This is a genomic window from Streptococcus sinensis (genome assembly GCF_000767835.1).
Classification (GTDB): Bacteria; Bacillota; Bacilli; order Lactobacillales; family Streptococcaceae; genus Streptococcus; species Streptococcus sinensis.
Genome location: NZ_JPEN01000038.1, coordinates 1 through 48,364 on the forward strand (window position 1 = coordinate 1; position 48,364 = coordinate 48,364).

The 48,364-nt window shown below is 42.8% G+C and carries 49 protein-coding genes and 4 pseudogenes; 39 read left to right on the forward strand and 14 right to left on the reverse strand.

The genetic code is table 11. From position 1 onward, the window contains the following. Positions 1-206 (reverse strand): hypothetical protein (locus SSIN_RS10785; protein WP_209325448.1); only part of this gene is annotated, 206 nt, incomplete at its 3' end. Positions 207-380: 174 nt separating this feature from the next. Here SSIN_RS10785 and SSIN_RS02305 point away from each other — a divergent pair. The 4 genes and pseudogenes from SSIN_RS02305 (at position 381) to SSIN_RS02315 (ending at position 3,662) form a co-directional block, all read left to right on the forward strand. Continuing rightward, positions 381-1,142, forward strand: a complete 762-nt coding sequence (locus SSIN_RS02305; protein ID WP_037615261.1) for a nucleoside phosphorylase — start codon at positions 381-383, stop codon at positions 1,140-1,142. Positions 1,143-1,150: 8 nt separating this feature from the next. After that, positions 1,151-2,002: pseudogene (locus SSIN_RS11125) on the forward strand (ATP-binding cassette domain-containing protein); the annotation flags it as partial. Between the two features lie 24 nt (positions 2,003-2,026). Beyond that, positions 2,027-2,833, forward strand: a pseudogene (locus SSIN_RS11130) (energy-coupling factor ABC transporter ATP-binding protein); the annotation flags it as partial. Further along, positions 2,826-3,662: an energy-coupling factor transporter transmembrane component T family protein gene (locus tag SSIN_RS02315; RefSeq protein ID WP_037615265.1), complete on the forward strand. Its 837-nt coding sequence runs from the start codon at positions 2,826-2,828 to the stop codon at positions 3,660-3,662. The pseudogene SSIN_RS11130 and the gene SSIN_RS02315, both read left to right, overlap by 8 nt. 95 nt (positions 3,663-3,757) lie before the next feature. Here the strand turns inward: SSIN_RS02315 and rsmG are convergent, their stop codons facing one another. From rsmG to SSIN_RS02335, 4 genes and pseudogenes are all read right to left on the reverse strand, one after another. Continuing rightward, positions 3,758-4,471, reverse strand: coding sequence for a 16S rRNA (guanine(527)-N(7))-methyltransferase RsmG (rsmG, locus tag SSIN_RS02320; protein ID WP_037615267.1), 714 nt, complete (start codon positions 4,469-4,471; stop codon positions 3,758-3,760). An 82-nt stretch (positions 4,472-4,553) separates the two neighbouring features. Next, positions 4,554-4,828 (reverse strand): annotated as a pseudogene (locus SSIN_RS02325) (ABC transporter ATP-binding protein); the annotation flags it as partial. A gap of 184 nt (positions 4,829-5,012) precedes the next feature. Further along, entirely contained in the window at positions 5,013-6,302 is a 1,290-nt protein-coding gene (locus SSIN_RS02330; protein ID WP_037615270.1) for an MFS transporter, read from the reverse strand. Positions 6,303-6,314: 12 nt separating this feature from the next. Next, positions 6,315-6,917: a TetR/AcrR family transcriptional regulator gene (locus SSIN_RS02335; protein ID WP_037615271.1), complete on the reverse strand. Its 603-nt coding sequence runs from the start codon at positions 6,915-6,917 to the stop codon at positions 6,315-6,317. A 152-nt stretch (positions 6,918-7,069) separates the two neighbouring features. Here SSIN_RS02335 and SSIN_RS02340 point away from each other — a divergent pair, with 152 nt between their 5' ends. The 5 genes from SSIN_RS02340 to SSIN_RS02360 all read left to right on the forward strand — a co-directional run bounded on the left by SSIN_RS02340 (position 7,070) and on the right by SSIN_RS02360 (position 9,806). Then, on the forward strand, positions 7,070-7,639 hold the full coding sequence (locus tag SSIN_RS02340) for a LemA family protein (protein WP_037615272.1): 570 nt from the start codon (positions 7,070-7,072) through the stop codon (positions 7,637-7,639). A gap of 1 nt (position 7,640) precedes the next feature. Continuing rightward, positions 7,641-8,534, forward strand: a complete 894-nt coding sequence (gene htpX, locus SSIN_RS02345) for a zinc metalloprotease HtpX (RefSeq protein ID WP_037615274.1) — start codon at positions 7,641-7,643, stop codon at positions 8,532-8,534. A gap of 99 nt (positions 8,535-8,633) precedes the next feature. After that, positions 8,634-8,909 (forward strand): hypothetical protein, encoded by a 276-nt coding sequence (locus SSIN_RS02350; RefSeq protein WP_037615276.1) that lies wholly within the window; start codon positions 8,634-8,636, stop codon positions 8,907-8,909. 77 nt (positions 8,910-8,986) lie between these two features. After that, on the forward strand, positions 8,987-9,292 hold the full coding sequence (locus SSIN_RS02355; RefSeq protein ID WP_037615278.1) for a hypothetical protein: 306 nt from the start codon (positions 8,987-8,989) through the stop codon (positions 9,290-9,292). Then, a complete protein-coding gene (locus SSIN_RS02360) occupies positions 9,279-9,806 on the forward strand; it encodes a thiol-disulfide isomerase (RefSeq protein WP_037615284.1) in 528 nt (175 codons plus the stop codon). The genes SSIN_RS02355 and SSIN_RS02360 overlap by 14 nt, the downstream gene beginning before the upstream one ends. A 46-nt stretch (positions 9,807-9,852) precedes the next feature. Here SSIN_RS02360 and SSIN_RS02365 read toward each other — a convergent pair whose 3' ends face one another. Beyond that, positions 9,853-11,085, reverse strand: coding sequence for an MFS transporter (locus tag SSIN_RS02365; RefSeq protein WP_037615288.1), 1,233 nt, complete (start codon positions 11,083-11,085; stop codon positions 9,853-9,855). Positions 11,086-11,333: 248 nt separating this feature from the next. After that, on the reverse strand, positions 11,334-11,552 hold the full coding sequence (locus SSIN_RS02370; protein ID WP_037615291.1) for a helix-turn-helix domain-containing protein: 219 nt from the start codon (positions 11,550-11,552) through the stop codon (positions 11,334-11,336). Positions 11,553-11,661: 109 nt separating this feature from the next. Here SSIN_RS02370 and SSIN_RS02375 point away from each other — a divergent pair, with 109 nt between their 5' ends. From SSIN_RS02375 to SSIN_RS02405, 7 genes are all read left to right on the forward strand, one after another. After that, positions 11,662-12,195 carry a DUF177 domain-containing protein gene (locus SSIN_RS02375; RefSeq protein WP_037615294.1) on the forward strand — a complete coding sequence of 178 codons (534 nt, stop codon included), beginning with the start codon at positions 11,662-11,664 and terminating at the stop codon, positions 12,193-12,195. A 213-nt stretch (positions 12,196-12,408) separates the two neighbouring features. Beyond that, a complete protein-coding gene (locus SSIN_RS02380; protein ID WP_037615296.1) occupies positions 12,409-13,872 on the forward strand; it encodes a flotillin family protein in 1,464 nt (487 codons plus the stop codon). Positions 13,873-14,035: 163 nt separating this feature from the next. After that, the gene (gene gndA, locus SSIN_RS02385; RefSeq protein WP_037615299.1) at positions 14,036-15,460 is read left to right on the forward strand and encodes an NADP-dependent phosphogluconate dehydrogenase; all 1,425 of its coding nucleotides are present in this window, start codon (positions 14,036-14,038) and stop codon (positions 15,458-15,460) included. Between the two features lie 9 nt (positions 15,461-15,469). Continuing rightward, complete coding sequence (locus SSIN_RS02390) at positions 15,470-16,159, forward strand: response regulator transcription factor (RefSeq protein WP_037615301.1); 690 nt, start codon at positions 15,470-15,472, stop codon at positions 16,157-16,159. Between the two features lie 346 nt (positions 16,160-16,505). Continuing rightward, the gene (locus tag SSIN_RS02395) at positions 16,506-18,695 is read left to right on the forward strand and encodes a PTS transporter subunit IIBC (RefSeq protein WP_037615303.1); all 2,190 of its coding nucleotides are present in this window, start codon (positions 16,506-16,508) and stop codon (positions 18,693-18,695) included. A 17-nt stretch (positions 18,696-18,712) separates the two neighbouring features. After that, positions 18,713-19,528 carry an endonuclease/exonuclease/phosphatase family protein gene (locus SSIN_RS02400; protein WP_037615305.1) on the forward strand — a complete coding sequence of 272 codons (816 nt, stop codon included), beginning with the start codon at positions 18,713-18,715 and terminating at the stop codon, positions 19,526-19,528. A 198-nt stretch (positions 19,529-19,726) separates the two neighbouring features. Beyond that, positions 19,727-20,383 (forward strand): CBS domain-containing protein, encoded by a 657-nt coding sequence (locus SSIN_RS02405; RefSeq protein ID WP_037615308.1) that lies wholly within the window; start codon positions 19,727-19,729, stop codon positions 20,381-20,383. Between the two features lie 36 nt (positions 20,384-20,419). On the opposite strand, the gene SSIN_RS02410 is transcribed toward SSIN_RS02405, so the two are convergent. Continuing rightward, complete coding sequence (locus SSIN_RS02410; protein ID WP_037615311.1) at positions 20,420-21,307, reverse strand: YitT family protein; 888 nt, start codon at positions 21,305-21,307, stop codon at positions 20,420-20,422. Positions 21,308-21,489: 182 nt separating this feature from the next. On the opposite strand from SSIN_RS02410, the gene tmk reads away from it, so the two are divergent. The 9 genes from tmk to nth all read left to right on the forward strand — a co-directional run bounded on the left by tmk (position 21,490) and on the right by nth (position 28,258). After that, the gene (gene tmk / locus SSIN_RS02415) at positions 21,490-22,128 is read left to right on the forward strand and encodes a dTMP kinase (protein WP_037615313.1); all 639 of its coding nucleotides are present in this window, start codon (positions 21,490-21,492) and stop codon (positions 22,126-22,128) included. Then, on the forward strand, positions 22,125-23,018 hold the full coding sequence (locus SSIN_RS02420) for a DNA polymerase III subunit delta' (RefSeq protein ID WP_037615316.1): 894 nt from the start codon (positions 22,125-22,127) through the stop codon (positions 23,016-23,018). Before tmk ends, SSIN_RS02420 begins: the two co-directional genes overlap by 4 nt. Positions 23,019-23,036: 18 nt before the next feature. Continuing rightward, entirely contained in the window at positions 23,037-23,354 is a 318-nt protein-coding gene (yabA, locus tag SSIN_RS02425; protein ID WP_037615318.1) for a DNA replication initiation control protein YabA, read from the forward strand. Between the two features lie 2 nt (positions 23,355-23,356). Continuing rightward, positions 23,357-24,223, forward strand: coding sequence for a 16S rRNA (cytidine(1402)-2'-O)-methyltransferase (gene rsmI / locus SSIN_RS02430; protein WP_037615320.1), 867 nt, complete (start codon positions 23,357-23,359; stop codon positions 24,221-24,223). Positions 24,224-24,362: 139 nt separating this feature from the next. Beyond that, complete coding sequence (gene serC, locus SSIN_RS02435) at positions 24,363-25,454, forward strand: 3-phosphoserine/phosphohydroxythreonine transaminase (protein ID WP_037615322.1); 1,092 nt, start codon at positions 24,363-24,365, stop codon at positions 25,452-25,454. Between the two features lie 12 nt (positions 25,455-25,466). Then, positions 25,467-26,642, forward strand: a complete 1,176-nt coding sequence (locus SSIN_RS02440) for a 3-phosphoglycerate dehydrogenase family protein (protein WP_037615324.1) — start codon at positions 25,467-25,469, stop codon at positions 26,640-26,642. After that, complete coding sequence (locus SSIN_RS02445; RefSeq protein WP_037615327.1) at positions 26,639-27,145, forward strand: methylated-DNA--[protein]-cysteine S-methyltransferase; 507 nt, start codon at positions 26,639-26,641, stop codon at positions 27,143-27,145. The genes SSIN_RS02440 and SSIN_RS02445 overlap by 4 nt, the downstream gene beginning before the upstream one ends. 32 nt (positions 27,146-27,177) lie before the next feature. Further along, entirely contained in the window at positions 27,178-27,531 is a 354-nt protein-coding gene (locus SSIN_RS02450; RefSeq protein WP_037615329.1) for an arsenate reductase family protein, read from the forward strand. A gap of 97 nt (positions 27,532-27,628) precedes the next feature. Then, positions 27,629-28,258 (forward strand): endonuclease III, encoded by a 630-nt coding sequence (gene nth, locus SSIN_RS02455; protein ID WP_037615331.1) that lies wholly within the window; start codon positions 27,629-27,631, stop codon positions 28,256-28,258. Positions 28,259-28,283: 25 nt separating this feature from the next. On the opposite strand, the gene SSIN_RS02460 is transcribed toward nth, so the two are convergent. From SSIN_RS02460 to SSIN_RS02475, 4 genes are all read right to left on the reverse strand, one after another. Beyond that, positions 28,284-28,877: a helix-turn-helix domain-containing protein gene (locus tag SSIN_RS02460; protein WP_037615333.1), complete on the reverse strand. Its 594-nt coding sequence runs from the start codon at positions 28,875-28,877 to the stop codon at positions 28,284-28,286. 170 nt (positions 28,878-29,047) lie between these two features. Continuing rightward, positions 29,048-29,434 carry a bleomycin resistance protein gene (locus SSIN_RS02465; protein ID WP_037615336.1) on the reverse strand — a complete coding sequence of 129 codons (387 nt, stop codon included), beginning with the start codon at positions 29,432-29,434 and terminating at the stop codon, positions 29,048-29,050. 11 nt (positions 29,435-29,445) lie between these two features. Beyond that, positions 29,446-30,273, reverse strand: a complete 828-nt coding sequence (locus SSIN_RS02470; RefSeq protein WP_037615337.1) for an exodeoxyribonuclease III — start codon at positions 30,271-30,273, stop codon at positions 29,446-29,448. Positions 30,274-30,357: 84 nt separating this feature from the next. Beyond that, positions 30,358-31,029: a methyltransferase family protein gene (locus tag SSIN_RS02475; protein WP_037615339.1), complete on the reverse strand. Its 672-nt coding sequence runs from the start codon at positions 31,027-31,029 to the stop codon at positions 30,358-30,360. 259 nt (positions 31,030-31,288) lie between these two features. Between SSIN_RS02475 and SSIN_RS10155 the strand changes: the two are divergent. From SSIN_RS10155 to SSIN_RS02490, 4 genes and pseudogenes are all read left to right on the forward strand, one after another. Next, positions 31,289-31,381: pseudogene (locus SSIN_RS10155) on the forward strand (DUF421 domain-containing protein); the annotation flags it as partial. A 128-nt stretch (positions 31,382-31,509) separates the two neighbouring features. Further along, positions 31,510-33,507 (forward strand): methionine--tRNA ligase, encoded by a 1,998-nt coding sequence (gene metG, locus SSIN_RS02480; RefSeq protein ID WP_037615341.1) that lies wholly within the window; start codon positions 31,510-31,512, stop codon positions 33,505-33,507. A gap of 102 nt (positions 33,508-33,609) precedes the next feature. Next, positions 33,610-35,187 (forward strand): McrB family protein, encoded by a 1,578-nt coding sequence (locus tag SSIN_RS02485; RefSeq protein ID WP_052076752.1) that lies wholly within the window; start codon positions 33,610-33,612, stop codon positions 35,185-35,187. Beyond that, on the forward strand, positions 35,162-36,490 hold the full coding sequence (locus tag SSIN_RS02490; protein WP_037615343.1) for an McrC family protein: 1,329 nt from the start codon (positions 35,162-35,164) through the stop codon (positions 36,488-36,490). Before SSIN_RS02485 ends, SSIN_RS02490 begins: the two co-directional genes overlap by 26 nt. A 79-nt stretch (positions 36,491-36,569) precedes the next feature. Here the strand turns inward: SSIN_RS02490 and SSIN_RS02495 are convergent, their stop codons facing one another. Beyond that, positions 36,570-37,775, reverse strand: coding sequence for a DUF2974 domain-containing protein (locus SSIN_RS02495; protein ID WP_037615345.1), 1,206 nt, complete (start codon positions 37,773-37,775; stop codon positions 36,570-36,572). A gap of 118 nt (positions 37,776-37,893) precedes the next feature. Next, on the reverse strand, positions 37,894-39,153 hold the full coding sequence (locus tag SSIN_RS02500; protein WP_037615347.1) for an NRAMP family divalent metal transporter: 1,260 nt from the start codon (positions 39,151-39,153) through the stop codon (positions 37,894-37,896). 205 nt (positions 39,154-39,358) lie between these two features. Here SSIN_RS02500 and SSIN_RS02505 point away from each other — a divergent pair, with 205 nt between their 5' ends. The 10 genes from SSIN_RS02505 to SSIN_RS02550 all read left to right on the forward strand — a co-directional run bounded on the left by SSIN_RS02505 (position 39,359) and on the right by SSIN_RS02550 (position 48,245). After that, positions 39,359-40,045 (forward strand): response regulator transcription factor, encoded by a 687-nt coding sequence (locus SSIN_RS02505; protein ID WP_037615348.1) that lies wholly within the window; start codon positions 39,359-39,361, stop codon positions 40,043-40,045. Further along, positions 40,029-41,009: a sensor histidine kinase gene (locus SSIN_RS02510; protein WP_037615350.1), complete on the forward strand. Its 981-nt coding sequence runs from the start codon at positions 40,029-40,031 to the stop codon at positions 41,007-41,009. The genes SSIN_RS02505 and SSIN_RS02510 overlap by 17 nt, the downstream gene beginning before the upstream one ends. A gap of 111 nt (positions 41,010-41,120) precedes the next feature. Further along, positions 41,121-41,879 carry a TraX family protein gene (locus tag SSIN_RS02515; protein ID WP_037615351.1) on the forward strand — a complete coding sequence of 253 codons (759 nt, stop codon included), beginning with the start codon at positions 41,121-41,123 and terminating at the stop codon, positions 41,877-41,879. Positions 41,880-41,962: 83 nt separating this feature from the next. Next, entirely contained in the window at positions 41,963-42,742 is a 780-nt protein-coding gene (locus SSIN_RS02520; protein WP_037615352.1) for an ABC transporter ATP-binding protein, read from the forward strand. After that, entirely contained in the window at positions 42,723-44,723 is a 2,001-nt protein-coding gene (locus SSIN_RS02525) for an ABC transporter permease (protein WP_037615353.1), read from the forward strand. The genes SSIN_RS02520 and SSIN_RS02525 overlap by 20 nt, the downstream gene beginning before the upstream one ends. A 149-nt stretch (positions 44,724-44,872) precedes the next feature. Next, complete coding sequence (locus tag SSIN_RS02530; RefSeq protein WP_037615359.1) at positions 44,873-45,739, forward strand: ABC transporter ATP-binding protein; 867 nt, start codon at positions 44,873-44,875, stop codon at positions 45,737-45,739. After that, positions 45,740-46,603, forward strand: a complete 864-nt coding sequence (locus SSIN_RS02535; protein WP_037615362.1) for an ABC transporter permease — start codon at positions 45,740-45,742, stop codon at positions 46,601-46,603. Between the two features lie 20 nt (positions 46,604-46,623). After that, on the forward strand, positions 46,624-47,079 hold the full coding sequence (locus SSIN_RS02540) for a LytTR family DNA-binding domain-containing protein (RefSeq protein ID WP_037615365.1): 456 nt from the start codon (positions 46,624-46,626) through the stop codon (positions 47,077-47,079). A 10-nt stretch (positions 47,080-47,089) separates the two neighbouring features. Then, the gene (locus SSIN_RS02545) at positions 47,090-47,491 is read left to right on the forward strand and encodes a DUF3021 domain-containing protein (protein WP_037615367.1); all 402 of its coding nucleotides are present in this window, start codon (positions 47,090-47,092) and stop codon (positions 47,489-47,491) included. Positions 47,492-47,678: 187 nt separating this feature from the next. Further along, positions 47,679-48,245 (forward strand): TetR/AcrR family transcriptional regulator, encoded by a 567-nt coding sequence (locus SSIN_RS02550; protein WP_037615370.1) that lies wholly within the window; start codon positions 47,679-47,681, stop codon positions 48,243-48,245. Positions 48,246-48,364 lie beyond the last annotated feature (119 nt).

Genomic DNA, 48,364 nt, shown 5'->3' on the forward strand with positions numbered 1-48,364 from the left:
ATAAAAATAACACCCCAAATGTTAGATTTTTTCTGTCTAACTTTTGGGGTGCGGTTCAAAATCTCAGATTTTTTAATATTATAGTAACTTTTGGTGAGGTAGCTGATTGTCTTTTGCAAGGCTAAATCACGCATTTTCATTAGCCTAAGAGTTCGTTTTTGGCTCTCAAAAGCTTCGTTGCTGCAACTCTCATCTTCTTTCTCCATTGCCTCGACTATTGAGCAAGCTCGTGAGGCTGAGACTAGGAACAAAAATAGAATTTTTGTTCTGCCCCTTGCTTTTTTATGGTACAATAAAACAATAAGGAAGGTAGTAGGAACAGAACTCAAACTCTATTAGTAGAGCGCCCCACTCCTTTAGTTAGTTGAAAGAGGATTCCTATGATTCTTGAAGAATTTGACCAAAATCGCAAGGCTATCATTAATCCAGAGGACTTAATAGAGCCAATCGAAGGATTTCCGCAGACGGCAGTGTCCTGCTTTGCTCATGAGACCTTCGCCCGAATGTTGGCAGATTTTGATCATGAGTTGATTACGACGACTTCTATGGCGAATATTGAAATTCCTATTTATCGAGTTTTTGCGGATGGACGGGAGTTGGCCCTTTTCAATGCGCCGGTCGGTGCTCCAGCTTGCGTAGCTATTCTGGAAGACTTGATAGCTTTTGGGATGAAACAGTTGGTTCTCTTTGGGACTTGTGGAGTGCTGGACGAGGAGATTAGAGAAACATCCATCATTATCCCGACGGCGGCTTTGCGAGATGAGGGGACTAGCTATCATTATCAGCCGGCTAGCTCAGAGCTAGAAGTCAATGCTGGCTTACAGGATTTTCTGTTGAATTTTCTGGACCAGCGGGGGATTTCCCATAGCCTGGGCAAGGTCTGGACGACGGATGGCATTTATCGAGAGACAGCGGACAAGCTCCGCAAGCGAAAAGAAGCTGGGGCTGTCTGTGTGGACATGGAGTGCTCAGCTGTTGCAGCCCTAGCGGCCTTTCGCGGTATCAACATCTGCCACTTCTTTTATGCGGCAGATCATCTGTCTGAGGAGGCTTGGGATATGCGGAATTTAGCCAATCATACGGACTTAGACGAGAAAGACAAGGTGGCCAATCTGGCGATTCAAATCGCTTTGGCTTTATAAAAATGACTATGAAAAAACCAATTATCCAATTTCAAGATTTCACCTTTCAGTATCAGACCCAGTCTGATCCGACCTTAAAGAATATCAATCTGACCATCTATGAGGGCGAGAAGGTTCTTTTAATAGGCCCTTCAGGATCTGGGAAATCAACCCTAGGCCATTGTTTGAACGGCATTATTCCCAATATTTATAAGGGGCAGGCCAGTGGCCAGTTCTTGATTCAGGGGGAGCCAGCTTTTGACAGCAGTATTTATGATAAGTCAAATCTGGTCAGTACCGTTTTACAGGATACGGATGGTCAGTTTATCGGTCTCAGTGTGGCCGAAGATTTAGCTTTTGCGCTTGAAAATGATATGGTAGATCTACCAACCATGAAAAGTAAAGTGCATTCTTGGGCGGAAAAATTAGATTTATTGAGCTTGCTGGATCATCGGCCTCAGGACTTGTCCGGCGGTCAGAAGCAACGGGTCAGTCTGGCTGGCGTTCTAATTGATGAGAGTCCTATCCTGCTTTTTGATGAGCCTTTGGCCAATCTAGACCCCAAGTCTGGTCAGGATACTATTGATTTGATTGATCAGATTCATAAGGAAGCTGGAACCACGACGATCATCATCGAGCATCGCTTAGAGGATGTTCTTTACCGAGCAGTGGATCGGATTGTTCTGGTCAATAATGGACAAATCCTTTTTAATGGCAGTCCGGATGACTTGTTAAAAACGCAGCTCTTGGCGGAAAATGGTATCCGCGAGCCACTCTATATTACTACTTTACGTCAGCTGGGTTTTGATGTGGCTGGTGTTTCAAGCTTGTCAGATTTAGGAAATATGGATCTGTCGGGGCTCTCTGTCAGTCTGCCCTCGCTAACACTGGATTCCGACAGCCATCAGCAGCCTCTTTTGGAATTGGAGCACGTTTCCTTTGCTTACCAGAGTGGCAGACCCATTCTGCGGGATATCAATCTGACCATTCCCAAAGGTCAGCGGCTAGCTATTGTTGGCAAGAATGGAGCAGGAAAATCAACCCTAGCTAAGGCTCTCTGTTGCTTTATCAATACGGAGGGAGATTATCGCTGGCAGAGTCAAGATATCAAGGAAGATTCGATCAAGGAGCGGGCTGAGCGTATCGGCTATGTTCTGCAAAATCCTAATCAGATGATTTCGACGACCATGATTTTTGATGAAGTGGCTCTGGGGCTGCGACTGCGCGGCTTCTCTGAAGAAGAGATTCAAGAAAAAGTCTTTGCAGTTCTCAAAACCTGTGGTCTATATGAGTTTCGTAATTGGCCGATTTCTGCTCTTTCTTTTGGTCAAAAGAAGCGGGTGACTATTGCTTCAATCTTAGTGCTGAATCCAGAGATTATCCTTTTGGATGAGCCGACAGCTGGTCAGGATCAGCGAAATTATACGGAAATCATGAATTTCTTGGATGAGCTTCATCATCAGGGACACACCATTATCATGATTACTCATGATATGCAGCTTATGCTGGACTATTCTGATCGGGCCCTAGTTATCGTAGATGGCCAGATTTTGGCAGACAAAAGTCCGGCCGAGGTGCTGACAGATCAGGAGCTGATTAAACTTGCCAATCTTAAGGAAACCTCTATTTTTGCTTTAGCTGGGAAGCTAGGGGTTGATCCCTTGGCCTTGACAGAATATTATATGCAGCGAAAGGAGGAAATCCATGTTTAACCAGCAGAAATTGATTGGCTACCACACAGGTACAAGCTTTATTCACAGCTTATCTGGTGCCAGCAAACTTTTATTTTTCATTTTGGTATCAATAACTGCTATGATTAGTTATGATACGCGTTTTCTGCTTTTTGTTGCAGTGGCTTCTCTGGCCTTATTTAAATTATCTGGTATTCGGCTGAAGGATATTTCTTTTGTATTGGTGTTTGCCGGTAGCTTTGCCTTCTTAAATCTGAGCATGATTTATCTTTTTTCTCCGCAGTATGCAGTAGAAATCTACCAGAGTAAGAATGTGTTGTGGACGGGATTCGGAGCATATAATCTGACCAGTCAGGAGCTTTTTTACCTCTTTAATCTTTTGGTGAAATATTTTTGCACGATTCCTTTAGCCCTGATTTTCCTGATGACGACTCATCCTAGTCAGTTTGCTTCTAGTCTAAATCAGATTGGGGTGCCCTACAAGGTAGCTTATGCTGTCAGTTTGACTATGCGCTATATCCCAGATTTGCAGGAGGAATTTTACCTCATCAAGATGTCCCAAGAGGCACGTGGTTTGGAATTGTCAGCCAAAGCCAAGGTGAGCCAGCGAATCAAGGGCAATCTGCAAATTGTCATTCCCCTGATTTTCAGCTCATTGGAACGAATCAATACGATTGCTACAGCTATGGAATTGCGCCGCTTCGGTAAAAATAAAAAGCGGACTTGGTATACTCAGCAAGAATTCAGTAAGCTAGACAAGCTTGTTATCTTCTTGTCAGTGCTCCTATTAGGTATTGGCCTCGGTCTTTTCTTGGTCAATCAGAGTCGTTTCTATAATCCTTGGAGATAAGGAGACGAGAGGTTGCATTTGTGAATGAATGATTGCCTATAGAAGCTTTTAATTGCAAGTATAAAAAATCAGGCAATGATGGGCCTGATTTTGATTTATAGCGGTCTTTTATTTGGCATGCCGGCTTTGCGGGGGTATTTATTAGGCGTTTCTTTCTTCTTCTCAACCACTGTGATAAAGCGGGGGTCACCGTTGGGCAGGGCATAGCTGAGATTGTCTTGGACCTTGCTAAAAAGCAGACTCAAGGCATTTTTGGCTTCTTCCAGTTCCTCTGGGGCATTGGAAGCCTTGAGGGCCAGCAGCTTGCCACCCACTTTCAGGTAGGGAATGGTCAGCTCAGATAGGACCTGCATCCGAGCAACTGCACGGGCGGTGACTAGTTCAAATTGAGCCCGAAAGGCCTTGTCTTGCGCAAAATCTTCCGCACGTCCGTGGTAGAAGTGAACCTTGTCCAGCCCGAGCTCCTCTGCCAGCAGTTTGAGGAAGTTGATGCGTTTGTTGAGCGAGTCGATGATGGTCACATCCAACTGGGGGCAGATGATTTTCATAGGGAGGCTAGGAAAGCCTGCACCGGCTCCGATGTCCAGCAGCTTGAGCTCTTGATTATCAATGAGGCCTTGCAAAATGGGGGCAATTGAATCATAGAAATGCTTGAGATAGACTTCATTTTTTTCTGTGATAGCTGTCAGATTGATTTTTTCATTCCATTCGACCAAGAGTTCAAAATAACGTTCAAACTGGTCTTTCTGGCGGTCAGTCAGCTCAATTCCCTGCTGGGCCAAGAGCTGGTAAAATTCTTGCGGTGTCATAGTTTCATCCTTGTCTATCAGTATTCATCCTATTATATCATAAAAAAGAGACCCTGGCATTGTTGCCAAAGGGCCTCTTTTTCTATATGCCAATCTGATTTAGCTCCGCTAAGATCAGCTGGTGATGCTCAGCTTGACTAGTAGCTGGGTCAAACTGAATTTCTTTTTTAATCCTGCCATCTAAAATGAGCAGGACCTTGTCGGCATAGGTAGCTACGTTAGCATCGTGCGCCACCAGAAAAATACTTGCGCCCTTCTGATTGAAGCGCTGCATGAGCTCTATAGTTTGCTTCCCAGGCTGAGAGTTGAGAGCCCCTGTCGGCTCGTCAGTGAAAATAATTTGGGCTGGTTCATGAGAGTCGGTCTCTGTTGCTAGCTTCGCTAGGTATTTGTGGCAAGTGCGAGATTTTTAGTCGTTTGCACAAACTGATCGACAGCAGTCAGTAAACTAGTACTGAGCCGAGTCGCAGAAATCACTAAAGTCATGCTAAAAAATAAAAAGAGGGCAATAGCCAAGACACTGATTTTATTGGCTTTTATATCATTTTTGACTCATCTGAGAAACATATTCGAGCGCCTTTATTGCTGTTTGGCGGTAGAGAAATAGAGCACTAAAACTGATACAAATTCCTGCTAGGATAAGAAGGAGACCATACCCACGACTGCTTCCTACTCCGATGATAGAGCCGATAGAAGAAGCTAATGCCCCTTTAGGGAGTAGGAGCGGTTTGAAAAAGGTATCTGCTACCCAGCCCATGCTTGCATAAGCAATAACATAGCCAAACTGGGAGATGATTCCGATTGTCCCCCAGGCTTTCCCCTGTTCCCTCTTATCGATATTCAAACGAATTAAATAATCAATGGCCGTATTGGCAAAAGGAAGAGAAGAAAATAGGAGAAAACCAAAAGAGCAAATCCAGATTAAGTTTTCTTTACTTCCCATCCCAGCCATAAAGATACCCAGCAATCCCAATGAAAGGCTGAGGATTAAGTGAAAATGATTCTTTATAGCAAAGGTGCTTAAGAAAAGTCCGCCAAAGAGCATGCCACTGCTGGAAATAGCCATGATCCAACCGACTTCTTGGCTGGAAGCAAAACCTAAAATCATAGGAGAAAGCAAGATTTCAACGGTACCTAGAAAGAAGGAAAAAGCTGTTCCTAGCAGAACCAAGAGCCAAATCCCCTTTTTTTCATGGATGATTTGAAATCCCCGTTTGAATTCCCTCCAGAAAGAATGAGATGCACCCTTAAATGGATTTTTGATATGACGACGAGCGACTAGACTGCAAATGACAGTCACAAAAATTGTTGAAAAATCAATTAAGAGGATCTGACCAATATGGCCGTGAGCTAGAATCAGTCCAGCTAGGGTAGGAGAGATGAGATAACGGGCAATCCCGTTAATCTGTGATAGTCCAGTAGCTTTGGAAATTTGATCCTCAGACACTAGGTCAGAAATCGTAGCCCGAAAAGCTGGGCTAACTAAAGCTGAAAAGACAGAGCTGAGAGCAGCACCCAAACAAATGAGCGGTATGGAAGGCTGACTAGCTTGTAAACTAAAGTAAATCCAGAGCACTCCCAGACCAGATAGCCCATCCCCCAAAGCCATCAGGAGGCGACGGTCATAACGATCTGCTAGAATTCCGGCCCAAGGAGTCATTAAAAGCCCTGGCAAAAAAGCACAAAGGGTCACCAAGGCAGAAGAAGAGGCCTGGTCAGTCAGCTGGTAGATATAAATCCCCAAGGCAAAAGATGTCATACCTGTTCCAATTTCAGAAATAAAGGTTCCCAGCCATATCAGGAGATAGATTTTAAAGCCAGTGTTTTTCATAAGCAAACTCCTTTAGTGGATTAACTGTGTCAAAGGTCTGAAATATCCCTCTTTTGTCTGAAAAATTTTCTCTAACAAGTAGATAAAAGCCTGAACTTTTTGCTCTTGTTCCTGTCTATTTAAGGTCTGGAAAGATGTATTAAAAATTTGTAAGGAATAAGTCAACATCATTTCGATACTTTCGTAAGGGTAGGCAGTTTGCATTTCACCTGCTTGAATCGCTTCTTGCAGAAGGGGAGAGAGAATTTCAGGTGCCTTACTTAATAAGATTTGATTTGTTTTTTCATGCAAGAGAGCATTCTGGGGGGTATGTAAGTGGTCCAAAATCTCTTGTCCCTCTTCTTTCATATTTAAGGCAGCTAGGGCACCCATTAATCTTTCGAGAATTGAGAGTCCCTTCCTTTCCACCCATGTATGCATCTGCTCAAAAGAACGGCTAATCCAGCGCTCGATAATAGCATCCATGATTTCCTCTTTTGATGTGAAGTAGTAATAAAGGGTTCCGCGTGCAATCTGGGTTGCATCTAGGATTTGAGCAATTGAGGTTTGATCAAAGCCCTGTTCGACAAACATTTTTTCTGCTGTGTCTAAGATAAATTCTTTTTTATTAGCCATAATTCCTTCCTTTTTATTGGTAAAACTTTATTCGACCGACGGTCGGTTTTTTCTGATTTTATGATACATCTTTTTCAAATCCCTGTCAAGAATAAAGACAGTCTCACTATTTTTTGATATAATAAGTCTAATCCAAATTGAAGGAGTATATCATGACTTTTATTATTATTCTTATCGTTGTCGTATTTTTGGCTTTCTTTGTCATTGGCGCTTACAATACACTGGTCAAAAGCCGCATGCAGACTCAGGAAGCCTGGAGTCAGATTGATGTGCAGCTCAAACGCCGTAATGACCTGATTCCCAACCTTTTGGAAACGGTCAAAGGTTATGGCAAATACGAGCAGGCAACCTTGGAAAAGGTGACCCAGCTGCGCAACCAAGTAGCTTCAGCCACTTCACCAGCCCAAGCCATGCAAGCCAGCGATGCCCTTTCTCGCCAGATTTCTGGAATCTTTGCAGTAGCTGAAAGCTATCCAGATCTGAAAGCCAATACCAACTACCTGAAGTTACAGGAAGAGCTAACGAATACAGAAAATAAAATCGCTTATTCTCGTCAGCTTTATAATTCAGTTACCAGCAACTACAATGTGAAACTGGAAACCTTCCCAAGCAACATTATTGCGGGTATGTTTGGTTTTAAAGCTGCGGCTTTCTTACAGACGCCAGAAGAAGAAAAGGCTGTCCCAAAAGTTGATTTTGGCAGTACCGGGCTAGGTGACTAAGATGCTATTTGATCAAATTGCCAGCAATAAAAGGAGGACTTGGTTCCTCCTTATCGCCTTCTTTGGTCTCCTGGCCCTCATCGGGGCGGCTGTCGGCTATCTTTGGCTAGATTCTGCCTTTGGTGGACTGGTCCTTGCCTTTATCATTGGTGGCATTTACGCTATCAGTATGATTTTTCAGTCTACAGAGGTTGTCATGGCTATGAATGGTGCAAGGGAAGTTTCCGAACAGGAAGCCCCTGAGCTTTATCATGTTGTGCAGGATATGGCTATGGTGGCGCAGATTCCCATGCCTCGGGTCTATATTGTAGAAGATGCGTCGCCCAATGCTTTTGCGACTGGATCAAAGCCTGAGAATGCAGCAGTTGCTGCTACAACAGGCTTGCTTGCTATCATGAACCGAGAGGAGCTTGAAGGTGTCATGGGCCATGAGGTCAGTCATATTCGAAATTATGATATCCGCATTTCAACGATTGCGGTAGCTTTGGCTAGTGCCATTACTATGCTGTCTAGCCTAGCTGGTCGTATGATGTGGTTTGGCGGTGGTCGTCGGCGAAGCAATCGGGACAACGATAATGGTCTAGGGGTTATTCTGTTGATTGTGTCCTTATTGGCTGTGATTCTAGCGCCCCTTGCTGCGACTTTGGTGCAGCTGGCCATTTCCCGTCAGCGGGAATTTCTGGCAGATGCCTCTAGTGTGGAGTTGACTCGCAATCCCCAAGGGATGATCAATGCTCTGCTGAAACTGGAGCATAGTCAGCCTATGGAACATGACGTCGATGATGCCAGTGCGGCGCTCTACATCAATGACCCCAAAAAAGAAGGTGGGCTAAAGAAACTTTTCTATACGCACCCTCCTATTTCAGAGCGGGTAGAGCGATTGAGAAAGATGTGAGAAGGAAGCTTTGACTTCCTTCTTTTTTGTTATGAAATTGTAATAGTTCTGTGTTATTATCGAAACAAACCTATTCAGTTATAAAAGGAGTTTTCTAGTATAAGTGGAACAATAAAATCTAGCTCAATAGCAGCAGAGAATGCTATTAGTGAGCTGGTAGGATTTGATACCAGTGACAAGCAAAATTTGCAGGTAGACTTTAGCTATACATCTGATATTGCTGGTATGGAAAACGGTCGTCAGGCAAGTAACCAGATGCTACAAGCTGTTAGTGACTTTAGTGTAGCTGTCTTGGCTCAGGCGAATAAGTTTCCGGAAATTGCCTACAAGATTGAAAAACGCGATATCGAGCAAGCTCAAAGATGGAGTAGCTAAAAATTGCAGATATTAATGAAGAAAAACGTTCTGAACTTTGGCGAGAAATTGTCAAGATTGAGGATAAGGAAGAAAGAATGGTTGCAAAAGATGTAGAAACAAAAGATGTATTTAAAGTTCAAGCAGATTACAATCATAGTATACAGACAAACCAGATAAATCGTGTTGAAGAATTCTATACTGTGATGGGAAATGGGGATAAATCTAACGGTAAACTTATGGTTAAAACTCTTATTGAAAATAATACGATAGGAGGCAACTTCATTAAATATGGCTTTGACCTCAATATTTTTATTGGAAATCCTAACGACAAGGAAGAGGGTTGGAAACAAGACTTCCATGATTACTTAGATAGAGGAGATGAAAAAAATGTCGGGACTTAAAAAAATACTAATCATGATTGGTTCTGTAACGGTCTTAGTTGCTGGAATGAATTTTTATTTTCATGTTCAAAGCTACCAAGAACGTAGCCAACTAAAAGCTTCCTTTGAACAGAAGGACAACATAGCCGTCTTAGAACATTTAATGGCGTCAGAAAAGTATGCGTCTGACATCCGCAAAGCAGGCTATGTCGTTCCTCCCGATGGTGCTATTCGCTTGGATGGAGGAATTGAAGATATAGAGATAAAAGGAAGTTTAGACTTGAAAATTTCAAACCAAGGAAAGGATGAAGTCGCTGTTTTTTTTGAAACAACAGTAAATGAGGAAAAAATAGATGCCTACTATATTTTAGATAATCAATTAACCATAAAACGTAGATATTACTCGCATATTAATAATCAAAATATAAAAGAGAGAGTGACCATCCCTCAAGCCGAAGAAGAACGCCTATTAAAAATTATCCAAAAAGAGCTTGAGGACTTCATGGAAAAGATGTATCATACTTTGTATGATTGATTTTGAAAAGAATCTATAATAGATAAATATAAAAAGACTGAGAATTCTACTTCTCGGTCATTTTTTCAAAGGTTAATAGTAGGGCAAGGAAGCCGATTAGGCTAAAAATCAGCCAGGCACCAGCCATATTCCAGAGAGCTAGGCTGGTAAAGAGCATGGTTCCGAGAGGGATAGAGAAGCTAAAAAGCAGGCTGAGAAAGCTGGAAGTTTGAGCGAGGACATCTGATGAGAGCTTGCTAAGGAGCAGGCTATTGATTTTCGGATTGACCTTTCCAGCTATATACATCATAAAGAAAATAGCGATCATACCTAAAAATACAGGTAAACGAAAAAGATTAATCAAACCCAAAGTTAAGATAGCCAAGGTAGAGGCAAGAGCCAGATGATTGATGGAAAGTTTGCTGAAAAAGTCGTTAGGTGTCAATCCGGCAGAGACAACGCCCAGAATGAAAACAGTCTCAAAAATGAGCAGGGATTGGCTGAAAGAAAGGCCAAAAACAGGATGGTCCAGCAGATAAAGATTGTAGAGAGCCATGACGGAGTCACCTAAGGCATTGAGAATCAGGATTTGAGAGAGCAATTTTAGAAAACTGCTGGCTCCTTCTTGTTCAAAGATGATTTTAGAATTTTGATACAGTTCTCCAAGCTGGGTCTTGAGGGGGAGGGGACTCTGAGAAGATTGGACCGTTTCATGAGTCAGTCTATTGCGAACGATATATAAAATGGAAGAAGAAAGGAGAAAGGCTAGAGCATTTAAGAGAGCGACCAGTGCGAAGTTTTGATTGCTGGCAGCAAGTAGCCAGACACCCAGTGCCTGCCCGATTAGATTGCAGATAAAGGTAATCATCTGGGTGAAGGAGAAAGCCTCCATGAGATTTTCCTCTGCCACATTCTTTTTTAGAATGGGCATTTGCAAACCGCTGCGATAATCACTGATTACATCGGATAGGATATTCATCAGGCAAACCAGAGAAAAAGCAAGATAGCTGATTGACTTAGTCAGGAAAGCCACCAAGATGAACAGCAAGGCTTGAAGATAGCCAAAACGAATCAGCCAAGCAGATTTATGAACAGTTTTGTCTGCCTGTATTCCCACAAAAATCGTAAAGAGAGTCGGTACGAGAACGATTAGATTGGCGGTTGCTACGGCAAATTTTGGTTGAGGCATACTGGAGGCAAAGACCACAAAAACGATGTTGTAGATGGAGGCTCCCAGTGTGTTAAAAATCCGAGAAAGGCTCAGGGCAGCATAAACCCTATTTTTAAAAAATAATTTCATACGTGACTCCTTTTTGTTTTATCAGTCTTGATTATAGCAGAAAAAAATCACGCTTCAAGGGTTTTTCAGTAAGTGGTAAAACTTAGTAAGTTAAGTGGTAAGAATCTCAAATCGACTTACAGCCTCCTTATGAGCCTAGTATAAGATAAAAATAAAAAAGGAGATAAAAGTTAGATATTTTCAACGGATTTGTTTTCTCAGGAGTTTTTCAATGGCTAACTGGTAATAATCAGCGCTGTTTTGGCAGTCTAACAGATTTTGCTCGTTTTTCTCGCTTTTGGCCTGAAAACTGAAGGCAAATTCATAATATTTTCTAAAATAGCTAGTAATTTTGAGATAGCTATGTCGCTTTTCCCGTTTTCAAATCGGGAGAGCATTGATTTGGAATACACTTGCTCGGCTGCTTGGGATAAGGAGACGTGCCTAGCTTCTCTGAACTCTTTAAATATTTTTCCTAGCATTACCATAAAAATTCCCTCCAAATATTAGTAGTATTATAATAAAAAACGGTCGATTCTAGTTTTCAAGGGGGAATCATGATATAATAAAAGAGAAAATTTAAAGAACGAGGCACTTATGTTAAATATTCAAGAAATTCGGAAAAATCCCGATGGTCTGAAGTTTGAGCAAAATTTTGATTTGGCTCAGGAGTTACAAGGGCGCAACGCTGAGATTTTGGATGTTAAAAATGTTACGGCTAAAGGGAAAGCTCAGTATGAGGATGGACTTTACTTCCTTGATTATGAGCTGTCCTATACCATTACCCTAGCTTCCAGCCGCAGTATGGAGCCGGTTGACTTGCAGGAATCCTATCTGGTCAATGAAATTTTTGTGGATGGTCAGCGTGGAGGATCGCAGCAGGATTTGCTAGAGGAAGATCTGGTTTTACCTATTGAGGGAGATAGAATCGATCTGGCTGAGAGTGTGGCGGACAATATTCTGCTCAATATTCCGCTAAAAATCTTGACTCCAGAAGAAGAGGCAGGTAGTGAGATGCCGACAGGAAATGATTGGCAGGTCATGACAGAAGAGGAATATCAACAAAGCCAAAAAGAGAAAAAGGAAGTGAATAGTCCTTTTGCAGGGTTGCAGGGATTATTTGACGAGTAGGCCAGTTAGGAGTCTGGTTTAACTTGCGCTTGTAAAAATATGTAAGAGAGCTAGCTTTTTACTATAGCTGAAAACAGGCATGAAATTAGCTGTTTTTGTAGATTAAGAACGAACAGTAAATATTTTGAAATCCGTTACTTATTTGATATACTGATTAAAAATATATTAGGACGATATTATGATATATTGTTCTGAAAAAGGAAGGAAGTTTTTATGGATATATTATTTATCCCAGGGTGGCTGATTATTGCAATCATTGCTGCCATCGTGCTTATTGTTCTTTTGGCTAAGGGGTATGTCAATGCTAAGCCAAATGAAGTAGTCGTTATTACTGGTCTGCGTAAGCAGCGCCATTTACGCGGTAAGGCTGGTTTCATGATTCCTTTTGTAGAGCAACGCTCTTATCTGGATATTGAGCAGTTTTCTACCGATGTTCGTACTTCTGAGTCTGTACCGACACTTGACTTTATCAATGTTCGTGCTGATGCGGCTGTGAAGCTGAAGATTGGTACTACGGATGAAATGGTCGAGCGGGCAGCTGAGAACTTCCTCAACTGGAATACAGAGGATATTTCAAATTCTGTCCAAGATGTCCTAGAAGGAAATCTTCGTGAGGTAATCGGTCAGATGGAACTGCGCAAGATGGTTAATGACCGTCAGGAATTTGCCTCTAAAGTGCAGGATAACGTAGCGCCAGATTTGGCTAAGATGGGTCTGGAAGTCATTGCCTTTACCGTTCAGTCTTTCTCTGACGAAGGTGGTGTGATTGATAATCTCGGTATCGAGAATGTCGAAACGATCAAGAAAGACGCCCTGATTGCCAAGGCTAAGGCCGAACGTGAGCGCAAGGAAGTTGAGGCTGAGCAGGATAAGTTGGCTAACGACAAGCGCGTGGCTGCTGACTTAGAAATTGCTCAAAAGCAAAATGAACTGAAACTCAAGCAAGCTGCTCTTAAACAAGAAGCAGACATTGCTCAGGCTAAGGCTGATGCGGCTCAAGGTATCGAAGCAGAAATTCAACGTCGTGAGCAGGAACGTGTGGCTGCCGAAGCCAACATCATGAAGCAAGAAAAAGAAGCGGAAGTCAAGGAGCGGGAAGTTAAAGTTCGTGAGCAGGAATTGGATGCCAATATCCGCAAGCAAGCCGAAGCTGAAAAATATGCCCGTCAACAGGCTGCGGAAGCTCAACTGATTGAGCGTCAGCGTCAGGCCGAAGCAGAACTCTTTGAAACGCAGAAAGAAGCAGAAGCCCGTAAGGCTCAAGCCGAGGCTGAGAAATATGCTCAGTTGCAGGAAGCAGAAGCTATTGAAGCCAAAGGACGTGCCGAGGCGGAAGCCATTCGCCTTAAGCTAGAAGCGGAAGCACAAGGTTTGGACAAAAAAGCAGAAGCTATGAAGAAGATGCAGGAAGCTGCGATTACGGAAATGATTGTCGATAAACTGCCAGAAATTGCTCGTGCTGTAGCAGAGCCATTGACCAAGGTAGACAAGATTACCATGTATGGGGATGGCAATGCTTCTAAGATGGTCGGCGACATCATGCAGAGTATTGATCAAGTTTCTCAAGGGGCAGGCTTTGATATTCGCCAACTCCTAGCAGGAGCACTGGGCGTCAATATGACTGTCAACAAACTTAAACAAGATGAACAACCGGTCATTGAGATCGAAGATAAATAAATCAGAATCTTACTAAAATAAAGCAAACAGCTGGAAGTTGGAACTTCTGGCTGTTTGCGTATCCTTCTCCAGAAAAGCATTTCTATCAGCTAAATACTTTTCATTACCTTGTAAAAATGTTAAAATATAACAAATTAAACAACTAAGTCAAGAGGAGTAGAAAATGACTAAAGCAAACTTTGGTGTTGTTGGTATGGCTGTGATGGGGCGTAACCTCGCTCTCAATATCGAATCCCGCGGCTATACTGTTGCGATTTATAACCGTTCAGCAAACAAAACGGAAGATGTAATCGCTTGTCATCCTGAGAAGAATTTCGTACCTAGCTATGATGTGGAGTCTTTCGTTCAATCTATCGAAAAACCACGCCGTATCATGCTGATGGTTCAAGCAGGGCCTGGTACAGATGCGACGATTCAGGCTTTGTTGCCTCACTTGGACAAGGGCGATATCTTGATTGACGGCGGAAACACTTTCTACAAAGACACGATTCGCCGAAATGAAGAGTTGGCGAACTCTGGTATCAATTTCATCGGTACAGGCGTTTCTGGTGGTGAAAAAGGTGCCCTTGAAGGGCCTTCTATCATGCCGGGCGGTCAGAAAGAAGCCTATGAATTAGTCGCAGATGTTCTAGAAGAAATCTCAGCTAAGGCACCTGAAGACGGTGCACCATGTGTGACCTATATCGGTCCTGACGGTGCAGGTCACTATGTGAAAATGGTCCACAACGGTATCGAGTACGGTGATATGCAGCTTATCGCAGAAAGCTATGACCTTATGCAACACTTGCTCGGTCTTTCTGCAGAAGATATGGCTGAAATCTTCACTGAGTGGAATAAAGGTGAGCTGGATAGCTATTTGATCCAAATCACAGCTGATATCTTGAGTCGCAAAGACGATGAAGGTCAAGATGGACCAATCGTAGACTACATCTTGGATGCGGCTGGTAATAAAGGAACTGGTAAATGGACTAGTCAATCATCACTTGACCTTGGTGTGCCATTGTCACTGATTACTGAGTCCGTCTTTGCGCGCTATATCTCTACTTACAAAGAAGAACGTGTACACGCTAGTAAGGTGCTTCCAAAACCAGCTGCCTTCAAGTTTGAAGGAGATAAGGCTGAGTTGATTGAAAAGATCCGTCAAGCCCTGTACTTCTCAAAAATCATTTCTTACGCACAAGGTTTTGCTCAATTGCGTGTGGCTTCTAAAGAAAATAACTGGAACTTGCCATTTGCGGACATCGCATCTATCTGGCGTGATGGCTGTATCATCCGTTCTCGTTTCTTGCAAAAAATTACAGATGCTTATAATCGTGATGCAGACCTTGCTAACCTTCTCTTGGATGAATATTTCTTGGATGTTACTGCTAAGTATCAACAAGCAGTGCGTGATATCGTAGCTCTTGCTGTTCAAGCAGGTATACCAGTACCAACCTTCTCAGCTGCCATTACTTACTTTGACAGCTACCGTTCAGCGGATCTTCCAGCTAACTTGATCCAAGCGCAACGTGACTATTTCGGTGCTCATACTTATCAACGTAAAGACAAAGAAGGAACCTTCCACTACTCTTGGTATGACGAAAAATAGGATAGGCCTATGGCAAAGCGAATTTTATTAGTAGAAAATGAAAAGAATCTTGCACGATTTGTGACTTTGGAACTGCAAAAGGAAAGTTTTCTTGTAGACATGGCTGAAACGGGTAAAGAAGGCCTAGCTTTAGTTAGAGAAGCAGATTATGATCTGCTCTTGCTCAATTATGCTCTTCAGGATATGACTGCCAGTGATTTTGCCGAACAGCTGAGCTTAATCAAGCCAGCTTCTGTTATCATTGTCCTTGCCAGTCGTGAAGAAATCAAAGAACATGCAGATGAAATTCAGCGCTTTGCTGTGTCCTATACCATAAAACCCTTTATTATCAATGATTTGGTTGAAAGGGTATCAGGGATTTTTCGAGGTCGGGACTTTATTGACCAGCATTGTAGCAAGCTGAAAACACCGACTGCTTACCGCAATCTACGAGTTGATTTGAAAAATCATATCGTCTATCGTGGAGAGGAAGTGATTGCCTTAACACGACGGGAATATGATCTACTAGTGACGCTGATGAGCAACCAAAAGGTCATGAGCCGAGAGCAACTTTTGGAACGTGTTTGGAAGTATGAAGGTGCTACTGAAACAAATGTCGTTGATGTCTATATTCGTTATCTGCGCAGCAAAATTGATATTCCTGGGCAAGCCAGCTACATAAAAACCGTTCGAGGTGTAGGCTATGCCATGCAGGAATAACTGAAGATACTTATTTTTAATAGCAATTAAACTGCACTCCCAAATCTAGATTTTTAGTGTCTGATTTTTGGGAGTGTTGTTTGTGTTTATAAGGAAGTTTTCGCTATGGAAGGAAAAATTCAATATAATAAATTCAGAGATAATCACCGAACTTCAATGCAATCGTTTTCTCTAAGAATAGCTAGCTTTTATCTGCTTTTTCTTCTAAAATCTAAATTTTTTGCAAAAAATTGACAAATATTTTTTATAAAAGCCTTTACAAAATTAAAAAAAATGATATAATAGTATTGTTGAATGCAAACGATTTCACGAAGGAATGGTTTGTGAAAAATATAAGGAGGTCTGGATGATGAAAGATTCATTCAAAAGCATTTTTAGCTTTGAATTTTGGCAAAAATTCGGTAAAGCTTTGATGGTGGTTGTTGCGGTTATGCCCGCAGCAGGTTTGATGATCAGTATTGGTAAGTCAATTCCGATGATCAATCCTGAACTAGGTTTTCTAGTGACTACTGGTGGCGTTTTAGAACAAATTGGTTGGGGGGTTATCGGTAACCTGCATATCCTCTTTGCTCTTGCTATTGGAGGTAGCTGGGCGAAAGATCGTGCTGGTGGTGCCTTTGCGGCAGGTCTATCCTTCATTTTGATTAACCGTATCACTGGGGTTATGTTTGGTGTATCAGGTGATATGCTGAAAGATCCAGAAGCAATGGTTAGCACTTTGTTGGGAGGAAGCATTAAGGTTTCTGACTACTTTATCAGTGTCCTTGAGTCTCCTGCTTTGAACATGGGGGTTTTCGTCGGAATCATCGCTGGTTTTGTTGGAGCAACAGCTTACAACAAATACTACAACTTCCGTAAATTGCCAGATGCTTTGTCATTCTTCAATGGTAAGCGTTTTGTACCGTTCGTTGTTATTTTGCGCTCAGCAATCGTAGCAATTGTTTTGTCATTTGTATGGCCAGTTGTTCAAACAGGTATCAACAACTTTGGTATTTGGATTGCGAATTCACAAGACACAGCTCCAATCTTGGCACCGTTCTTGTACGGTACTTTGGAACGTCTCTTGCTTCCATTTGGTTTGCACCACATGCTGACTATCCCAATGAACTACACACAGCTTGGGGGAACTTATGAAGTACTGACTGGTGCTGCTAAAGGAACTCAAGTATTTGGACAAGATCCACTTTGGTTGGCTTGGGTAAATGACTTGGTTGGTACAAAAACAGCTAATCCGTCTACTTATCAGCACTTACTTGATACTGTTCACCCAGCTCGCTTCAAAGTTGGACAGATGATTGGTTCATTTGGTATCCTTATGGGGGTAGTAGCAGCTATTTACCGCAATGTTGATGCTGATAAGAAACACCAATACAAAGGGATGATGATTGCTACTGCTTTGGCAACCTTCTTGACAGGTGTTACTGAGCCAATCGAGTACATGTTCATGTTCGTGGCAACTCCACTTTACTTGATTTACTCATTCGTACAAGGTGCTGCCTTTGCTATGGCTGACATTGTAAACCTTCGTGTACACTCATTCGGTTCTATCGAATTCTTGACTCGTACTCCAATGGCGATCAACGCTGGCTTGGGTATGGATATTATTAACTTTATTTGGGTAAGTGTCCTCTTTGCTGTAATTATGTACTTCATCGCTAACTTCATGATCAAGAAGTTCAACTACGCAACTCCAGGACGTAATGGTAACTATGAAACAGCTGAAGGTTCAGACGCTGGTTCTTCAGCTCAAGGCGGTGAAAAAGTAGCAGCATCTTCTCAAGTAGTGAATATCATTAACTTGCTGGGTGGTCGTGCTAATATCGTTGATGTAGACGCATGTATGACTCGTCTGCGTGTGACTGTCAAAGATGCAGAAAAAGTCGGAACAGAAGAACAGTGGAAAGCTGAAGGCGCTATGGGCTTGGTTATGAAAGGTCAAGGCGTTCAAGCAATCTACGGACCAAAAGCTGACGTTCTTAAATCTGATATTCAAGACTTGTTGGATTCAGGAGAAGTGATTCCTGAAACTTTGCCAAGCCAAAAAGCTGAGTCTGCAGCTGCAGCAGTTAGCTACAAAGGTGTGACAGAAGCAATCGAAACCGTTGCTGATGGTGAAGTCATTAAGTTGGAAGATGTGAAAGATCCAGTCTTCTCACAAAAAATGATGGGTGACGGATTTGCGGTTGAACCAGCAAATGGCAAAATCTACTCTCCAGTAGCTGGTAAAGTGACAAGCGTCTTCCCTACAAAACATGCTCTTGGTCTCTTGACTGAAGCTGGTCTTGAAGTGCTTGTTCATATCGGTCTTGACACTGTCAGCCTTGAAGGTAAACCATTTGAAGTACATGTAGCAGAAGGACAAACAGTTGCTGCAGGTGATCTTTTGGTAACAGCAGATTTGGCAGCTATTAAAGACGCAGGTCGTGAAACATCAACTGTCGTTGTCTTCACAAATGCTCCAGCAATCAAATCAGTTGTAGTTGAAAAATTCGGCAAAGTCGCTGCTAAGACAGTTGTGGCTAAAGTAGAATTGTAAGATAGAAAAGAGAAATCATGGCAAAATTCCTGACTTTAAATACTCATAGTTGGATGGAAGAAGAGCAAGAAAGCAAGCTAAATCAGCTAGCTGAGCGTATTCTCCAAGAAAAATATGATGTCATTTGCCTGCAGGAAGTCAATCAATTAGTGGAGTCTGAACAGGTTGTTCAGGCTCCCTTCTATTATGCGGTAGATGGCGCCATTCCGATTCACCAGGACCACTATGCCCTGCGTCTGGTTGAGAAACTAGCTGAGGCAGGTCTGGACTATTACTGGTCTTGGGCTTATAATCATATTGGGTTTGATATTTACAATGAAGGGGTCGCAATTCTGTCAAGAAAGCCCTTAACGGCAAGAGAACTCTTGGTATCTGATGTCAATGATCCAACTGACTATCATACGCGCAAAGTCTTGCTGGCAGAAACGGAGCTTGAAGGACAGTTCATCACGGTTGCTTCCTGTCACTTATCTTGGTGGGATAAAGGCTTCCAAGGAGAATGGGCAAAATTTGAATCAGAGCTTTTGCAGGTTCAGACTCCGCTGGTTCTCATGGGAGATTTTAACAATCCTGTCGGTTATGAAGGCTATCAGCACATTCTAAAAAGTCCGCTTGCTTTGCAAGATAGTCATGCAGTTGCTAACACAGTCGTTGGTAAAGCAACAGTTGAAGGTGATATTGCTGGCTGGGCAGGAAACAAAGATGCTCTAAAAATTGATTATATTTTTACAAGTAAAGATTTTAACATTGAGAAATCAGCTGTTGTCTTTGATGGCCAGCGTGGACCAGTCGTTAGTGATCACTTTGGCTTGGAAGCTGACATAGAGTTTTAAGTAAGAAAAAGGCAGTTCGCACCATGAAAAGAACTGTCTTTTTTTGATAGGAACTTGTGTTTATCTTCAACTAATTTCTTGAATGATTTTTCTAAATTTTGAAAATTTAAGTAAGGATATTGAAAGCGTTTGAAATCATTGAGAAAATACAGTATAATAAAATCAAAATAAGATAAGAAAATGCTGAGGAGGCTTCTCATGGCAGTAAAAGATTTTATGACACGCAAGGTCGTATACATTAGTCCAGACACAACGATTGCGCATGCAGCGGATATTATGCGCGACCAAAAACTGCACCGTCTGCCCGTTATTGAAAATGATAAGCTGGTAGGTCTTGTGACAGAAGGAACGATTGCAGAAGCAAGTCCATCGAAGGCGACAAGCTTATCCATCTATGAAATGAATTATCTTCTAAATAAAACTAAGGTAAAAGATGTGATGATTCACGATGTAGTTACTGTTTCCAAATATGCCAGTCTGGAAGATGCGACCTATTTGATGCTGAAAAATAAAATTGGGATTTTACCGGTTGTTGACAATGAACAAGTCTACGGGGTTATTACAGATCGTGATATTTTCAAGGCCTTCCTTGAGGTTTCTGGCTACGGAGAAGAGGGTGTCCGCATGCGTTTTGTCACAGAAGACAAGGTCGGTGTGCTGGCTAAAATCGTCACATTGATTGTCGAAGAAAATCTGAATATTTCTAATACAGTCAATATCCCAAGAAAAGATGGGAAAATTGTGATTGAAGTACAGATTGATGGAAACGTTGATATGGCTGCTTTAAAAGCTAAGTTTGAAGAGCACGGAATTGAAGTGGCAGAAATTACTCGCACTAGTGCTAAAGTTTTGTAAGGACAAAAGAAAAACCTCAATATAGAGGTTTTTTCTTTATCGTATGATAGGTTGCTTGTTAGCATCTAGGGTAAAGCCTTCTCCTAATATCTCATGAGCTTCACTGATGGTCGTGAAGGCAAATGGATCTACGTTATTGATGATTTTCTTCATCTGCTGCATTTCATTACGAGAGACGACACAGTAAACGATTTGTAGATCCTGCTGGCTATAAAAACCTTGTCCCTTCAGATAGGTTACCCCGCGATTCAGCTTTTCATTGATAGCTTCGGCTAGCTCGGTTGGCTTGCTGGTAACGATGAGGAAGCCTTTACCCGCAAAGCCACCTTCTGCAATCAGGTCAATGACGCGGGAAGTGATGAAGACAAACATCAGGGTATAAGACACCATGCGCAGATCTTTGAAGACCAGAAGAACCAAGGAAATCACCACAAAGTCAACAGTCAGCATAAGTCGGCCCATGGAAATGCTGGTATATTTATTGAAAATGCGGGCTACAATATCGGTGCCGCCAGTGGTTCCACCTGCATTGAAGATAGTGCCCAGCCCAATTCCCATCACAATCCCTGTTCCCAAGCAGGCCAGCAAGACATCGCCATCCAGAGCTGAAAAGAAGTACTCTTGTAGATGCTTGGAGGCTGGTAGGATTTCAAAAATCTTGAGCCAAGCGGACACAGAAAAAGTACCCAGAATGCTGAGATAGAGAGTTCGAGAACCCAGTAGCTTCCAGGCAATAATAAAGAGCGGAATATTGATAATCAGATTGGTGGTCGAGACAGGTATTTTAAACAGATAATAGGTAATCAAGGTCAGACCCGTTGCTCCGCCCTCATACAAATGAAAAGGAATCACCAAATAATGAATCGCAAAAGAAAAAATTCCAGCCCCCAGAATGATGGCCAGTATATTTTTAAATTTAAACATCATATTCTCCTAAGAATTTTCTGATTCTATTTTATCAAAAGTTTTCATTTTATGAAAATAATATGAAATATTTTTCGAAAAATTCTTCTATGGGCTTTTGAGATAATTTTTGGTACAATAAAAGGTAGATTAAAATAAAAGATTCTGCCATTAGTTAGCAGAAGATATGTAAAAGGGAAACGATGAAAAAAGGTATTTTTATATCGCTGGAAGGTCCGGAAGGTGCTGGGAAGACCAGTGTCTTAGAGGCATTGATTCCTCAGCTGAAAGAAATGGGATGTCAGATAGTGACAACCAGAGAACCTGGCGGTGTGGCCATTTCTGAAAAGATTCGCGAGGTGATCTTAGATAGGGGGCATACGGCCATGGATGCGAAAACGGAGTTGCTACTTTATATTGCCAGTCGGCGTCAGCATCTGGCGGAGAAGGTGCTACCTGCTTTGGAGAAAGGGACATGGGTCCTGCAGGATCGTTTTATTGACAGCTCGGTAGCCTATCAGGGCTATGGACGGGGCTTGGCAGTTGACGAGGTGGAATGGCTCAATCGTTTTGCTACAGATGGACTCAAGCCGGATTTGACACTTTATTTCGATATTGATGTCAAGGAGGGTCTAGCACGCATTGCTAGAAATAAGGATCGCGAAGTCAATCGTTTGGACCTAGAAGGTCTGGATCTGCATGAGCGCGTGCGTCAAGGCTATCTTACTATTTTAGAAAAGGAACCAGAACGTGTCATTAAGATAGATGCCAGTCAGCCACTGGATCAGGTGGTGGCTGATAGTCTGGAGGCTATCAGAGAACGTTTTGCAGAGGAGAAATGACAGTAGAAGATTTACGTCAGGCCCAGCCCAAGCTTACAGAGATTTTTCAGCATATTTTGGAAACTGGACGACTCAACCATGCCTATTTGTTTTCGGGGAATTTTTCCAGCTTTGCGATGGCCCTGACCCTATCCCAGAGCCTCTTTTGTGAGAATAGGCAGGGGGTCTGGCCTTGTGGTAGCTGTCGCTCCTGTCGGCTGATTGAAGCTGAGGATTTTTCGGATGTGACGGTTGTAAGACCGGTGAGTGGCATCATCAAAACGGAGCGAATTCGTGAGCTGGTGAGAAATTTTTCCCAGAGTGGAGTGGAAGGGAACAGGCAGGTCTTTATCATCTGCGATGCGGATAAAATGCACCTTAATGCCGCCAATTCCCTTCTCAAAGTGATTGAAGAACCCCAGAGTGAGATTTACATTTTTCTCCTGACAGCGGATGAGCATCTGATCCTGCCTACCATCAAGAGTCGAACTCAGATTTTTCACTTTCGGAAGAATCAGGCTGCCCTCCAGCACCAGCTGGAAGAGGCTGGCTTAATCAAAAGTCAGGCTGAACTCTTGGCTGCTTATAGCCAGACTCAGGAAGAAGCCGAGCAGCTTATCTCTAATAAGCTTTTCTTTGATTTAGTCAGTGAGAGTCAGCGCTTTGTCAAGGCTGTGCTGACCAATGAGAATCAGGCTTACCTACAGGTGGCTAAGCTGGCTAAATTGGCTGAGGACAAGGACAAGCAGGAGCAGATATTGAAAATATTGGAAGTTTTGCTTGCCAAGGAAATTGGAAGCGAGTCAGGTCGCAGCAAACTGGAAGACTTACTGCAAGCCAAAAAGATGTGGCGGGTTAATGTATCCTTCCAAAACGCTCTGGAATATATGGTTTTAAAAGATGGTGCTTAAGCAGGATAGGAGCAGACAATGAATAAAAAAGAATTATTTGATGCTTTGGATGATTTTTCTCAGACGCTTTTGCTGACTCTTGCTGAAGTGGAGGCAATTAAGAAGAATCTCAAGAGTGTTGTAGAAGAAAATATCGCCCTTCAACTAGAAAATGACAAGTTGAGAGATCGTCTCGGTGAAGTAGAGCAAGCGACACCAGTCAAGAGCAATAAAAATCGGGATAATCTCCGCAAACTTTATTACGATGGTTTTCATGTATGTACAGATTTTTATGGTCAGCGCCGAGAAAATGACGCGGAGTGCATGTTCTGCGACGAGTTGTTATTCAGGGAGTAGAAATGCAGATTCAAAAGAGTTTTAAGGGACAGTCGCTTTATGGTAAGCTGTACTTGGTAGCGACTCCCATTGGGAATATGGATGACATGAGCGTTCGCATGGTCAATACTCTCAAAGAAGTGGATGTCATTGCGGCCGAAGATACCAGAAATACCGGTCTTCTGCTCAAACATTTTGGGATTGAGACTCGACAGATCAGCTTTCATGAGCACAATGCTCAGGAAAAGATACCGGTCTTGCTGGACTGGCTCAAGTCAGGACAAAATTTGGCTCAGGTGTCGGATGCTGGCTTGCCAAGCATTTCGGATCCGGGTCATGATTTGGTTAAGGCGGCTATTGCTGAGGACATTGCTGTGGTAACGGTTCCTGGGCCAAGTGCAGGGATTTCAGCTCTGATTGCCAGTGGTTTAGCGCCCCAGCCTCATATTTTTTATGGTTTTCTGCCTCGCAAGGCTGGGCAGCAGAAGGAGTTTTTTGAGAGTAAAAAATCTTATCCAGAGACACAAATCTTTTACGAATCTCCCCACAGGGTCAAGGCTACGCTGAAAAATATGCTGGAAGTCTATGGCGACCGCCCGGTGGTCTTGGTTCGGGAGCTAACCAAAATATATGAAGAATATCAGAGGGGGACAATTTCTGAGTTGATAGATTATCTGGCGGAAAATCCCCTCAAGGGTGAGTGCCTCCTGATTGTGGCCGGTGCTAGTCTGGAGAAGGAAGATAAAGCGGATGCAGACCTCTTGGCTGAAATTGATAGCTTAGTCCAATCTGGCAGCAAGAAAAATCAGGCTATCAAGGAAGTGGCCAAAAAATACGGGCGCAATAAGAGTCAGCTCTATGCCCTTTATCATGAAGAAGACAGAAACTAGTCCTATCCGGCTAGTTTTTTTGCTAAAAATCCTCCTTTTGTTCGGAAATTCTCCTCAAGTAGGAATTTTTTTGGAAGAGTTATAGAAATTTTCTGAATATTGTGATATGATAGACAAAATACATTTTTGGAGGTAGGATATGACCATTTACAATTTCTCTGCTGGACCAGCAGTATTGCCTAAAGAAGTGCTGAAAAAGGCCCAATCTGAGTTCTTAGACTATGCGGGTAGCGGCATGAGCGTGATGGAGCTATCCCACCGATCCAAGGAGTTTGACGACATTATCAAAGAAGCGGAGAGCTTGCTGCGTGAGCTCATGGCCATTCCAGATAATTATCGCGTACTCTTCCTGCAGGGTGGGGCTTCGACTCAGTTTTCCATGATTCCGATCAATCTCGCCAAGGGCGGTAAGGCTTACTACTTAGTGGCTGGTTCTTGGGGAAAGAAAGCTTACACCGAAGCAGTCAAACTGTCTAAGTTCATTCCTTTTGAGCCCATTCTCTTGGCTTCATCTGAGGATTCGATTTATGCGGAAATTCCAGTTTTTGATCCAGCGGCCATCGATCCTAAAGCGGCTTACGTGCATCTGACAACCAATAATACTATCGAAGGAACGGCTATCTACGACCTGCCGGCGACCAATGGCGTGCCGATTGTGGCGGACATGTCTTCTAATATCCTAGCCGCTCAGTACCGAGTAGAGGATTTCGGGTTGATTTATGCTGGGGCTCAGAAGAATATTGGACCTGCTGGTGTAACGGTAGTCATCATTCGTGAGGATCTGCTCAATGATGAGCCCGTTCTGTCTAGTATGCTGGACTACCGCATTCAGGCGGACAATGGTTCTCTCTACAATACACCGCCGACTTTTGCCATCTATATTGCCAAGCTGGTCTTTGAATGGGTCAAGGAGCTGGGTGGCGTAGCAGAAATGGAAAAGCGCAATCGCGAAAAATCAGGTCTGCTATACGACTTCATTGAGCAGTCAGACTTTTATCGCAGTCCAGTCCGTTACAAGGAGCAACGCTCAGTAGCCAATATTCCTTTCGTATCTCCAAGTCCAGAGCTGGATGCCAAGTTTAACAAGGAGGCTGCTGCGGCAGGCTTCAAGAATATCAAGGGGCACCGAAGCGTGGGCGGCATGAGAGCCAGTCTTTACAATGCCTTTCCGCTCCAAGGAGTCAAGGATTTGATCGCCTTTATGCAGAAATTTGAAGAAGAAAATTCTTAAGAGAGGGAAACTATGGTCTTTAGTGTCAAAACATTTAACAATATCAATCCAATCGGGCTCAAAGAGCTGGGCAATGCTTTTCAGATTGATGGAGACAAGTCTGACAATCCAGATGCTTATATCCTGCGCAGTCAAAATCTGCATGGACAGGATTTCCTAAGCAAGCTCAAAGCTATTGCGCGGGCAGGTGCAGGAACCAATAATATTCCTGTTGACCAAGCAACAGCTCAGGGAATCGTGGTTTTCAACACACCTGGAGCCAATGCCAATGCGGTGAAAGAAGCTGTCTTGGCTTCCGTCCTCCTGTCTGCTCGTGATTATATTGCAGCAAACAGCTGGGTCAATGGTCTCTCCGGAGACGATGTTCCTAAGCAAGTGGAGGCTGGCAAAAAGCAGTTTGCAGGTACCGAAATTGCCAATAAAACCTTGGGTGTCATCGGTTTGGGAGCTATTGGAGGGCGCATTGCCAATGATGCCTACCGTCTGGGAATGAATGTACTAGGCTATGACCCTTATGTATCCATTGAAACGGCTTGGAATATCTCTAGCCATGTCAAGCGGGTAGCGGATATCAAAGAAATCTTTGAGAAGAGCGACTACATCACCATTCATGTGCCCTTGACTGAGGATACTCGTGCGACCTTTAATCAAGCGGCTTTTGAAGTCATGCAAAAAGGCACCACAATTATCAACTTCGCTCGGGGTGAGTTGGTGGACAATGCAGCCCTCTTTGATGCCTTAGAAGCTGGTGTAGTCAAGCGCTATATCACAGACTTCGGCGTGGAGGAATTGCTCAACCATCCTCAGATTACTGTCTTTCCGCATCTGGGCGGTTCGACCGAAGAAGCCGAGCTCAACTGTGCCATCATGGCTGGCAAGACTATTCGTCGCTTCATGAAAACGGGCGAGATTATCAACTCAGTGAATTTCCCTAATGTCCGTCAGGCGCTCTCAGCTCCTTACCGAATTACTTTGATTAATAAAAATGTACCGAATATTGTGGCTCGGATTTCAACAGCAGTCAGTGATTTGAATATCAATATTGATAATATCATCAACCGCTCTAAAGGCGACTATGCCTATACTCTGCTGGATTTGGATGAGTCGGACGAAAGCAAGATTCAGGACTTGGTTGATAAGTTTGAAAATAGCGACAATATTGTGCGTGTGCGCTTGATTAAGAAATGATCTATTATAAAAAAATTTACAAAAGTCCCTTAGGGGATCTTTCCTTAGTTGCCGATGAGTCTGGACTTGTCGGCGCTTGGTTTTTAGGACAGAAATATTTTGAGCGAGGTCTGTCAGAAGTTCCTATTCTGGGGAACCATCCTTTTTTGGACTTGGCCAGTAACTTTTTGGATGCCTATTTTTCCGGTCAGCAGCCCAATCCAGCAGCCCTTCCCTTGTCTGCCCAAGGGACGGACTTTCAGCAGCGAATTTGGGCCTATCTCCAGACCATCCCCTATGGTCAAACGGTGACTTATGGTCAGCTTGCTCAGGAGCTGAAGGTCAAATCTGCCCAAGCTGTGGGCGGGGCTGTGGGTCGTAATCCCTTGTCTATCCTAGTCCCCTGCCACCGAGTTTTGGGGAGTCAGGGGCAGTTGACAGGTTATGCGGGTGGTCTCGATAAGAAAATTTGGCTTTTGGAGCATGAAGGTGTCCGGCTTGACAGAAGCACAAAAGTCCTCTAAGCTAGAAGAAGCAGAAAGAGGAGGAGAAATTTATGTTGCAATTTATCGAATATCCTAAATGTTCTACTTGCCGTAAGGCCAAGGCTGAGCTGACTCAGTTGGGACTGGACTTTGAAGCGGTGGATATTGTCAAGGAAACGCCTAGCCAGGAGGAGCTTCTGCAGTGGATGACCAATTCTGATTTGGAGATTAAGTCTTTCTTTAATACCAGTGGTATCAAGTACCGAGAACTGGGGCTCAAGGACAAGGTTCCTCAGTTTTCTGCGGAAGAGGCAGCAGCACTTTTGTCTACAGACGGCATGCTGATTAAGCGGCCACTCTTGGTTCGAGACAACCAGATCTTGCAAGTTGGCTACCGCAAGCAATATGCGGAATTGAAATTGTAAAGAAAACCGAGGTAGCTCGGTTTTTTGAGTTGTCTGGCTTGGGTCACATCAGCTTTCATGATATACTGTTAGTATCCTAATCTTAGAAAGTAATAGTATGGTTTTATCAAAAAAACGGGCTCGCCATGTGATTGAGGAAATTATTGCTCTTTTCCCTGATGCTAAGCCCAGTCTAGATTTTCGTAATCACTTTGAACTCTTAGTAGCAGTCATGTTGTCGGCTCAGACGACGGATGCTGCGGTCAATAAGGCAACCCCCGCCCTATTTGAGGCTTATCCGACCCCGCAGGATATGGCTGTAGCTAGTGAAGCAGACATTGCAAAACATATCTCCCGCCTAGGGCTCTATCGCAACAAGGCCAAGTTTTTGAAGAAATGTGCCCAGCAGCTTTTGGATGATTTTGATGGCCGAGTGCCGCAAACGCGAGCTGAGTTGGAAAGTCTGGCAGGTGTCGGTCGCAAGACGGCTAATGTGGTCATGAGTGTTGGCTTTGGCATACCAGCCTTTGCTGTCGATACCCATGTGGAGCGCATCTGTAAGCACCATGATATTGTCAAAAAGTCAGCAACGCCGCTAGAGGTAGAAAAGCGAGTCATGGAGGTGCTCCCGCCCGAGCGTTGGCTGCCGGCTCATCAGGCCATGATTTACTTTGGACGGGCCATCTGCCATCCTAAAAATCCCGAGTGTGATCACTATCCGCAACTCTATAACTTTAAAGAGAGTTAAAAAGCGAGGTCTGATGACTTCGCTTTTATTTGATAGGGAAGAAAGTAAGTAAGACCCAGTAAAACAGCAGAGCAATAGCGCCAATTCCAAGGCCAAATAGAACAGGAAGGATGATTCTTTGGTAGGGAGCTTTACCTCTTTCTTCGGCTTCTTCAATCTCGCTCAGGCTGCGTCCTTGGTCATAGGCGACAATCTGGCGATAGGTACGAAGATTATGCTTTTTCTTGAATTTCTCAATGCGTAGGGCGTAGAACATCGCGATAACAAAAATCAAGCAACTAATAGCGATGCCGTACCAATCCAAATAAAGAATTAGGGGAATGCTGATGATAGGACTGCCAATTAGCAGCAAGCTAAAGACCACTCCATCTTTTTGATAGCGCATAAATTCTTGGTCGTGAATAATTTGTTTCATGGTTTCCAAATCTCCTTTTACTAGTTTGTCCAACGACACTTCAAAGACCTTGCTCAGTAAGAGCAGGTTTTGAATATCAGGGTAGGTCGCGCCGCGTTCCCAGTTGGAAATGGATTGACGGCTGACAAAGATTATTTCAGCTAAATCATCTTGAGATAAATTTTTCTCTTTCCGATAGTGTTGGATTTGTTTTCCGACTTGCATAAGATTTCCTCGCTTTCTGATTTCATTCTACTCAATTATACAAAAAATGGCTATCAAAGTTCTTTTACATGCTGATTTCATGGGCTTTAGCAAAGGTTTTTGTCACTGGATTTACAGGTCTGTCAATTTATATTTACCTACTGAAAAAGGGGCTAGCAGCCTCCTTTTTCTTATTCACTAAATCTTAAAAAATAGCCATCTGGGTCCAAAATCGCAAATTCATGAGGATAGATAAAGCTATTCCCTACGCGAAATTCTCTTTTCGTTAGCGGGCGATGGATGGGGTAGTCTGCTTCCAGCAGTTTTTGGTAGAGCTGTGGGACGTCCTCAATACCAAAGGAAATATTGACACCGCGCCCAAAAGGATAGGTCAGTTGGGCTAATGCTTCCGCGCTGCCTTCTTCTAGCATAAGTTGGCAGTCTTCAAGTGAGAGGAAGAGAAATTTCTCCTCTGGACGCTCGTATTGGACAGAGAATCCCAACAAGTCGCAGTAGAAGCGGCGCGACTGTTCGATGTCAGATACCACAAATTCGGGAATGACAGCTTGATAGTCCATAATCCTTCTCCTTAGAGCTCAATCTCCATGACAATCGGTGTGTGGTCTTGCCGTGCACCGGAATCAATCATATTAGACTTGGTTACCTTGTCAGCCACGCGGTTGCTAGTCAGCCAGTAGTCGATTCTCCAGCCTGTGTTGTTGATTTTGGAAGTCTTGCTGCGCTGTGCCCACCAAGTGTATTGATTAGGGATATCGCCGTGCAAGTGACGGAAGGTGTCGGTAAAGCCTTTAGCCAGCAGGTTGGTAAAGCCAGCACGCTCTTCGTCGGTAAAGCCTGGTGAACGGCGGTTGCTGGCTGGATTGGCCAAGTCGATTTCCTTGTGGGCGACATTGTAGTCGCCAGTAGCGAGGACTGGTTTTTGTTCATCTAGTGTTGCCAAGTATTCAGCGTATTTGGCATCCCAGACTTGACGGTCATCCAAGCGTTTGAGGCCATCGCCAGCATTAGGCGTATAGACCTGAGTGACGAAGAAGCTGTCAAACTCCAGTGTAATAATGCGACCTTCGACATCCATAGTCGACGGAGCACCGATTTCTGGGAAGGTCACGATTGGTGTCAGTTCATTTTTGTAAAGGAACATGGTTCCTGCATAGCCTTTGCGGGCTGGCTCTTGGGACGAGCGCCACGTGTTTTCATAGTCTGGAAAGAGGTTTGCCAAGATTTTCAAGTGCTTTTTAGTCGGACCTTTAGCAGATAACTTTGTTTCCTGAATGGCGATAATATCCGCCTTTTCTGCCTGAAGCGTCTGAAGAACAGCCTGAGAGAGCTGAGCGCGTGCAGAATCACTGGTCAGGGCAGCGTTGAGGGAGTCAATATTCCAAGAGATGAGTTTCATAAGGGTACCTTTTCTAGACTTATTTTTTTCTATTTTACCAAAAAAAGCCTAAGCAGGCGAGTTTTGGGTTTGTCATTTTCTTTGTTACCATAGGAAGGGAATGATTTTTGTAGGGACTTGATTTTTGTATTCTTGATAGCCTTCTAGATTCTTTTCTAAGAAAGCCTCTTCTCCTTTTATGCGCTGGTTGATAATAGGAAGATAAAGAAGCATGACAAGGAAAGCTAAAAGTGAACCTAAAATGAGCGGAATGCTCAGAAATAGGCCAAGGGTTGCTAGATACATAGGATGTCTGACGATTCTGTAAAGCCCAGTTGAAATGACGTTTTGCTGGTCTTGAACATCAATAATTCTAAATAAATGGTTATTTTCTCTCAGAACTTCAGCATAGAGGAGATAGGATGCTAGAAAAATGAAACTTGCACACCATGTGATTAGGCTGGGGACTTGAAACCAAGAGAAACGATAGTCTAAACCAGCTAAGATAAAGGTAGCAAGAAAGAGTAAAGCACTCAAAAAAATGATCTGCTTTTGTTCCTTTTCTTTCTCTTTCATTTCCAGTCTTTTTCTGAGGAGGTCAGGTTTATAAAGGAACAGAAGGATTCCAATCAAGAGCATTGGTAGAAAGACCAATCCCACGAGAAGCCAGCCCTTCCAAAAGTCTAAACTTCCTGCTGGTATAAAAATGAGCAAAATCAAAAACATAAGACCAGACAGGTATTTTAGAATAACTTGGCTAATAAGATGTGTTTTCATTTTTAGCCCTCCTTTTCTTCATTATACTAAAAATCTGTGTAAAAATTCACTCGGAAGGCATCGATTGCTAAAAATTATTTGCAAAAATTCACTCGAAGAGCATCAAATACAAAAATTTATTTGCAAAAATTAGCTAGAAAGACTCGTATTGCATATATTTTCTGGCAACCGAGTTGTCGAATAGCAGTAATTCAAAAGATTTAAGGGTAAAAAGCACCTCGAAAGGTGTGACTTCCCATAAATTATTGTCAAAAAGTTCGTCGAGAGACTGACTAAAAGCGGTTATCCCGACATTTCTAATATCTTTATCGCAGAATACGAAAGCGGCAGTTTGAACGTTGTGACATATTAAACCTAGAATCTTGTCTAGGTCTTTTTTATGCTTACAGAAGAAGAATTTGTCCTGTCGCAAACCCCGTGAAATATGATATAATGAGGTGTTATCAAAAAAGGTTTCATTAGCCTTGAAAGGATTAAAAAATGACTACAAAACAACCATTTTATATTACGACACCTATTTACTACCCGTCTGGCAAGCTCCACATTGGGTCTGCCTATACAACCATTGCCTGTGATGTCTTGGCACGCTATAAACGCCTCATGGGCTATGATGTTTTCTATCTGACTGGTCTTGATGAGCATGGTCAAAAAATCCAGCAAAAAGCTGAGGAAGCTGGTATCAGCCCACAAGCTTACGTTGATGGCATGGCGGTTGGAGTGAAAGAACTCTGGAAATTGCTTGATATTTCTTATGATAAATTTATCCGTACGACCGATGACTACCATGAAAAAGTGGTAGCACAGGTCTTTGAACGCCTCTTGGCTCAAGACGACATCTACTTGGGTGAGTACGCTGGCTGGTATTCTGTATCTGATGAGGAATTCTTCACTGAAAGCCAGTTGGCAGAGGTCTTCCGTGATGAAAATGGGAAAGTAACTGGCGGAATTGCGCCGTCTGGACATGAAGTGGAGTGGGTATCAGAAGAGTCTTACTTCCTCCGCCTCAGCAAGTACCAAGACCGCTTGGTAGAATTCTTCAAATCACAGCCCGACTTTATCACGCCGGACGGTCGTCTCAATGAAATGCTGAAAAACTTCATTGAGCCAGGTTTGGAAGACTTGGCTGTATCTCGGACGACTTTTACTTGGGGCGTGCCGGTGCCATCAAATCCTAAACACGTTGTCTATGTTTGGATTGATGCCCTGCTTAACTATGCGACAGCCCTTGGCTACGGTCAAGACGACCATGCCAACTACGATAAATTCTGGAATGGCACTGTCTTCCACATGGTGGGCAAGGACATTCTGCGTTTCCACTCTATCTACTGGCCAATCCTGCTCATGATGCTGGATATCAAGTTGCCTGACCGCTTGATTGCTCATGGCTGGTTTGTCATGAAAGATGGCAAGATGTCTAAGTCTAAGGGCAATGTGGTCTATCCAGAAATGCTGGTCGAGCGCTATGGTTTGGATGCCCTGCGCTATTACCTCATGCGCAGTCTTCCAGTTGGCTCAGATGGAACTTTCACGCCAGAAGATTATGTTGGCCGTATCAACTATGAGTTGGCCAATGACCTGGGGAACCTGCTCAACCGTACTGTTTCCATGATTAACAAATACTTTGACGGTCAGGTGCCAGCCTACGAAGAAAATGTGACGAACTTTGATGGAGCTCTGGCTCAGGTAGCAGCTGAGTCCATCGCTGACTACTACAAACACATGGACGCAGTGGACTACCCACGCGCGCTGGAAGCAGTCTGGACACTCATCTCCCGCACCAATAAATATATTGACGAAACCGCTCCTTGGGTTCTGGCTAAGGATGAAGCTAAGGTCAAAAAACTGGCAGCAGTCATGAGTCACTTGGCAGCGAGTCTTCGTGTTGTGGCGCACTTGATTGAGCCTTTCATGATGGAGACCAGCATGGCTGTCCTCAGTCAACTCGGCTTGCCTCAAGCAGTTTCGTTGGAAAACCTAGCAATTGACCAGCTCCCAGCAGGTCTGACAGTTGTAGAAAAAGGAACGCCAATCTTCCCTCGTCTGGATATGGAGGAAGAAATTGCCTATATCAAAGAACAAATGGAAGGCAACAAACCTGCGGTTGAAAAAGAATGGAAGCCAGAAGAAGTGGAGCTCAAACTTAACCGTGAAGCCATCAAATTTGACGACTTTGATAAGGTAGAAATCCGTGTCGCAGAAGTCAAAGAAGTTTCTAAAGTAGAAGGCTCTGATAAACTGCTCCAGTTCCGCTTGGATGCAGGAGACGGCGAAGACCGCCAAATCCTCTCAGGAATTGCGAAATATTATCCAAACGAACGAGAATTGGTCGGCAAAAAAGTCCAAATCGTTGCCAACCTCAAACCTCGCAAAATGATGGGCCGCATCAGCCAAGGTATGATTCTCTCAGCCGAGCACGGCGAGCAACTGACTCTCCTTACTGTGGACGAGAAAGTCCCAAATGGAAGTTTGATTGGGTAGAGAACTCTACTGAGAGTTAGTTTACTATTTTGTGAAAAATAGAATATAGGAATAACCTCCCAGACGGAAAGTTTGGGAGGTTTTGGGAAAGGAGAAAATATTTTGGATGTAAGGAAAGTAATTGAAAATATTACTAAAAAGTATAGTGAGATTAAGTGGGGGTTTACTAAGAAAAATTTTGTTCCTGATAGCGAAAAAGGATATTATGTTCAGGGAAAGCAGAACGAATTTGAAACGAAATATAAAAGTCAAGTCAAGGATGGAATTGTATATCTTTTATTAAATGGATTTTCTGATGCAGCAATTGAGAAAAATTCCAAACTAGCAAATTATATTGTTGTTACCCAGTTTATCGATATGCCTAAGGCTACTAATATTAAAATTACAAAAAAAGGCAAGAATAAAGAAGATAATAATAAAAAGTTTGAAGAGAATATAGACCAAGGGATTTCATATTTTTCTTTGAAATTAGATTTTTTCACTTCACATATATTTAAAGTAATTGATGACGATGGGAATGAATCGTTAGATGAGGTTCAAAAGTTTCTAAAAGGTATAGAACAAACGAGTAATAAACCTATGGGAAGTGATGAGGAAGAGAAAATGAACTCAAAAAAAGAGAATTCAGAGTATAAATTGTTCTCAGTCAATACAATCCTTTATGGTCCTCCAGGAACTGGTAAAACTTATAATTCTATCAAATATGCAGTTGATACGATTGATAAGAAGTTTAGCCAGGATGGTGCCAAGACTTACACTGACTACGCTGACAAATTTAATGAATTAAAAACCGTTGGTCAAATCGCATTTACAACTTTCCACCAGTCTTACGGTTATGAGGAGTTCATTGAGGGGATTAAGCCATTTTTAGGAAAAAGAGGTGTGAGAAGAGGGAGAAGTGATCTAAACTACAAAATTTCAGATGGTGTTTTTAAAGAGTTTTGTAATAAAGCTGCTAGTGATGAGAGTAATAACTACGTTTTCATTATTGATGAAATCAACCGTGGGAATATTTCTAAAATATTCGGAGAACTTATTACTTTGATTGAAGATTCGAAGCGTAATGGAAAGGATGAGGCAATGTCAGTGACTCTTCCGTATTCCCAAGAAGAATTTTCTGTGCCAAAAAATGTATACATTCTAGGAACCATGAATACAGCAGACCGTTCTATCGCTCTCATGGATACAGCTCTTCGACGTCGCTTTGAATTTATTGAAATGATGCCAGATGAAAGTTTACTAGATAATGTAGTTGTTGAAGATATTTCCATTCAAAAGATGTTAGAAAAAATGAACCAACGTATTGAAGTTCTTTATGACAGGGAGCATACATTAGGGCATGCCTTCTTTATGCCACTTAAGAATAAGAAAAAAGCAACTCTCGATCAATTAGCATCTATCTTTAGTAATAAAATTATCCCACTACTTCAAGAATATTTCTATGAAGATTACGAAAAAATTATGCTTGTTTTAGGAATTGATCCCCAAAATATAGAGACTAATAAATTTATTTCGGTCAAAAGTAATAGCAATCTATTTAAAAATAGTCCAGATATTGACTTAAATCCTACCTATCAAATTAATGAGAAAGCATTCCAAACACCAGATAATTATATGACTATCTATGGTGGTGCTTCAAATGCGGGAGAAGCAGATGAAACCAAAGATTCTGACAGTTAGAGAATTTCAAGGAATAAAAAAAGAAGATTTAGGAGAAATTAATTTCAACTTATTTGAGAATTTCATCGAAGAAAATTCTGGTGATGATGTTGAGGAACGATTGTCAGACTTTTTGAGGATTTCATCTCATAATGGAGTCAAAATTATCAAACCTCGAAATTATGTAGGTGTTATTAACATTGATAATAAAGTTCAAATTGAGATTTTGCCAAAGATTGATATTGGCGATGAACATGAATTACGAAAACTATTTCTTAAAATGTTATCTAGTTTGAAAGAATTTAAGGGAAAGAGTTTTAAAAATGCCCAGCTCGATGATTCTAAGTTACCAATTTATGAAGTTTTTATTCAGATGTATTTGAATGAAGTCCAAGAGTTGTTGAAAAAAGGATTAAAGTCCGATTATGTTACTCTGAAGGGGAATCTTCCTTTTTTCAAGGGGAAGTTGCTAGTTAACCAGCATATCAAGCAAAATATTGTCCGCAAAGATAGATTTTATATGGCATATGATGAGTTTCATATCAATCGTCCTGAAAATCGTTTGATAAAAACAACGCTTCTCAAATTGAATAAGATTTCATCAAATGGAAAAAATCAATTATTAGCAAAACGTTTGTTGGCTGAATTTGAAATGGTTAATCAGTCAACAAATATTGATAAGGATTTTTCTCTAGTGAAAAAAGATCGTAATGCTCAGTTCTATCAAAACTTAATACATTGGTCAGAAGTTTTTCTGAAGAATAAGAGCTTTTCAACTTTTCAAGGGACTCAAAGTGTCAATGCTTTACTGTTTCCTATGGAAAAGATCTTTGAGGCATACATAGCTAAGCAGTTGAAAACTAAGTGCTCTGAGGAGTTGAAAACTAAGTCCTCTAAGGAGTTGAAAACTAAGTGTTCTAAATGGAAGGTAGAAACACAGAAACGAAGTAAATATTTATTTGATGTTCCGAAAAAATTCGGATTGAAACCAGATATATATATGTCTCAAGAAGGTATGAAATCCTTCGTTCTAGATACCAAATGGAAAAAGCTTATTGAAGATAAAAGTAAAAATTATGGAATCAGTCAATCAGATATGTATCAAATGTATGCTTATGCATATAAATATGATGTTGAAAATGTTATTTTAATTTATCCTAAGGATGAAGAAGTCAAGTTGGCAAATTTTCCTTCTTACATCCAAGAAGGTCAGAAAAATGAACATATAAAGAAAATAGTTGTAAAAGTCTTTTTATACGATTTATCGAATGAGGAAAAAAGTATAGAAGAGCTTGGAGATTTGATTAATAAGGCTTCTGAGTAACATAAAAAGCAGGAATAGTAGTGATGCTATCCCTGTTTTTCTTTTATATTAGAGAGTTGCCAAGTGCTGTATTTATAGCTTATTGCTCATTGGGTTCATCTGTTTGAGCGAAATCATTGCTTGTGAAAGGAAGATTCTTAGTGAATTCGGATAGATTTTCCTTAACCTCTTGGACAAATTTGCTAGGCTTCAGCAGGTTCATGTCGTCTTTCCAAGACTGATAGCGCATGTCTACCAGTAGTTTGGCGAGGCGCGTCAGCATTTCCCTCTCCTGGTCTGTGAGGGCGTTGGCATTTTCAAAAACAGCCAAGATTTTGTTGAAATTTTCCAGCTTGGTGAGGTCATTGATGGAGCTGATGCCAGCATCCAAGATGAGGCCGAAAAAGAGGTCGAAAAAGTCTTTTAATTCCTCATCAGAAACGCTGTTAACCCAGTTTTTCAGAGTTTTATCTACTTGAAGGCTATCTGGATTGAGGTTGTCCAGTAGGACAAAAGTCTGGTCACTAATCTGCCAAGTGAAGGTATCGTGCTGGGCCAGACCGCCGATAGCTGTACTTTTGACAATCTGAGCCTGCTTGGGCGTTTCGAGCATCATTCCGACGATAGAGCCCTGCGGAATGTAGCGCTTTATCTTGTCTGAAATAGTCTGGTAGCCTGGACTGGTGATGACCGAGTGATTCAGTCCAGGTGCATCATAGCTGTAAATGCTCTGAATCCGCTCTTGATAATCTGGCTCAATCTGACTAGCAGCGTAGGAAGCTAAGTTGCCGCCCTTTGAGTGACCAGTCAGGATGAACTGACCAGCTAGAGCATCCATAGCTTTTCTTAGATAGTTGACCGCCGTTTTTTGAGCTGGGACCTGATCCATATAGGTCATGTGGAAGTCCTCTTTCCAGCCGATAATGGAATCATCGGTTCCGCGGAAAGTCAGGACATAGCTATCGGGCTTGATTTTGAAAATCATAGCTGCAAACTGCTTTTGAACATCCGGGTCAATGTCATTGACATAGCCCATGAGTTTGATATTTTTAAAGCGGGTGGAGCTGGCTGCTTTTTCTAAAAGTTTCAGCCGATTTTTAGTCACCAACATGGATAAATCCTGAGACACCTTTTCAGCAGCTTCAAACAAGCGGCAAGTACAATCAGGGGACATCTGATTAGGCACAATCTGGTCAAAAGGCAGATACGTTATTTCCGTCAGCATCAGCATATCCAGTTCATTAAAGGGGGTGTCGTAGATACTATCGTAAGCTACTTGGTCTAGGTAATCAAAAATTATTCCCATATCGTTCTCCATATTCTATCTTCTTACAGTATAGCATAAGTAGAGGCAAATTGTTAGAAAGGGAAAAGAAAAGAGCGGAAACCTGAAGATATTCTTCAGTATTTCCAGCTCTTTTGATCTAGTAAGCTTTACCGATGAGGATGGCGTAGATAAAGAATAAAGCGAAGCCAAAGAGGAAGATCAAACCAAGGATGGAAAGACCTTTTAGCCATTTACCCAGATGTTTATTCTCGCTCGTAACGAGGAGATAGTTTAGGAGGGCAAAAAATGGAGTAGTCAGGAAGGAAGCAATCATGGCAAAACGAAGCATGAGGGCCACACTACCTTGGAAGAAGTAGATGATAATGCCACCGATAATGGCTGTAGCTGTCATCCAGATATGTAGAGTTTTCTGAGAAGTCTTCTCTTTATTGAGAAGGAGGCGTAGGGATTCAGCGTTTACACGAGAATAGCCATCGATAACGGTAATAACGGTACCGAAGATACAGAGAAAGGCAATGAAAGTAATCAGAATCCGTGTCCAATCACCAAGGACAGATGCGTACATCCCAACGAATTGCTGGATGTAGGCAGCGCCAGCATCTTGAACTGGTTGACCAGTTGGATACTGGACGAGAGCTCCCATAGCGACGAAGAAGATGGCCAGAATGGCCGTACCGATATACCCAACGTTAAAGTCAAAAAGTCCGTCCGTGACAGAGATGTTGACAGATTTTCCTTTCTCAGCAGTCCAGAGGGAGTTGATTGCCGAAATCTCGATTGGAGCTGGCATCCAGCCCATCAGAGAAACGATGAAAGGTAAGGCAGCCATCTGCCAAGGTGTCTTTTCAACGAAGTCTGCTCCGTACTCAGGATGCTTGATAATAGCAACGATGACCGCAATAACGGTTGCAAAGGTTAGAGCAGACATGATCCATTTAGCAAGGCCATCAAGGAACTTGTAGCCACCAAAGAGTAGCATTGCCCAGATCAGGATGATGAGGATCAGAGACCATTGAGTAATGCTGAGTCCAAGGGCATTTGGAAAGGCGCTGGCGATAATAGCAGCACAGAGAATCCCGACCCCTGCTGTATTGACCAAGGCGGAGAATACATTTAAAACGAAGAAGATGCCTAAGTAGACTTTTCCTTTTTGGGCATAGCCTTCAACCAAGCTGTGACCAGTTTCTAAGGTGTACTCAGCACCGAAGCGGAAGAAGGGATATTTAAAGAGGTTGGCCAAGATGACCAGTCCCATCAAAGCCCAGCCATACTTGGCGCCTGCTTGGGCAGAGGAAACAATGTGAGAGCCACCAACAGCAGCAGAGGCCATGAGGATCCCAGGACCTAGGGCTTTTAGTTTAGACTGCCAGGTAGATGTCTGAGTTTGTTCTAGCATAATAATCTCCTTATTATAAAAAATGAATTTTCAGACAATTCTGAATGTAGTGTTATTTTATCTTTTTACTCTACTTTTGTCAACACTTCTTGAATGATTTCTTGAAACTTTCTGAAAACAAAATGAATTTCAAACTAAAAAAGTCTCTGTGATTTAAGGGAGAATTTGATATAATAGCAGTAAGAAAAATGAGCGAGGAAATGGAATGCACAAGATTTTACTGGTCGAGGATGATGCGGTCATCCGTCAAATGATTAAAAAAATGCTGGAGCAGTGGGGCTATCAGGTTGTGGCGATTGAAGATTTTATGCAGGTTTTGACGACCTTTGTCAAGGAGGAGCCCCAGCTGGTGTTGATGGATATTGGTCTGCCTCTCTTTAACGGCTATCATTGGTGCCAGGAAATTCGGAAGATTTCGACGGTGCCCATTATGTTTCTGTCTTCGCGCGACCAGTCCATGGATATCGTCATGGCCATCAATATGGGCGCAGATGACTATGTGACCAAGCCCTTTGACAATAATGTCTTTCTGGCAAAAGTTCAAGGCCTGCTGCGACGTTCGTATGAGTTCGGTACAGACCAAAGCCTTTTGGAATACCAGGGCGTGATTTTAAATCTTAAATCCATGGATTTGGTCTATGAGGGAGAGCTTGTAACGCTGACCAAGAATGAATTTCAGATTTTGCGGGTGCTCTTTGAGCATTCCGGTAGTATCGTGGCGCGTGATGATTTGATGAAGGAGCTCTGGAACAGTGATTTCTTTATCGATGACAATACCTTGTCTGTCAATGTTGCTCGCTTGCGCAAGAAGCTGGAAGAGCATGGTCTGAAGCATTTTATTGAGACGAAAAAAGGAATAGGGTATGGTTTAACCAATGGACATGCAGGATAAAATTTTCTTTTTGAAGCATCATCTCTACTCCCGTCGCTTCATTTTGTCGCTCTTGCTGATTATATTTTCGATTATGGGGATGTTTGCCTTTATTTTCGAAGACGGACGCAGTCTGCTAGAGTATCAGTTGCTCTTAGCTGTTCTCCTCACTAGCTTTTTCTTGGGAATGGACTTAGCTAGCGCCTATAAGGAATATCGCAATCAGCTCTTTTATGCCTCAGGTCGGCCTCAGACAGCCTTAGAGGCCCTCCTTTTTGAGAAACTGGCTCTTTTGGAAATGGACAAGAAGAACCGTGCGATTGAGGAGAGGGAGAAGTTAAATGACCTAATGGACTATTATACGCTCTGGGCCCATCAGATTAAGACGCCTATTGCGGCTAGTTCCTTGCTGGTCGGAGAGATTGAGGATAAGAAGGTCAAAAACCAGCTGGAGCAAGAGCTTTTCAAGATCGAGTCCTATGTCAATATCGTCTTGCAGTATCTCCGTTTGGAGAGTTTCCACGAGGATTTGGTCTTGAAAAAGGAAAATGTTGAAGACTTGGTCAAGGAGATTGTTAAGAAGTATGCGATTTTCTTTATCCAAAAGGGCCTGAGTCTCAGTCTGCATGATCTGGAACGAACTATCATCACAGATAAGAAATGGTTCGTCGTTATTTTGGAGCAAGTGCTGTCAAATAGTCTGAAATACACTAGTCAAGGCGGGATTGAGATTTATTTTCAGGAGGATACGCTTTATATCAAGGACAGCGGTCTAGGCATTCAAGATGCGGATTTGCTGCGGGTTTTCGAGCGAGGTTTTTCGGGCTATAATGGTCGCCTGACCCAGCAGTCGTCTGGCTTAGGGCTTTATCTGTCCAAGAAAATCGCAGATGAGCTGGGGCACCAGATTAGCATCGCTTCGCAGGTCGGCCAGGGAACGACTGTCATGATTAGTTTTTCAGAAAAGAAAATGATATTTGAATAGGGCATTCTTACAAATTTGTAAGGTTGGCCAGTAAAATTGAAAGGTTAGGTTATGGTACCGACCTTTCTTTTTTTGTAAGATAGATGTATAAAGAAGACAAGGAGATACGAAATGAAAACAAGAGGATTAAATGCTTTCCAACTCAAGCTCTTCATGGCCTTTCTCATGGTTTTTGATCATATTGATAAGATTCCGGGACTGTTACCGACAGGTTGGGACGGGATTTTTCATCTGCTGACCCGTTGCGTAGGCGTGTGGTTTGCCTTTAGCGCAGTAGAAGGCTTTCTACATACGCGCAATCGCGTGGCTTATAATGCACGCTTGTTTATCTGGGCGGCCATCATGCAGCTGGGCAATACCATCTTGACGATGCTGTTCCAAGGCAAGGGAATTTATCTTGGCAACAATATTTTTCTTACTCTGGCCTGTGGCCTTCTGGTGCTCAATCTTGTATTTGGCTTGTCAAAAAAGAGTGAGGATTCTAAGACTGAGAAGCGCTATTTGCGGCTTGGTGCGGCGGTATTGGTTGGTTTAGCAGGAGTCCTTTTGACAGAAGGTGGGATGACCATTATTCCTTTTATGCTGCTTAGCTATATCTTCCGCAATCAGCCTGCTCTCAGAACTCTTTCTTACATGGTGTTGGCCTTTCTGCTCTTTTGTCTGAGCATTGAAATCTACCCAACCATGGGAGCGACCCTTTCGATGATGCTCTACAATTCAGACTGGGCCTTTATTACCGTCTTGCCCTTCCTCCATCTCTACAATGGCGAGCGAGGCTATAATGGCAAATGGGGCAAGTATTTCTTTTATATCTTTTACCCAGCCCATCTCTGGATCATCGCACTGATTGCTTATCTGGTGCAGAGATAGACAGGCAGCTTAGTCACAAAGGGATAAAATATGGCAATAGACAAGTATCTGTATTAAAATAATAATAGAAAAAGGAGATCATGATGACATTATTAGACGTACAACACGTGAAAAAGATTTATAAAACCCGCTTTCAGGGTAGTCAAGTAGAGGCGCTAAAGGACATTCACTTTACAGTGGAGAAAGGTGAATATGTCGCCATCATGGGAGAATCAGGCTCTGGGAAATCCACCTTGCTCAACATCCTAGCCATGCTGGACAAGCCGACCGAAGGCCGTGTTTTCCTCAACGGAACTGATACGGCAACCATCAAAAATAGTCAGGCTTCTAGCTTCCGTCGAGAAAAATTGGGCTTTGTCTTTCAGGATTTCAATCTGCTGGACACCCTGTCGGTCAAGGATAATGTCCTTCTACCCTTGGTACTCTCTCGTCGTCCCATTACCGAGATGATGCAAAAGCTAGTCACGACCTGCAATGAGCTGGGAATTAACAAACTCCAAGAGAAGTTCCCTTATGAAATTTCTGGTGGTCAGAAGCAGCGGGTTGCAGTAGCTCGAGCCATCATCACAGACCCTGAGATTCTGCTAGCGGATGAGCCGACAGGAGCCTTGGATTCCAAGTCTTCGGCGGCGTTGCTGGATGTCTTTGACGACATCAATGCCCGTGGTCAGACTATTCTCATGGTAACCCACTCGACGGCAGCGGCCAGCCGAGCCAAGCGTGTGCTCTTTATCAAGGACGGAATTCTTTACAATCAAATCTTCCGTGGCAACAAGACCGAGCGGCAGATGTTCCAAGAGATTTCCGATACGTTGACGGTCATGGCAAGTGAGGTGGGCGACTATGTTCAAACTAACGAGTAAACTGGCCTTGTCAAACCTGATTAAAAATCGCAGTTTATATTATCCATTTGCCTTGGCGACGATACTGGCAACAGCGATTTTGTATAGTTTTGTCTCACTGGCTCACAGTCCAAATATGGAGACCTCTTATGGTGGGACAGCAGCTCGCATGACCCTGCAGTTTGGCATCCAAGTCATTCAGATTGCAGTGCTCATCCTCATTACTTATGCTAATAGCTTTGTCATGAAGAACCGCTCACGGGAGCTCGGCGTTTATAGCGTGCTGGGGATGGAAAAGCGCCATCTACTACTCATGACCTTCTTTGAACTCTGTGTCTTTTGTCTGGCTACGGTCGGTCTGGGGATCTTGTCTGGCTTAGCTTTGGACAAGATGCTCTACGCAGTCCTTTTGAAATTGATGGGAATGCCTGCCGTTATTGCCTCGACTTTCCAATGGCAGAATGTTTGGATGACTCTAATCAGTCTAGGTATTGCTTTTGCGGTGATTTTGTTGCTTAACTCTACGCGTCTTCTGCGCTATAGCTCTCTTAATCTAATGAAAGAAAAGAAAGCTGGCGAGAAGAAGGGACGCTTCCTGTTGCTGCAAACCTTGCTGGGGCTCCTGCTCATGGGTGTGGCTTATTACATGGCTTTGACCGTTACCAAACCTGTCGCTGCTATCGGTAATTTCTTTATAGCCGTGATCATGGTTATCCTAGCAACCTATCTGCTTTTTAATGCAGGCTCGATTACACTATTGCAATTTCTCAAAAAGCGCAAAGGCTACTACTACAAAACGCAGAATTTCATTTCTGTTTCCAATCTCATCTCGCGGATGCGTAAAAATGCAGCAGGATTGGCAACTATTTCCATCTTGTCCACCATGCTGCTGGTGACTCTGGTTGGCACAATCAATATCTATGTTGGAGGTCAGGATTATATTACTACCTTGCATCCAAAGGATTACAATGTCAGCATCGTCTTGCCGAAATCGACTGATCAGAAGGAGGCTCTGTTGGACAAGGTCCAGCAAGTCGCTCAGGACACAGGTCTGAAGAAGCCAAGCTATACTACCTATCTCTATCAATCAGCCTTCATCATGAAATTAGCTGGTAATGATGTGACAGTTCCAATGCAAAGCGAGATGGAGTCGGATACAAGTATCTTGACCAAGTCTGCAGGCACGATTACGGTCATCAATCGTCAGGATTATGAAAAAATGACTGGGGAAAAGATAGACTTGGCAGACGATGAAACTCTTGTCTATGGCAAAAATGTTTCCTTAAATAAGGACCAGCCTCTCCGAGTGAATGGTAAGGACTGGAAGATTAAGCAGCTTTTACCGTCAAATTTCACACATGGGAAAATCCCTAATCCAAACGATGTGGCCATGGAGCAGGGGCTCTATATGGTGGTCAATGATAGCAAAGAGGTTAATCTTGATGTGGATCATTACTACTACATTGGAGTTGCTTCAGAGACTAAAGGCAGTAAAAAGTTTGTCGAGCAAGTCCAGCTGGCGTTGAGAGATATTTTGGATCAGGACCAAGCTCAAGATGGTAGCTACGCAATGGCCAGTGACCGTCATAGCGCAGAAAAGAGCTATCAGGAACTTACTGGAACCTTGCTCTTCATCGGTGTCTTCCTCTCCGTTATCTTCCTCCTAGGAGCTGTTCTTGTGATTTACTATAAGCAAATCTCTGAGGGCTATGAAGACCGTGATGGCTTTATTATCTTACAAAAAGTTGGTTTAGATGAAAAGCAGACTAGAAGTACCATTCGCAAGCAAATCTTGACTGTCTTCTTCCTACCTCTCATCTTTGCTTTTCTAAATGTAGCAGCGGTCTTTCACATGTTGCGCTTGATAGTTGCCCTATTGGGTGTGACCAATCTTCCTCTCTTAATTCAGACAACACTTGCAACTTGCGGAGTCTTCCTCCTGACCTATATTCTGGTCTTTCTGCTGACTTCACGCAGCTACCGCAAGATTGTCGCCCGCTAATAAGCTTCCCTGACCTCTGGTCGGGGATTTTTTGGTGGCTGGATTTTTACCACTCATCTCCCTCATTTTACCGCTTATCCAAAAAGCTGAGATTTTTTAAAAAAGACTTGCTATCATAGTCTCAGAAGTTAAGGAAAGGAGAAAAGATCATGTTAGTAGAAACGAAAAATCTTAGCAAGGTTTATGGCGATAAGGTGGCAGTCAATGGTCTCGATATTCAGATTGAGAGAGGCAGTTTCACAGCTATTTTAGGACCAAATGGCGCTGGAAAATCCACAACCATTCAGATGCTGATTGGTCTCTTGCAGCCGACATCAGGGCAGATTTGCTATGCTGAAAAGCCTAGGCTGGGAGTGGTTTTCCAAAACAGTGTGTTGGATGCCAGGCTGACGGTTTTGGAAAATCTGATCATCAGAGCCAAACAGTACAAGGAGATGCCGGCAGGTAGAATCGAGCGCTTGGTGTCTCAGCTGGGCTTGTCAGCCTTTGCCAAGCAGCCTTATGGGACACTTTCTGGCGGACAAAAACGACGGGTAGACATTGCACGTGCGCTGCTCAATAGCCCTGACCTACTTTTTCTGGATGAGCCAACGACGGGCTTGGATATCCAGACCAGAGAGAGCATCTGGCAGCTGCTCAAAGACTTGCAGCAGAAGGAAAAGATGACCGTAGTCTTGACTACCCACTATCTCAATGAAGCCGACGACGCAGATAAGATTTATATCGTAGACCATGGTCAAGTCATTGCGCAAGGCTCCGCCGACCAGATCAAGGAGCGCTATGCTCGCAATGTTTTGCGGATTTTAACCCAAGATTCAGAGGACTTGAAGGCTACTTTGCCGACTAGCTGTGAATGGGAGCAAGGCAAGGAGAATGAGTTTTTCCTTTATCCTGAAACGACTAAAGAAGCCTTGGCTTTGCTGAGCCAGCTTGGCTCCTATATTGAACAATTTGAATTTCAAGCAGGGACGATGGATGATGCCTTTATGGCTCTGACAGGAAGAGAGGTACGTTAAATGTTAATGTTGATCAAACGAAATTTTTTACTCTATTTTCGCAATCATAGTGGGGTAATCTTATCTCTCTTTGGAGCCATTATTCCCTTTGTTTTATATCTGGTCTTTCTAAAGGACAACATGAAAGGCTCTTGGTCAGAAAGTAGCCATGCTAAAGAGTTGCTCGACTTCTGGTTGATTAGCGGAACACTAGCTGTCACCGCCTTGACAACTACCCTAGCAGCTTTTTCGCAACAGACCGAAGACCAAGAAAGAAAGGTGACTGCCGACCTCTTTATCACAGATTTGGGGCAATGGGGCTTGCAATTTAGCTACCTAATCAGTGCCTTTGTGATTGGCTTTGTCATGCAAGTTTTCATGTTTGCTGTCATGCTGACCTACTTTATCCTAGCGGACAAGATTTCCTTTAACTGGGCGCTGCTTCCCCAGCTGCTCTGCCTCATGCTGCTCAATAGCTTGCTGGCTAGTCTCCTCAATGCGCTGGTTGTTCCTTATTTCAAATCGGTAAATTCCTTAGGGCAATATGCGACGGTCATCGGTGCGGCCTCTGGTTTTCTAGTAGGGACCTATATTCCGATCGGGACTCTGCCCAGCCTTGCTCAAAATCTCATGAAACTGACTCCCTCAACCTACATGGCCTCCCTCTTCAGACAAGTCCTGATGAAGGAGTCTCTGACAGAAGTTTTTGCTGACCAGAGTCAGCTCCAGCAAGAATTTGAGAAGCTCCTAGGTATCCGTATCGAATGGCAAAAGCTCTTGACAAGCCAAGAAACATACTATATAGTTGGAGTAGTGCTCACGGCAGCAGTCCTGTTATGGCTAGGTCAAAATTGGCTGCTGAATCGACGGATGAGTTTCAAGTAAATAAAGTAGGAGGCTTAGGTTTGCAGACAAGATTTGAAGAAGATGCTCAGATTTCCTCCCAAGACCCGCTGGTGGTCGTGAGAGCGGATCAGCTAGCTGGCGAGGCCAAGACCGTCCTAGACTATCTGGAACACTATAAGGCTGGTCCAAGTGGTGTCCTGCCTATTAAGTCGGATGATAAGCTGGTCATGCTCAAGACGGAGGACATTATCCTGGCCGATATTAATCAGACAACCCTGATGATTTACAGTACCGAGGGTATTTACACAACGACTGAAACGCTGACTCGTTTTCAAAATCGTCTCAATAGTCGCAATTTCATTCAGGTGTCGCGGCATGCAGTCGTTAACATCGATCATCTGGAATCCTTGTCGGATAGCTTTTCGGGCAATATGACTGCCAAGCTAACCAATCAGCTCAAAACCGATGTCAGTCGCCGCTATGTCAAGCTGCTTATGGACTATTTGGGAATTTAGGAGAAAAATTATGACCTTTAAAAAAATTCTTATCGGTATGCAGGATGGTCTGAGAACAGGTAGCTTGGTCTTTCTGCTAGTAGGCCTGTTCTCAGGAAAAACATTTTCGTTGACTCCTAGCTCTATTCTCAGTGTTCTCCTTGTCAGCGCCTTGATTGGAGTAGCAAGCTATATCTTTGATGCGACAGATCGCTTTCCATTTCCTTTCCTAATTTTCTGCCACTTTGTAGTGACAGCGACCATCGTTTGTCTGGCTGTGATCTGCAATGGTTGGGGAAATATGATTTTCGGTTGGTCCTTCTGGCTAAAATTAATTTTGATTTACCTCTTGGTTTGGTTTCTTGTCTCCGTCGATTCGATGATCAAAACCAAGAAAATCAACGAGGCTTTGAAAAATCGTAGAAAACATTAATGTATCCAAGACGCAAGCAAGTTTAACGAGAACTTGCTTGTTTTTTTATTTAACAAAGGCGCTATTTTCTCAAACTGCCGTCTTCCTTTCAAAGTACGATTTCCGCTTTTCTTGACAAAGATTTTTAAAGTGTTCTAATTTGAATGAATAGAAAAAATAGTTCATTCAAAAAGAAAGAGGGAGAGGCATGGACAAAAAAGCTGAATTATTGGCTGAGGCTAGGCAGGTGTTTGCTGAGAAAGGCTATAAAAAGACGAATATTTCAGATATTACCAAGCGTGCCCGCATGGCTGTTGGCTCCTTTTATAAGTATTATGAGTCCAAGGAAGCTATTTTTTTAGAGGTTTATGTAGCTGAAAATAACCGCATACGTGAGGAAACCATGCAGCGCGTGGATTGGCAGGGTGAGCCTGAAGCAGTCGTTGAGCAGCTTTTTGCAGTCACTTTTGAATTGATTTCACCCAATAAAATTCTGGCTGAGTGGAACAAGCCCGGCATTTCTCAGATCTTGCACGACTACTATAATCAAGATGCTGGCCGCGCGGCCAATGCCTTTCATAAGTTTCTGATTCAGACTTTCAGCCAGCGCTTGCAAGAGAAGGGCTTTTCTCAAGAGGAAGTCGCCCAAATCATGAAGGCTTATGATTTGATCTACTACATTGACATGCATGTGACAGAGCAGGATTTTCCAGGTTATTTTGAGAGTATCGAGACCTTGGTGAAATATTTTTTAAAGGGAATTTTTGCTAAATAAGAATTTCCTTTTCTTGGGAGACGATATGAATGAATATCTAAAAACATTCATTCAGTTAAGGAGGCATTCTATGTAAAAAGTCAAGAATAATTTTTTAAAATATCAATTATTTTTTACAG

Coding starts and splice junctions, on each gene's coding strand:
- SSIN_RS02375 (WP_037615294.1), top strand. CDS start 11,662: ATGTTAAATATTCAAGAAATTCGGAAAAATCCCGATGGTCTGAAGTTT.
- SSIN_RS02305 (WP_037615261.1), top strand. CDS start 381: ATGATTCTTGAAGAATTTGACCAAAATCGCAAGGCTATCATTAATCCA.
- SSIN_RS02500 (WP_037615347.1), bottom strand. CDS start 39,153: ATGCTAGAACAAACTCAGACATCTACCTGGCAGTCTAAACTAAAAGCC.
- metG (WP_037615341.1), top strand. CDS start 31,510: ATGACTACAAAACAACCATTTTATATTACGACACCTATTTACTACCCG.
- SSIN_RS02365 (WP_037615288.1), bottom strand. CDS start 11,085: ATGAAATTATTTTTTAAAAATAGGGTTTATGCTGCCCTGAGCCTTTCT.
- htpX (WP_037615274.1), top strand. CDS start 7,641: ATGCTATTTGATCAAATTGCCAGCAATAAAAGGAGGACTTGGTTCCTC.
- SSIN_RS02535 (WP_037615362.1), top strand. CDS start 45,740: ATGTTAATGTTGATCAAACGAAATTTTTTACTCTATTTTCGCAATCAT.
- SSIN_RS02490 (WP_037615343.1), top strand. CDS start 35,162: ATGAAACCAAAGATTCTGACAGTTAGAGAATTTCAAGGAATAAAAAAA.
- SSIN_RS02450 (WP_037615329.1), top strand. CDS start 27,178: ATGTTGCAATTTATCGAATATCCTAAATGTTCTACTTGCCGTAAGGCC.
- SSIN_RS02550 (WP_037615370.1), top strand. CDS start 47,679: ATGGACAAAAAAGCTGAATTATTGGCTGAGGCTAGGCAGGTGTTTGCT.
- SSIN_RS02355 (WP_037615278.1), top strand. CDS start 8,987: ATGGTTGCAAAAGATGTAGAAACAAAAGATGTATTTAAAGTTCAAGCA.
- SSIN_RS02465 (WP_037615336.1), bottom strand. CDS start 29,434: ATGGACTATCAAGCTGTCATTCCCGAATTTGTGGTATCTGACATCGAA.
- SSIN_RS02340 (WP_037615272.1), top strand. CDS start 7,070: ATGACTTTTATTATTATTCTTATCGTTGTCGTATTTTTGGCTTTCTTT.
- SSIN_RS02515 (WP_037615351.1), top strand. CDS start 41,121: ATGAAAACAAGAGGATTAAATGCTTTCCAACTCAAGCTCTTCATGGCC.
- SSIN_RS02470 (WP_037615337.1), bottom strand. CDS start 30,273: ATGAAACTCATCTCTTGGAATATTGACTCCCTCAACGCTGCCCTGACC.
- SSIN_RS02360 (WP_037615284.1), top strand. CDS start 9,279: ATGTCGGGACTTAAAAAAATACTAATCATGATTGGTTCTGTAACGGTC.
- SSIN_RS02405 (WP_037615308.1), top strand. CDS start 19,727: ATGGCAGTAAAAGATTTTATGACACGCAAGGTCGTATACATTAGTCCA.
- rsmI (WP_037615320.1), top strand. CDS start 23,357: ATGCAGATTCAAAAGAGTTTTAAGGGACAGTCGCTTTATGGTAAGCTG.
- SSIN_RS02505 (WP_037615348.1), top strand. CDS start 39,359: ATGCACAAGATTTTACTGGTCGAGGATGATGCGGTCATCCGTCAAATG.
- SSIN_RS02525 (WP_037615353.1), top strand. CDS start 42,723: ATGTTCAAACTAACGAGTAAACTGGCCTTGTCAAACCTGATTAAAAAT.
- SSIN_RS02460 (WP_037615333.1), bottom strand. CDS start 28,877: ATGCAAGTCGGAAAACAAATCCAACACTATCGGAAAGAGAAAAATTTA.
- tmk (WP_037615313.1), top strand. CDS start 21,490: ATGAAAAAAGGTATTTTTATATCGCTGGAAGGTCCGGAAGGTGCTGGG.
- SSIN_RS02315 (WP_037615265.1), top strand. CDS start 2,826: ATGTTTAACCAGCAGAAATTGATTGGCTACCACACAGGTACAAGCTTT.
- yabA (WP_037615318.1), top strand. CDS start 23,037: ATGAATAAAAAAGAATTATTTGATGCTTTGGATGATTTTTCTCAGACG.
- nth (WP_037615331.1), top strand. CDS start 27,629: ATGGTTTTATCAAAAAAACGGGCTCGCCATGTGATTGAGGAAATTATT.
- SSIN_RS02395 (WP_037615303.1), top strand. CDS start 16,506: ATGATGAAAGATTCATTCAAAAGCATTTTTAGCTTTGAATTTTGGCAA.
- SSIN_RS02495 (WP_037615345.1), bottom strand. CDS start 37,775: ATGGGAATAATTTTTGATTACCTAGACCAAGTAGCTTACGATAGTATC.
- SSIN_RS02410 (WP_037615311.1), bottom strand. CDS start 21,307: ATGTTTAAATTTAAAAATATACTGGCCATCATTCTGGGGGCTGGAATT.
- gndA (WP_037615299.1), top strand. CDS start 14,036: ATGACTAAAGCAAACTTTGGTGTTGTTGGTATGGCTGTGATGGGGCGT.
- SSIN_RS02380 (WP_037615296.1), top strand. CDS start 12,409: ATGGATATATTATTTATCCCAGGGTGGCTGATTATTGCAATCATTGCT.
- SSIN_RS02330 (WP_037615270.1), bottom strand. CDS start 6,302: ATGAAAAACACTGGCTTTAAAATCTATCTCCTGATATGGCTGGGAACC.
- SSIN_RS02475 (WP_037615339.1), bottom strand. CDS start 31,029: ATGAAAACACATCTTATTAGCCAAGTTATTCTAAAATACCTGTCTGGT.
- SSIN_RS02445 (WP_037615327.1), top strand. CDS start 26,639: ATGATCTATTATAAAAAAATTTACAAAAGTCCCTTAGGGGATCTTTCC.
- SSIN_RS02545 (WP_037615367.1), top strand. CDS start 47,090: ATGACCTTTAAAAAAATTCTTATCGGTATGCAGGATGGTCTGAGAACA.
- SSIN_RS02520 (WP_037615352.1), top strand. CDS start 41,963: ATGACATTATTAGACGTACAACACGTGAAAAAGATTTATAAAACCCGC.
- SSIN_RS02440 (WP_037615324.1), top strand. CDS start 25,467: ATGGTCTTTAGTGTCAAAACATTTAACAATATCAATCCAATCGGGCTC.
- SSIN_RS02370 (WP_037615291.1), bottom strand. CDS start 11,552: ATGGTAATGCTAGGAAAAATATTTAAAGAGTTCAGAGAAGCTAGGCAC.
- SSIN_RS02530 (WP_037615359.1), top strand. CDS start 44,873: ATGTTAGTAGAAACGAAAAATCTTAGCAAGGTTTATGGCGATAAGGTG.
- SSIN_RS02400 (WP_037615305.1), top strand. CDS start 18,713: ATGGCAAAATTCCTGACTTTAAATACTCATAGTTGGATGGAAGAAGAG.
- SSIN_RS02335 (WP_037615271.1), bottom strand. CDS start 6,917: ATGGCTAATAAAAAAGAATTTATCTTAGACACAGCAGAAAAAATGTTT.
- SSIN_RS02510 (WP_037615350.1), top strand. CDS start 40,029: ATGGACATGCAGGATAAAATTTTCTTTTTGAAGCATCATCTCTACTCC.
- serC (WP_037615322.1), top strand. CDS start 24,363: ATGACCATTTACAATTTCTCTGCTGGACCAGCAGTATTGCCTAAAGAA.
- SSIN_RS02390 (WP_037615301.1), top strand. CDS start 15,470: ATGGCAAAGCGAATTTTATTAGTAGAAAATGAAAAGAATCTTGCACGA.
- rsmG (WP_037615267.1), bottom strand. CDS start 4,471: ATGACACCGCAAGAATTTTACCAGCTCTTGGCCCAGCAGGGAATTGAG.
- SSIN_RS02420 (WP_037615316.1), top strand. CDS start 22,125: ATGACAGTAGAAGATTTACGTCAGGCCCAGCCCAAGCTTACAGAGATT.